Annotated in this window: 43 protein-coding genes and 1 pseudogene (1 of these 44 cut by a window edge); 28 read left to right on the top strand and 16 right to left on the bottom strand. The window is 60.5% G+C overall.

Annotated elements, in window-relative coordinates:
• From tssC to AACY02_RS15560, 10 genes are all read left to right on the top strand, one after another.
• On the top strand, window positions 1-107 hold the end of the coding sequence (tssC, locus tag AACY02_RS15515) for a type VI secretion system contractile sheath large subunit (protein WP_339432712.1). The gene continues 1,375 nt to the left of window position 1, outside the view; 107 of the gene's 1,482 nt are visible here — the last part of the coding sequence; its start codon lies off the left edge, out of view; its stop codon occupies window positions 105-107.
• A 73-nt stretch (window positions 108-180) separates the two neighbouring features.
• Entirely contained in the window at window positions 181-678 is a 498-nt protein-coding gene (locus AACY02_RS15520) for an Hcp family type VI secretion system effector (RefSeq protein ID WP_221732671.1), read from the top strand.
• A 15-nt stretch (window positions 679-693) separates the two neighbouring features.
• The gene (gene tssE, locus AACY02_RS15525; RefSeq protein ID WP_339432713.1) at window positions 694-1,137 is read left to right on the top strand and encodes a type VI secretion system baseplate subunit TssE; all 444 of its coding nucleotides are present in this window, start codon (window positions 694-696) and stop codon (window positions 1,135-1,137) included.
• A complete protein-coding gene (gene tssF, locus AACY02_RS15530; RefSeq protein WP_339432714.1) occupies window positions 1,121-2,914 on the top strand; it encodes a type VI secretion system baseplate subunit TssF in 1,794 nt (597 codons plus the stop codon). Before tssE ends, tssF begins: the two co-directional genes overlap by 17 nt.
• Window positions 2,878-3,903: a type VI secretion system baseplate subunit TssG gene (gene tssG, locus AACY02_RS15535; protein WP_339432715.1), complete on the top strand. Its 1,026-nt coding sequence runs from the start codon at window positions 2,878-2,880 to the stop codon at window positions 3,901-3,903. The genes tssF and tssG overlap by 37 nt, the downstream gene beginning before the upstream one ends.
• 1 nt (window position 3,904) lies before the next feature.
• A complete protein-coding gene (tssH, locus tag AACY02_RS15540; protein ID WP_339432716.1) occupies window positions 3,905-6,448 on the top strand; it encodes a type VI secretion system ATPase TssH in 2,544 nt (847 codons plus the stop codon).
• A 78-nt stretch (window positions 6,449-6,526) separates the two neighbouring features.
• The gene (locus AACY02_RS15545) at window positions 6,527-8,023 is read left to right on the top strand and encodes a hypothetical protein (RefSeq protein WP_339432717.1); all 1,497 of its coding nucleotides are present in this window, start codon (window positions 6,527-6,529) and stop codon (window positions 8,021-8,023) included.
• A gap of 102 nt (window positions 8,024-8,125) precedes the next feature.
• On the top strand, window positions 8,126-8,767 hold the full coding sequence (locus tag AACY02_RS15550; protein WP_339432718.1) for a hypothetical protein: 642 nt from the start codon (window positions 8,126-8,128) through the stop codon (window positions 8,765-8,767).
• Window positions 8,768-8,878: 111 nt separating this feature from the next.
• Window positions 8,879-10,888: a type VI secretion system Vgr family protein gene (gene tssI / locus AACY02_RS15555; protein ID WP_339432719.1), complete on the top strand. Its 2,010-nt coding sequence runs from the start codon at window positions 8,879-8,881 to the stop codon at window positions 10,886-10,888.
• Between the two features lie 12 nt (window positions 10,889-10,900).
• The gene (locus tag AACY02_RS15560; RefSeq protein WP_339432720.1) at window positions 10,901-11,443 is read left to right on the top strand and encodes a toxin-antitoxin system YwqK family antitoxin; all 543 of its coding nucleotides are present in this window, start codon (window positions 10,901-10,903) and stop codon (window positions 11,441-11,443) included.
• Between the two features lie 115 nt (window positions 11,444-11,558).
• Here the strand turns inward: AACY02_RS15560 and AACY02_RS15565 are convergent, their stop codons facing one another.
• Window positions 11,559-11,954, bottom strand: coding sequence for a DUF4280 domain-containing protein (locus tag AACY02_RS15565; protein WP_221732681.1), 396 nt, complete (start codon window positions 11,952-11,954; stop codon window positions 11,559-11,561).
• Between the two features lie 190 nt (window positions 11,955-12,144).
• Here AACY02_RS15565 and AACY02_RS15570 point away from each other — a divergent pair, with 190 nt between their 5' ends.
• Both AACY02_RS15570 and AACY02_RS15575 read left to right on the top strand, forming a co-directional pair.
• Window positions 12,145-13,212, top strand: a complete 1,068-nt coding sequence (locus AACY02_RS15570; RefSeq protein ID WP_339432721.1) for a phosphotransferase family protein — start codon at window positions 12,145-12,147, stop codon at window positions 13,210-13,212.
• A gap of 22 nt (window positions 13,213-13,234) precedes the next feature.
• The gene (locus AACY02_RS15575) at window positions 13,235-14,002 is read left to right on the top strand and encodes an SDR family oxidoreductase (RefSeq protein ID WP_221732683.1); all 768 of its coding nucleotides are present in this window, start codon (window positions 13,235-13,237) and stop codon (window positions 14,000-14,002) included.
• 169 nt (window positions 14,003-14,171) lie between these two features.
• On the opposite strand, the gene AACY02_RS15580 is transcribed toward AACY02_RS15575, so the two are convergent.
• The 4 genes and pseudogenes from AACY02_RS15580 to AACY02_RS15595 all read right to left on the bottom strand — a co-directional run.
• The gene (locus AACY02_RS15580) at window positions 14,172-14,393 is read right to left on the bottom strand and encodes a hypothetical protein (RefSeq protein ID WP_339432722.1); all 222 of its coding nucleotides are present in this window, start codon (window positions 14,391-14,393) and stop codon (window positions 14,172-14,174) included.
• Window positions 14,394-14,717: 324 nt separating this feature from the next.
• Window positions 14,718-14,975, bottom strand: coding sequence for a DUF1652 domain-containing protein (locus tag AACY02_RS15585; protein ID WP_339432723.1), 258 nt, complete (start codon window positions 14,973-14,975; stop codon window positions 14,718-14,720).
• Between the two features lie 138 nt (window positions 14,976-15,113).
• Window positions 15,114-16,610: a helix-turn-helix transcriptional regulator gene (locus tag AACY02_RS15590; protein ID WP_339432724.1), complete on the bottom strand. Its 1,497-nt coding sequence runs from the start codon at window positions 16,608-16,610 to the stop codon at window positions 15,114-15,116.
• 258 nt (window positions 16,611-16,868) lie between these two features.
• Window positions 16,869-17,027 (bottom strand): annotated as a pseudogene (locus AACY02_RS15595) (LysR family transcriptional regulator); the annotation flags it as partial.
• On the opposite strand from AACY02_RS15595, the gene AACY02_RS15600 reads away from it, so the two are divergent.
• Window positions 16,983-17,222 (top strand): hypothetical protein, encoded by a 240-nt coding sequence (locus AACY02_RS15600; protein ID WP_339432752.1) that lies wholly within the window; start codon window positions 16,983-16,985, stop codon window positions 17,220-17,222. The pseudogene AACY02_RS15595 and the gene AACY02_RS15600 sit on opposite strands and share 45 nt — an antisense overlap.
• Before the next feature lie 93 nt (window positions 17,223-17,315).
• Here the strand turns inward: AACY02_RS15600 and AACY02_RS15605 are convergent, their stop codons facing one another.
• The 3 genes from AACY02_RS15605 to AACY02_RS15615 form a co-directional block, all read right to left on the bottom strand.
• Complete coding sequence (locus tag AACY02_RS15605; protein WP_339432725.1) at window positions 17,316-18,599, bottom strand: NAD(P)/FAD-dependent oxidoreductase; 1,284 nt, start codon at window positions 18,597-18,599, stop codon at window positions 17,316-17,318.
• 49 nt (window positions 18,600-18,648) lie between these two features.
• A complete protein-coding gene (locus AACY02_RS15610) occupies window positions 18,649-20,139 on the bottom strand; it encodes an aldehyde dehydrogenase (protein ID WP_339432726.1) in 1,491 nt (496 codons plus the stop codon).
• Window positions 20,140-20,328: 189 nt separating this feature from the next.
• Window positions 20,329-21,705, bottom strand: a complete 1,377-nt coding sequence (locus AACY02_RS15615; protein WP_339432727.1) for a glutamine synthetase family protein — start codon at window positions 21,703-21,705, stop codon at window positions 20,329-20,331.
• A 282-nt stretch (window positions 21,706-21,987) separates the two neighbouring features.
• Between AACY02_RS15615 and AACY02_RS15620 the strand changes: the two genes are divergently transcribed.
• The 5 genes from AACY02_RS15620 (at window position 21,988) to AACY02_RS15640 (ending at window position 27,233) form a co-directional block, all read left to right on the top strand.
• The gene (locus AACY02_RS15620) at window positions 21,988-22,749 is read left to right on the top strand and encodes a gamma-glutamyl-gamma-aminobutyrate hydrolase family protein (protein ID WP_339432728.1); all 762 of its coding nucleotides are present in this window, start codon (window positions 21,988-21,990) and stop codon (window positions 22,747-22,749) included.
• A gap of 371 nt (window positions 22,750-23,120) precedes the next feature.
• On the top strand, window positions 23,121-24,263 hold the full coding sequence (gene potA / locus AACY02_RS15625; protein ID WP_339432729.1) for a polyamine ABC transporter ATP-binding protein: 1,143 nt from the start codon (window positions 23,121-23,123) through the stop codon (window positions 24,261-24,263).
• Between the two features lie 29 nt (window positions 24,264-24,292).
• Window positions 24,293-25,174 (top strand): ABC transporter permease subunit, encoded by an 882-nt coding sequence (locus AACY02_RS15630; RefSeq protein WP_339432751.1) that lies wholly within the window; start codon window positions 24,293-24,295, stop codon window positions 25,172-25,174.
• Window positions 25,171-26,049, top strand: a complete 879-nt coding sequence (locus tag AACY02_RS15635; protein ID WP_339432730.1) for an ABC transporter permease subunit — start codon at window positions 25,171-25,173, stop codon at window positions 26,047-26,049. The genes AACY02_RS15630 and AACY02_RS15635 overlap by 4 nt, the downstream gene beginning before the upstream one ends.
• Before the next feature lie 86 nt (window positions 26,050-26,135).
• Window positions 26,136-27,233: a polyamine ABC transporter substrate-binding protein gene (locus AACY02_RS15640; protein ID WP_339432731.1), complete on the top strand. Its 1,098-nt coding sequence runs from the start codon at window positions 26,136-26,138 to the stop codon at window positions 27,231-27,233.
• A gap of 239 nt (window positions 27,234-27,472) precedes the next feature.
• Here AACY02_RS15640 and thpR read toward each other — a convergent pair whose 3' ends face one another.
• Complete coding sequence (gene thpR / locus AACY02_RS15645) at window positions 27,473-28,012, bottom strand: RNA 2',3'-cyclic phosphodiesterase (protein ID WP_339432732.1); 540 nt, start codon at window positions 28,010-28,012, stop codon at window positions 27,473-27,475.
• A gap of 105 nt (window positions 28,013-28,117) precedes the next feature.
• On the opposite strand from thpR, the gene AACY02_RS15650 reads away from it, so the two are divergent.
• Window positions 28,118-28,312, top strand: a complete 195-nt coding sequence (locus AACY02_RS15650) for a hypothetical protein (RefSeq protein ID WP_339432733.1) — start codon at window positions 28,118-28,120, stop codon at window positions 28,310-28,312.
• Between the two features lie 118 nt (window positions 28,313-28,430).
• On the opposite strand, the gene AACY02_RS15655 is transcribed toward AACY02_RS15650, so the two are convergent.
• A complete protein-coding gene (locus AACY02_RS15655; RefSeq protein WP_339432734.1) occupies window positions 28,431-28,784 on the bottom strand; it encodes a DUF1428 domain-containing protein in 354 nt (117 codons plus the stop codon).
• A 2-nt stretch (window positions 28,785-28,786) separates the two neighbouring features.
• Window positions 28,787-29,866: a hypothetical protein gene (locus AACY02_RS15660; protein WP_339432735.1), complete on the bottom strand. Its 1,080-nt coding sequence runs from the start codon at window positions 29,864-29,866 to the stop codon at window positions 28,787-28,789.
• A 211-nt stretch (window positions 29,867-30,077) separates the two neighbouring features.
• Here AACY02_RS15660 and AACY02_RS15665 point away from each other — a divergent pair, with 211 nt between their 5' ends.
• The 4 genes from AACY02_RS15665 (at window position 30,078) to paoC (ending at window position 34,399) form a co-directional block, all read left to right on the top strand.
• Window positions 30,078-30,353, top strand: coding sequence for a hypothetical protein (locus AACY02_RS15665; RefSeq protein WP_339432736.1), 276 nt, complete (start codon window positions 30,078-30,080; stop codon window positions 30,351-30,353).
• Between the two features lie 274 nt (window positions 30,354-30,627).
• Entirely contained in the window at window positions 30,628-31,251 is a 624-nt protein-coding gene (paoA, locus tag AACY02_RS15670; protein WP_339432737.1) for an aldehyde dehydrogenase iron-sulfur subunit PaoA, read from the top strand.
• Complete coding sequence (locus tag AACY02_RS15675; RefSeq protein ID WP_339432738.1) at window positions 31,248-32,204, top strand: FAD binding domain-containing protein; 957 nt, start codon at window positions 31,248-31,250, stop codon at window positions 32,202-32,204. The genes paoA and AACY02_RS15675 overlap by 4 nt, the downstream gene beginning before the upstream one ends.
• Entirely contained in the window at window positions 32,201-34,399 is a 2,199-nt protein-coding gene (paoC, locus tag AACY02_RS15680; RefSeq protein ID WP_339432739.1) for an aldehyde oxidoreductase molybdenum-binding subunit PaoC, read from the top strand. Before AACY02_RS15675 ends, paoC begins: the two co-directional genes overlap by 4 nt.
• Window positions 34,400-34,457: 58 nt before the next feature.
• Here paoC and AACY02_RS15685 read toward each other — a convergent pair whose 3' ends face one another.
• Window positions 34,458-34,934 (bottom strand): (R)-mandelonitrile lyase, encoded by a 477-nt coding sequence (locus AACY02_RS15685; RefSeq protein ID WP_339432740.1) that lies wholly within the window; start codon window positions 34,932-34,934, stop codon window positions 34,458-34,460.
• Window positions 34,935-35,030: 96 nt separating this feature from the next.
• On the opposite strand from AACY02_RS15685, the gene AACY02_RS15690 reads away from it, so the two are divergent.
• Entirely contained in the window at window positions 35,031-35,924 is an 894-nt protein-coding gene (locus AACY02_RS15690) for a LysR family transcriptional regulator (protein WP_339432741.1), read from the top strand.
• Between the two features lie 6 nt (window positions 35,925-35,930).
• Here the strand turns inward: AACY02_RS15690 and AACY02_RS15695 are convergent, their stop codons facing one another.
• Entirely contained in the window at window positions 35,931-36,875 is a 945-nt protein-coding gene (locus tag AACY02_RS15695; protein ID WP_339432742.1) for an aldo/keto reductase, read from the bottom strand.
• Between the two features lie 112 nt (window positions 36,876-36,987).
• Between AACY02_RS15695 and AACY02_RS15700 the strand changes: the two genes are divergently transcribed.
• A complete protein-coding gene (locus AACY02_RS15700) occupies window positions 36,988-37,758 on the top strand; it encodes an alpha/beta hydrolase (RefSeq protein ID WP_339432743.1) in 771 nt (256 codons plus the stop codon).
• Window positions 37,759-37,835: 77 nt separating this feature from the next.
• On the opposite strand, the gene AACY02_RS15705 is transcribed toward AACY02_RS15700, so the two are convergent.
• The 3 genes from AACY02_RS15705 to AACY02_RS15715 form a co-directional block, all read right to left on the bottom strand.
• A complete protein-coding gene (locus AACY02_RS15705) occupies window positions 37,836-38,777 on the bottom strand; it encodes a DHH family protein (RefSeq protein ID WP_339432744.1) in 942 nt (313 codons plus the stop codon).
• 83 nt (window positions 38,778-38,860) lie between these two features.
• A complete protein-coding gene (locus AACY02_RS15710) occupies window positions 38,861-40,144 on the bottom strand; it encodes a Zn-dependent hydrolase (protein WP_339432745.1) in 1,284 nt (427 codons plus the stop codon).
• 77 nt (window positions 40,145-40,221) lie between these two features.
• A complete protein-coding gene (locus tag AACY02_RS15715) occupies window positions 40,222-41,706 on the bottom strand; it encodes an NCS1 family nucleobase:cation symporter-1 (RefSeq protein WP_339432746.1) in 1,485 nt (494 codons plus the stop codon).
• A 623-nt stretch (window positions 41,707-42,329) separates the two neighbouring features.
• Between AACY02_RS15715 and hydA the strand changes: the two genes are divergently transcribed.
• The 3 genes from hydA to preA all read left to right on the top strand — a co-directional run bounded on the left by hydA (window position 42,330) and on the right by preA (window position 46,568).
• Complete coding sequence (hydA, locus tag AACY02_RS15720) at window positions 42,330-43,769, top strand: dihydropyrimidinase (protein ID WP_339432747.1); 1,440 nt, start codon at window positions 42,330-42,332, stop codon at window positions 43,767-43,769.
• Between the two features lie 156 nt (window positions 43,770-43,925).
• Window positions 43,926-45,293, top strand: coding sequence for an NAD(P)-dependent oxidoreductase (locus AACY02_RS15725; RefSeq protein ID WP_339432748.1), 1,368 nt, complete (start codon window positions 43,926-43,928; stop codon window positions 45,291-45,293).
• Window positions 45,294-46,568, top strand: coding sequence for an NAD-dependent dihydropyrimidine dehydrogenase subunit PreA (gene preA, locus AACY02_RS15730; protein ID WP_339432749.1), 1,275 nt, complete (start codon window positions 45,294-45,296; stop codon window positions 46,566-46,568).
• Window positions 46,569-46,797: the final 229 nt, after the last annotated feature.

Consider the following 46,797-nt stretch of genomic DNA (forward strand, 5'->3'; position numbering starts at 1 on the left):
CGGGCGCCTATCGGGCCACGGTGTTTCTGCGGCCGCACTTTCAACTCGAAGAGCTGACCGCCTCGATCCGCCTGGTCGCCACCCTGCCGCCACCGGTAGCTGCCTGACCTGCAGCCCCCGCCGCCCGTGCGGCGGGGGCTGTCCTTTATCTAGCGCGACACCTTTCAGGAGTTTCAAGCGATGGATGCAATCATTCTCGACCTCGGCGGCGACATCAAAGGCGACAGCCTGCTCGAGGGTTACGCGGACAAGATCGAAGTCATGTCCTACAGCCACAACGTCGCGATGCAAGTCACCAATGACGTCAGCAACTCGGAGCGCACTTCCGGTAAACCTCACGTCGGCGAGTTCACCGTGACCAAATTCGTCGACACCTCGACGCCGTCCCTCAACGAATACTGCTGTGCCGGCAAGCCGATTCCAGAAGCCAAGATCACCATCGGCCGCAACGCCGCCGAAGGCAGCGGGCAACTCTTGCCGTTCATCATCTACACCCTGACCAACGTGGTGCTGTCGAACGTCAGCGTCAGCGGCGGTACCGGAGGCAAACCGGTGGAAACCGTTTCCCTGAACTTCACCAAGATCAAATGGGAACTCACCGCGCAGAAGGACGACGGCACCAAGGAAGGCACCGCCGCGTCGACGTGGGACATGGCCGCCAACAAGCTCGTCAGCTAACCCGGCGCCCCGGCCATGGCAGGCACCGGCATGCTTCCCCCGCTGTTCGAACGCCTCGCATCCAGCGAGGCTGAGGGCGCGCGGGAATTTGATCGCCAGGATTTGCTCGACTCGGTGCACGCCGAGCTCGGGCGCCTGTTCAACACCCGCCGTGGCCCGCGCACACTGACCACACCGCCGAGCGTGATCGACTACGGCATCGCCGACTGGAGCGCTCTGCAACAGCAGCGCAGCGACGACCGACGTCGACTGGCGCGAGACATTCGCGAAGCCATCACACATTTTGAACCGCGCCTGCGTCTGGGCGAGGTTCAGGTCAATCCGTTGCCCGAACACCCTCAGCAAATGAGCATTCGCCTGCTCGGCGAGTTGCGCAGCGGCCACCAGCACTGGCCGGTGGCGTTTGCCATCGAGCCTGGCGGCCAAGGGCTGGAGGTGCGCCATGAGCGACTCGATTGACCCGCAACTGCTCGACTACTATCAACGCGAACTGACCTGGCTCAGGCATGCCGGCAGCCAGTTTGCCGAGCGCTATCCGAAAGTCGCACGGCGCCTGGAACTGTCCCCCGGCGAATGCCCGGACCCGCATGTCGAGCGTTTATTGGAAGGTTTTGCGCTGCTGGCGGCGCGTCTGCAACGACGACTGGACGATGACTACGCCGAGTTCAGCGACGCGCTGCTCGAACAACTTTACCCGTTGGCCATGCGCCCGTTGCCGTCCTGCGCCATCGTGCAATTTGAACCGGACCCGAGCAAAGGCAACCTCGACGAAGGCTATCCCCTGCCCCGCGACACGCCGTTGTTCGTCACCACCAGCAAAGGTGAAAGCATCCACTTTCGCACCAGTGCCGCAGTGCGTTTGTGGCCGGTTGAAGTCGCAGAGGCCTTGTTGCTTGGCAGTGATGAAGCCCAGGCGCTTACGGGTGTGGCACAGTCTCGCTCAGCATTGCGCCTGAGTCTGCGCTGCCTGGGTGACAGCCAATGGGCGCAGCTGGGCATTGAGCAGTTGCGTATTCATCTGGCAGCTTCGCCGGTGATCAACGCCGGTTTATATGACTTGCTCGGCGCCCATGCCATGCAGGTGCTGGCAGGGTCGCCGGGCAGCGTTCCGGTAACCGTTAAAGGCTTGCCGAAGATCGTCGGTTTCAGCGACGACGAAGTGCTGCTGCCCGACGAAGACGGCGTGCATCCGGGCATGCGTCTGCTGGCCGAGTACTTTGCCTTCCCGGACAAATTCCACTTCTTCGATCTGCCACTCAGTGGCGTTTCCAGCGACAGTCAGACGCTCTATCTGTACATCGTTTTCGACCGTGCACCCACCAGCCGTCTGCATTTGCAGGCCAGCGACATCGCCCTCGGTTGCGCCCCCGCCATCAACCTGTTCCCGCGCACCTCCGAGCCGCTGCGCCCCGATGGCACCCGCAGCGAATACCGTTTGATCGCCGACAGCCACCGCGAGAACAGCGTCGAGATCCACAGCATTCGCGGCATGCGTGCCAGCTCCAGTGCCGGCGTGCAGCGCCTGCCGGCGTATTACGGCAGTCAGCACAGCGGCGGTGATCAACAGCGTTACTGGCATGCCCGGCGAGTCAGCGGCATGACCCCGAACCGGCTCGGCAGTGACCTGCTGGTGAGCGTGGTCGACACCCGCTTCGAACCGCAAACGGATCTGCCCGACTACAGCCTCACCGCCGAACTGCTCTGCACCAATCGTCATTTGGCTCAGAGCCTGGCCGCCGGCACACCGCTGGGCTTCGAACGCCCCGGCCCGGTCGCGTGGGCACGCCTGCGCAATCCGCCAAGCCCGCAGAGCATGCCGCGACTGGACGGTGATTCGCGCTGGCGGCTGGTGTCGCAACTGACCCTCAATCACTTGTCGCTGGTCGAAGGCCCGCAGGCACTCGACGCATTGAAAGAGATTCTGCATCTGCACAACCTGCGTGACGAAGCCAGCGCTTTGCGCCAGATCGAAGGGTTGTTGAGCCTGAGTTGCGAGCGAGTGATCGGCCATGTCGGCGTCGATGCCTGGCGCGGTTGGCGCAACGGTCTGGAGGTGCAACTGCAGCTTGATCCGCAGCATTTCGTCGGTAGCAGCGCAGTGCTGTTTTCGGCAGTGCTCGCGCAGTTTTTCTCGGTGTACGCCACGGCCAATCGCTTTGTGCGCACGGTGTTGATGCAAGCCGACAAGGAGGTCAAGGCATGGCAACCCCAAGCCGGCATGCCCCTATCGCTCTGACCCTGAGCCAACGACTGCGCCGCGATCCCCAAGCGTTCGAGTGGTTGCAGGCGCTGCTCTTGCTGGAGCGCGAACAACCACAGGCCGAAACCCTCGGCAGCGGCACTTCGCCCCAAGCGGAGGCCTTGAAACTGCGAGGGCCGTTGACGCCGTTGTTTCCCACCAGCCAGATCGAAAATCTGTGCGAAGAGCCCGGCGCACCGCTGACCCTCGACACGCCGATCTTCGGCCTCGGCGGCCCCGACGGCCCGCTGCCCTACGCCTATCAGGAATGGCTGCAACAACGCGCCCGGGCCAAGGATCATGCGCCCGCCGAATTCCTCGATCTGTTTCAGCATCGCCTGCTCAGCCTGCTGTACAAGGTGATGCGCAAACACCGGATCGCGCTTGGCTTTGTCACGCCGGGCGCTTCGCCGGTACAGGCGCAACTGCGCGCACTGACCGGTTTACTGCCCAAATCCTTGCAGGAGCGCCAAGCGGTTCCGGACTGTGCGGTGTTGGCCTGTACGGCGTTGTTTGCCGATGGCCGCCGCTCGCTGGCCGGATTCGCCGCCATTGTCCGTGAGCAGTTTGAAGTGCCGGTCGAACTGAACGCTTATGAGGGTGCCTGGCGCGAGATTCCGCCCGCCAGCCGCAGCGTGATCAAACCCGGTGGACGCAATCTGCAACTGGGGCGCACGGCCGTGGCCGGTACTCGGGTCTGGGATGAACACGCCGGCATTCGCCTGACGCTGGGGCCGTTGCTGTCGGCGCAAGCCGGACGTTTCCTGCCGGACGGTGAGGCGCACCCGGCGCTGGCGAGCCTCGCCGCGTTGTACTTCGGGCCAGATCTGGATGTCACGCTGGTATTGCTGGTGCGCGGGGCCGGGCCGATGAAGCTGGGGCGTCAGGCCCCGGCGTTGTTGAGCTGGAACGGTGGTTTGCAACGTCAGGCCAGCCTTGCAGTGCAACGCATCGAAACCCGCCTGCGTCAGCTGGAGATCACCTGAAATGGAACTGGCCAGCCTGATCGGACGCCTCAACCCGGACAACCGCCGCGCCCTCGAACGCGCCGCGCAACGGTGCCTGCAACGCGGGCATCACTTTGTCGAGATTGAGCATTTGCTGCTGGAATTGCTGGATATCGAGGGCGGCGACTTTGCCTTTCTGCTGCCGCGCTTCGGTCTGGAGCGTGATGCGCTGAGCGCTGAAATCAACAAGGCGCTGGAACTGTTCAAGGCTGGCAGCACGCGCACGCCAGCGCTGTCGTCACACACCCTGGGCTTACTCGAAGATGCGGTGGTGCAGGCCAGTGTGCTGGGACTCGACAGCATTCGTTCGGGGCTGCTGCTATTGGCGTTGATTGACCGCGACGAGCGCCGCAGCCTGCTGCTCAACAGTGCCTCATCGTTACTGCGCATTCCCAAAGAAGCGCTGCGGGCGAACTTGCTGGAGTGGACCGAAAACTCCCGTGAGCATGTCGGCCCGCGTTCCGCGGCTTCCTCTGGACATCCTGCGCCACGACAGGATTCGGTGCTGGATCAATACACCCAGGACCTGACCGCCGACGCCCATGCCGGACGCATCGACCCGATCGTGGGCCGCGATGGTGAGATTCGCCAATGCATCGACATCCTTCTGCGGCGCCGGCAGAACAACCCGATTCTGGTCGGCGCACCGGGCGTGGGCAAAACCGCCGTGGTCGAAGGCCTGGCCCTGCGCATCGCCGCCGGCGACGTGCCGCCCTCGTTGCAGGAAGTCAGTTTGCGCGTGCTTGATCTCGGTCTGTTGCAGGCCGGCGCCGGGGTCAAGGGCGAATTCGAACAACGCTTGAAAGGCGTGATCGACGCGGTACGCAGCGCCGACAAACCGATCATTGTGTTCATCGACGAAGCCCACACCCTGATCGGCGCCGGCGGTGCCGAGGGCGGCAGTGATGCGGCCAACCTGCTCAAACCGGCATTGGCCCGAGGCGAATTACGCACCCTCGCCGCGACGACGTGGATGGAGTACAAAAAATATTTCGAGAAAGACCCGGCCCTCGCCCGCCGCTTTCAGTTGGTTCAAGTCGAGGAACCGGACGAAATCACCGCCGTGGAAATGCTCCGTGGTGTCGCCGCCAAACTCGAACAGCACCACGGCGTGCAGGTGCTCGATGCGGCGATCCACGAAGCGGTGAAACTGTCGCACCGCTACATCTCCGGCCGTCAGTTGCCGGACAAAGCCATCAGCGTCCTCGACACTGCCTGCGCGCGCGTCGCCCTCGGCCAGCACGACGTGCCGCCGCCGCTGGAAAGCCTGCGCCACCGGCAAAACAGCCTCAAGGATGAAGTCGAACGCTTGCGCCGCGAACAGGCCACGGGGCTGGATCACCGTGAGCGCATTACCCTGCTGGAAAGCGAATCTGGCGGCAACGTTCAAGCCATCCGCGAACTGGAAACCCGTTGGGGTGAAGAGCGTGTAGCCGTGCGCGAGTTGCTCGACACTCGTCGTGAGTTGCTCGACTTGAGCGAGCGCGCCGACAGCGACAAACCCGACGAAGCGACTGACAGCCGCATCGATCATCTGGCCGCTGAACTGCTGCGTCTGGAAGCCGGACTCGATGCGATCCGCCAGGACGATCCACTGGTGCCCGAGCAGGTCGATACCAAAACCGTCGCCGCCGTGATCGCCGGATGGACCGGCATTCCTGTCGGCAAAATGCTCGCCGACGAAGCCCATGCCGTGCGCACACTCGGCACCCGCATGGGCCAACGCGTCATGGGCCAAAGCACCGCGCTCAACACTATCGCCCAACGCTTGCAGGCCTATCGCGCCGGCCTCACCGACCCGCAAAAACCGGTCGGGGTGTTCCTGCTGGTCGGCCCTACCGGCGTCGGCAAAACCGAAACCGCTTACGCGCTGGCCGATGCGTTGTACGGCGGCGAACGCAACCTGATCAGCATCAACCTCTCCGAGTACCAGGAAGCCCACACCGTCAGCCAACTCAAAGGCGCGCCGCCCGGTTATGTCGGTTATGGCAGCGGTGGTGTATTGACGGAAGCGGTGCGGCGCAAGCCGTATTCCGTGGTGTTGCTCGATGAGATCGAGAAGGCCCATCCCGATGTGCTGGAGGCGTTCTACAACGTTTTCGACAAAGGCTTGATGGAGGACGGCACCGGATTGGTGGTGGACTTCAAAAATACCGTGATGCTCGCCACCAGCAATGTCGGTGCCGAGTTACTGCTCGACACACCCGTGGCGCAACTCGGTTCTGACGCCTTCAACGAAGCCCTGCATAAAGTCCTCCTGCAAGCCTTCCGTCCGGCATTTCTGGCGCGCATGACCGTGGTTGCGTATCGACCGCTGGATGAGGCGACGCTGGAAGGGATTGTGCTGGCGAAACTTGAGAAGTTGCGTGGCCGCTACAAGGCAGCGACCGGCAAACAATTCGAGTTTGATGCGGGAATTGTCAAAGCCGTGCTCGCCAAGTGCAGTGCGGCGGGTGCGCGGGATGTCGAGAATGTGTTGATGACGCAAGTGACGGGGAAGTTGGCGGAGTGGGTGCTGGAGTAATCCCCATCGCCCTTCGCCGATGTACGAAAAACCGTGATGAAAGGAAGGTACTCTTCCAAAACTGACAAGGATAATGTCATGAAAAAAAGCCTGAAATTACCGATGAGTCTGCTGGGAGCCTGTGTCGCAATACCGTTGTCCGCACCAGCGGACACCCAACATTTGGAAAACGAGTTGGTGGGCAAGGTGTCCTTCCTGACCTCTACGGTCGAAAAACTCAATGGCGCGAACTTGCAGATTGACCCCTTTCTGACCTCGCCCATTTCCCCGCCGCCGAACTACAAGGGGCCGCTGTTCACACTCAGCCATGATTATCCGACCCAATTACCGACCGGCACTTCCTTCCCTTGGAGCAAGACCACCGGCAACGGCAAGATCACCCAGGCCAACGCCGGTGCCTACGTTCAGGCGCTGAAAGATTACGTCTCCCCGGACATGCGCAAGATCGTCTACGACTACGCCAACTGGAACTACAAGGACAGCGGCTGGTACGACTCGATCTGGCTGGGTATCGAACGCGAACCCATTCGTGGTGTGTATGTCGGGTCAGGGTTTCCCGCCGGCACACTGACGGATCAGACCCTGCCCGTGACCACTTATGTGCTGACACTGTACGACACCCGTGCGGCGAAAACCCTCGGCGACATCTGGGGCAAAACCCCTGAACGCGCAATGAATCCGGTTCTGGAAACGAGCACCACGCAGTTTGCCGAAGGCAGCGTCATCATCAAATTTGCCATGGTCAGTGCCTGTGGCAGCGATTGGGCCCCCATGGAAGGCGCCGCCCAATGGGAAATCTACGCACCGGTGAACACCAGCAATGGCAGCGCGCTGAATAAAACACAATGCGTCGGCAAAGACTTCAAGGGCACCACCACTCAACCGGCGATGACCAAGGTGTCGTTGATGCAGTTCGACATCATCGTCAAGGACAGTGTCGCCTCACCGCAAACCGGATGGGTGTTTTCGACCCTGGTCTACGACAAGAACGCGCCGGGCAAAGACGCCTGGGACAAGATGATTCCGCTGGGCGCCACCTGGGGCGGCAACCCGGACGTCATCAACACGGCGCCAACAGCGCTGACGCCGCCCGTCACGGTCAATCCGAAGCTCAGCGAAAACTGGATCAATCCCCAGTCGCCGGCTTATTCGGTCTCAACGCTGGGATGGGACGGCCGATTGTCAGGCCCGAACGACGGTGCCGTCGTGACGCCAGCCTGGACCGGCTCGCACTATTACCCGGCCGGTCTGGCCAGTGCCGGATGCCTGGGATGCCACAGCAGCGCCCAATATCCGATGACCTCGTTCTTGCTGCCCACCTCCAGCCAGCCACCACAAACCATCGATCCGCCACTTTCGGGCAGTGACCCTGACGCGGCACTGGTCATGGCCGACCCCGGATCGAAACTCTGGATGAGCTGGTTCCAGAGCCGCGACGGCAAGACCCCGATGGGGCCGGACACCTCAGCAGGTGCAAAACCGGTGGCGCTGGATTACGACATGGTCACTGCGTTCAAGGCGATTCCGATGTGGCAGCAGGCCAAGGCGGCTGAGGCCAAAAATGTTCAGAAGTAGCTAAATCAAAGGGGACGGATTTAATTCTGCCGTTTGCCGAACAAATAAATCCGTACCCTTTTTTTGGTCAACATCAATAACTCACCTATTCACGGAGTAACCATGCCATTTAGTATCATGACCCCAGCAGAACTCGGTGGTGGCGTTCGTCCCTGGTTAAGTTTGGCTACCATCCCAGGTATGCGTGTGTTCACCTCAAATGAAATCTATCAACGACTTATTTACGATCAGGCTTACTTCAGTGGACTGCAAATAGACCTGATCAACCAAGTCCGTTACTTGTATGAACTGGGTACCACTCAGGCAGGCAATACCGAGGGCGGGACTCTGGCGTTTCATGGCGGGCACGTTATCGTCAGAGACGGAGCAGCCTTGTATCAAACCTGGCAACAGGAATATCAACAATTAACAGTCCCCTCGGGACAGCGAAATTCAGGCGTGAATCTTCCATCTTCTCATTATCCAGGGAACGCCAATCCGCAGTATGAACTTCGCCTCCCTTTGACCCCCCAACAAAACTGGGGAACCGTTCTTTTCGGAACTAACAATGGAGACTCCTGGTTTCAGATAGAGGCTCACTCGGGCACAGTAGGCGATGGAGTATCAGGTACAGTCAGATACATGAGTGACACTTTGATGCATCTCGTTGATTTCCTAAGTCACAAGGCCACGAGTCAACAGGTCGGTCCTTGCGGGTACTCTGCGCACATGGAGACACTTAATCCGGTTGTCGTACAGTTATAGATTAATAACCGAATGAATTGAAAAGCCCGGTCAAGTCGAAATCTATCTGTATAAATTCACTTGTCTCAGCCTCTGAATAGTGGAACCTGCCCCCTCTAAAGAGACAACACCATGCCCCGATCCACCGACAGCAACACCAGCCTTTCGCTCACTGCCACGTCGCTGTCGGCGCTTTACCCTGAGGCGTTGTCCGGTGACGAAGGCCTTAACCTGCTCGGCTCACAAATCCTCAACGGCCTCAACGACGGCACCGCCCTCACCCTGATCAGCGCCGTCGCCACCCACGTCACCACCACCCTGCACAACGACGAACAACTGCGTCCGTTCGATGCGCTGGTCGCTGAAATCCGCCAGCTCCCCGCTGACGCCACCGCCGAGCGCTATCAGCTTGTACTCAGGCCATGGCTCTGGTGGCTGACCCTGGCCAGCAACAACCGCGTGTTCCAGAACCTCGCCACCTCGGACATCGTCACGACGATTTTCAACGCCCACGGTTTCAGCGATTTCAAACTGTCGCTGACCGGCAGCTACACCCCGCGCGAATACTGCGTGCAATACGGCGAAACCGATTTCGCCTTCGTCTCGCGGCTGCTGGAAGAAGAAGGCATTTTCTGGTTCTTCACCCACGACGACGGCAAGCACACGCTTGTACTGGGCGACAGCAACGACGCTTTCGTGCAGACCCCTAATGGGCCGAAGGTCAGCTATCTGGGGCAAGGACTGGGTCAGCGCGAGCTGCACGGGATTCGCGCAGGCCAGGTGTGTTTGCAAGCGGTGGCTGGGGTGTACAAGGCGACGGATTACGAGTTCACCACGCCGACCACTTCGCTGTACGGCCAGGCCGAAGCGGTCGCCGGGCCGCGTGCGATCTACGAACATCCGGGCGGCTACAACGCCAAGGCGCGCGGCGATGCGTTGACCAAGCAGCGCGTCGACGGTTTGCGCAGTGAAGAGAAACGTTTTGTCGGCGAAAGTGATTGCCGTTGGCTGATTCCGGGGCACTGGTTCACCCTCGACGGGCACGACGATGCGAGCCTGAACATCGACTGGGTGGTGACGCGGGTCACCCATGACGTCAGCCATGAAAGCTATCGCAACCGTTTCGAAGCGATCCCCAAAGCCACGCCGTTTCGCCCGCAACGGGTCACACCAAAACCGCGCATGCACCCGCAAACTGCAATTGTGGTGGGCAAGTCCGGCGAAGAAATCTGGACTGACGAATACGGCCGGATCAAGTTGCAGTTCCCTTGGGATCGCGATGGCAAGAACGATGAAACCAGTTCCTGCTGGGTGCGCGTGGTGTTGCCCTGGAGCGGCAAGGGCTTTGGCATGCAGTTCATCCCGCGCATCGGTCAGGAAGTCATCGTGACCTTTATCGACGGCGATCCGGATCGGCCGCTGGTGACCGGGTGCGTCTACAACGGCGACAACGCCCTGCCCTACGCCTTGCCGGCCAATCAGACGCAATCGGGGATCAAGACCCAATCGTCAAAGGGTGGCGGCGGTTTCAACGAACTGCGCTTCGAGGACAAGAAAGACGCCGAAGAGGTGTTTTTGCAGGCGCAGAAAGATCTGAAGATCAACGTGCTCAACGACACCACGGCCACCGTCGGCCACGACGAAACCCTCACCGTACAGAACGCCCGCACCCGCACGGTCAAGGACGGCGACGAGACCGTGACCCTGGAAAAAGGCAAACGCAGTGTGACGATCCAGACCGGCAGCGACACGCTCGATGTCAAGGACAGTCGCACGGTAAAAGTCGGCGCTGACCAAGATCACAGCACGGGCGGTAATTACACCGACAAAGTCACGGGCGATTACAGCCTGACCGTGGACGGCAACCTGACGATCAAAGTCAGCGGCACCCTGACCCTGCAAAGTGGCGGCAGCTTCACCATCAAGAGCGGCGCCGATCTGGCGACGTCGGCCAGCACCTCGATCACCCACAAGGCCGGCACTGCCTTGACCAATCAGGCCGGTACATCGCTGGACAACAAGGCCGGAACCACCCTGACCAACGATGCTGGCATCAGCCTGACCAACAAGGGCGCGGCCTCGCAGACCGTGGACGGCGGCGGCATGCTGACCATCAAGGGCGGGCTGGTGCAGGTCAACTGACAGGGAGCAACCATGGCGATCACACCGCTGGACTTGCAGCAGAATGACAAGCAGCTCAAGGGACGTTTGCAGGACGGCCAGCTCGATGGCCCGTTGCAAATCAAGGACGACGGGCGCAAACAAGCCGATCTGAACTACAGCCAGGGCGAGTTGCAGGGTACGTCGCTGCTCTATCACCCCAATGGCAAGGTCTCGGCGCAGATGCCGTTTGTACACGACAAGCTGCAAGGGGTTGCCAGTTTTTACGCGCCGGAGGGCTTTTTACAACGCAAGGCAACGTATCGGCGCGGGTTGTTGCATGGGGAAGCGCTCAATTACTTTCCTGACGGCCAGGTGGCGGAGGCTGAGTTTTATCGCGATGGCGTGCGTGAGGGGCGCTATCAGCGCTTTCATCCCAATGGCAAACCGGCGGTGCAAGCGCGTTATGTGAATGGGCAGTTGATGGAGCCTGAACAGGGGTTTGCCGAGGATGGACGGCCGTTGGGCGCGGATGGCAAGCCGATTTCGCGGGTGCGCTGGTGGTATCAACGCTGGATGGATCCGCAGCAGGCCTGACGTTTCAGGGTGTATTGACTGGCCCTTTCGCGAGCAAGCCCGCTTACCCATTGGAATGCGATCAAATGTGGGAGCGGGCTTGCGCGCGAAGAGGCCGGCACATCCAACGCAACAATCAGGGAATCAGCATCTGCATCTGCCCCGGCATGACGATCTTGATCACCCCCGCCCAAGTGCACATCAACGTACTGTTGGCATCGATCGCTGGCATCCCGCCGAGCAGCAAGGTCGGCGCGCCGCCGGGAATCCATGGCGACGCGGTTGCCGGAATGCACGGCATCGGTGTCAGCACGCCCAGCGCAGCAGCGGTGGCGGCCGCCACCGTCGGATTGGCCATGCTCATGCACACCCCGAACGGCAGGATGTTGACCAGCGGAATGTAATCCATGATGTTCGCCGCCGGCATCCCGCCGGTCAGCGTGCGATTGACCGGCAACACGTTGAGCGCCGACGGTGCGGCGCCGAAGCTGCATTGCAAAGTCGCAGTGGCACAGACTTGTGGACAGCCCATTTCCCGACTCCTTGTTGGACACGGCATACCCGCTAAACCTTAGTCTGCTACGGCCCGCCCTGCACATTCCCAAAGGTGATTGTCCGGCAACACGCTAACCTATAAGACCGACCCGCGCTTGTGACCGACCGAGCGCCCCATTAGATTAGCCAATGATGTCTGGCCTCCAAAATAAGCAGAAGGGATAAGCATGGCGCTTACTGACCAGTCCACCCGTATCCGCTCTGGCGAAGAACTCGATGCCAGCCTGATCGATCCATACCTCAAGGCACACATTCCGGGCCTGCGCGGCTTGCCTGCGATCAGCCAGTTTCCCGGCGGCGCGTCAAACCTGACTTACCTGCTCGAATACCCCGAGCAGGAGTTCGTGTTGCGCCGGCCGCCGTTCGGTCACAAGGCCAAATCCGCCCACGACATGGGCCGCGAATTCCGCATCCTCAATCAATTGCGCGACGGTTTTCCGTATTGCCCGAAAGCCTACGTGCACTGCACCGACGAATCGGTGATCGGCGCCGAGTTCTATGTGATGGAACGGGTCAACGGGATCATCCTGCGCTCGGAACTGCCGCCGGAGCTGGGTCTGGATTCAGCGAAAACCGAGGCGCTGTGCAAGAGTTTCATCGACCGTTTCGTCGAACTGCACCGCGTCGATTACAAGGCCTGTGGTCTCGGTGATCTGGGTAAACCTGAAGGTTACGTTGCCCGCCAGATCAAAGGCTGGAGCGAGCGCTACGAAAAAGCCCTGACCCCGGACGCACCGCACTGGGAAGCGGTCAAAGCCTGGCTCAACGACAAGATGCCGGCCGACCACCCGACGTCGAGCATCGTCCACAACGACTACCGCTTCGACAACGTGATCCTCGACCCGAACAACCCGATGCAGATCATCGGCGTGCTCGACTGGGAACTGACCACCCTCGGCGATCCGCTGATGGACCTGGGCAACACCCTCGCCTACTGGATCGAGGCGGGCGACCCGGCGCCGGTGCAACTGATGCGCCGCCAGCCGAGCCACGCCCCGGGCATGCTGACCCGCCGCGAGTTCGTCGATTACTACGCCGAGCGCTCGGGCATCCAGATCGACAATTTCGACTTCTACTACACCTACGGCCTGTTCCGTCTGGCCGGGATCGTGCAGCAGATCTACTACCGCTTCTACCATGGCCAGACCCAGGACAAACGCTTCGCGCAGTTCATTCACATGAACAAACTGCTGGAGCAGATGAGCTTGCAGGTCATTTCGAAATCGAGCCTCTGACGGCCCACACCCAGGAACCCTTATGTCCAAGACTCAGTTGTTCGACCTCGACGGCAAGATCGCTTTCGTCTCCGGCGCCAGCCGTGGCATCGGTGAAGCCATCGCCAAACTGCTCGCCCAACAAGGCGCCCACGTCATCGTTTCCAGTCGCAAACTCGACGGCTGCCAGCACGTCGCCGACGCCATCATCGCTGACGGCGGCAAAGCCACCGCGGTGGCCTGCCACATCGGTGAAATGGAACAGATCAGCCAAGTGTTCGCCGGGATCAAGGAACAGTTCGGCCGCCTGGATATTCTGGTGAACAATGCCGCCACCAACCCGCAGTTCTGCAACGTGCTGGACACCGATCTGGGCGCGTTCCAGAAGACCGTCGACGTGAACATCCGTGGCTACTTTTTCATGTCCGTGGAAGCGGGCAAGCTGATGCGCGAAAACGGTGGTGGCAGCATCATCAACGTCGCCTCGATCAACGGCATCTCGCCGGGGATCTTTCAGGGCATCTACTCGGTGACCAAAGCGGCGGTGATCAACATGACCAAGGTCTTCGCCAAGGAATGCGCGCAATTCGGCATCCGCTGCAACGCCCTGCTGCCGGGCCTTACCGACACCAAGTTCGCCTCGGCGCTGGTGAAGAACGACGCGATTCTGAAACAGGCACTGACGCAGATCCCGCTCAAGCGTGTGGCCGATCCGAGTGAAATGGCCGGTGCGGTGCTGTACCTGGCCAGTGATGCGTCGAGCTACACCACAGGCGTCTCACTGAACGTGGACGGCGGGTTCCTGTCCTGATCCTGGCGGTCAATCAATAACCCTGTGGAGGTGAGCGTGCTCGCGTCCACAGGGCATGTGTACCAGGCCAAGAGCCTTGGCACTTGCCAACCGAAACTCAACACCGTCCCGCCCACCTCGCCAGCCTCCAGCACAATCAGCTCAGACCGAGACTATTGCCCTGCGCACGCTATTGGGTGATGCAACGGGTAGTGGTGATGTGACGAGTCACTTGCCCGTCGGCATACACATCGCCGGCTACCTCGGTATTCTCGAGGACCTGGCAGGTGCGTTCCGGCGGCGCAGGTGGCATTACCGGTGGCGGTGGCGGCGCACTGGCACAACCGGCCAACAGCGCCACAGAAAAAACCAACGACAACGGCGAACACACGCGTTTCCCAAGATTGTTCATAGGACGACCCGCGAAAAGAGAGACAAACTCCCGCGACCAAACCGACCACGGAAGACCTGACCACTCATTCTTTATAGCCGAGCCCCTCGCAAGCGCCAGTAAAACGGTCAGATCAGGGAAGACTGGCTGTCGATTTTGCGTTGTGCTCCCGGCGCAGGTTGCCTGCACAAGCCGCTGGCCAGTCTGGCCGCTTTCGCGAGCAAGCCCATTCCCACAGGGATCGCGGGCATCCGACAGAAATGGGTCGGCGACCACGGCTGCTATTGGTGCGCCCCGAAACGAAGGAACTCAGAGCCCCAGCAAGCAACCTGCCCACACCATAATCTACGCCAGATCAGGATCCCGCGAAGTCCCCAAAGAGTTGCTCTGCAACTCATACCGCAATTCATCAATCAACACATCGACAGACCCGGACGTGCGCAAAGCATCGAGTTTCAAACCACCGATCACCAAATCCACCTGCCCGGAAACCGGGTCAAACAGCTTCACCGTCAGCGAATGATCACCATCCACCGAACACTCACAAGCCAGCGGCGAAAAACTGTGCTCAAGCCGCGCGCGCAACTGCGCAAGATTCATCATTGGAGCTATTCCTTGAACTGTCTCACTGGGACACGATCCCAAGCCAAAAAAAGGCTCGTATCGCACCCCGCCAGACTAAGAACAGCCTCCTCACAGCAACACACGAATTTGCACCTGTCGCACTAGTGCATTTGCACCCTATCGCTGGCCTTTGCTGCGCCAATCGCCCGAAAACAAGCCACGCTCGCGCGCCCAGACAATTGCTTCACTGCGGCTGTGCACATCCAGTTTGGAATACACCGTCGCCACATGATTACGCACCGTGTTCGGTGCCAGTTTCAGCCGCGCCGCGATCTCCTTGTCCGCCAGCCCCTCGCAGATCAACCCCAGCACATCGCGCTCACGAGCGGTCAGCTCGGTGAACGACACACTCGGCAATTGCGGCGAGTTGACCTTCTTCACATTGGCCAGTTTTTCGATCAGCGTGCGACTGAACCACGAAGCGTCCTTCATCACCTCTTCAATCGCCGCCACCAGTTCAAGCTCGGTACGCTTGCGCTCGGAGATGTCCATCAGCACCAGCAGGTAGCACGGTATGCCCTGAATATTGACCGTGTCGGCGGACAGCGTGCATTCAAGCAAATCTGCATCCTGCTTGCGCACGCTTACGTCGACCCAATCAACCCGGCCGTTTTTCTCCAGTGCCACCAGCAACCGTTCGCGCTCTTCGGCGTCGTTGATAACGTTCAGTTGCGTCACGGTTTTGCCCACGACGTCTTCGCCGGCATAGGCCAGGGTATCGAGGAACGCTTGATTGACGTCGATGACCCGTTGCTCGTCGGCGCTGCAGATCAGAATCGGCACCGGGGTCAGGCGAAAAGCCTTGGCAAACCGCTCTTCACTCTGGCGCAGCGCCACTTCAGCCTGGCGCCGCGACTCCATGTCGACAAAGGAAAACAACATGCACGGCTCGTCATTAAGCACCAGCGGTTGTCCGGCAACGATCACTTGCTTGGTGGTGCCATCGGGCAATCGCAGTTCAGCCTGCATCTGCGGAATAGTCGCCACATCGCGCAGGCGCTGGATGGCCAGGTCTTTATCATCGGCCTGCTCAAGGATGTCGATTTCATAGGCCGAGGTGCCAATCACTTGGTCGCGGGTGTAGCCAGTCATCTCCAGGAACCCCGGATTGACCTTGATATACCGCAAATCGCTGAGACGGCAGATCACCGCCGGTGCCGGATTGGCATTGAAGGTCTTTTCGAAGCGCTGCTCAGCATTGGCCCAATCAGTAACGTCACTCATGATCAGCACCAGCGACTCGGGCTGGCCATCACGGTCGGTCAGCACCATGCTGCGCACGCTGTGAACCCAGATGCGCTCGGGGTCATCCACAGCGAACACCTCGATCAACACGTCGCTGAAGGCTTCGCAACGCGCGGCACGGCTAATGGGATAGTGCTCGGGCGGCACCGGGTGATTGTTGCGATAACGCAGGCTGAAGCGCTTGGCGTACTCATCGGCGTTCGTGCCCAGCTCGCCGATCCGGTTGACGCCGTGCATGGCCAACGCCGCTTCATTAGCCCAGAGAATGCTCTGATCAAGCTCAAGCAGAATCACCCCGTCGGACAACCCGGCGATGATCTGTTGCAACTGACGACGATTGGTTTCGCGGGTCAGGACTTCCTGGCTCATTGGATCTCCACAAGTGATACGACCATGTGAAGATTACGACCGCAGCGGCGCGTGATCGTGCGAAGCACCTGCAAGGGTCCGTCATAAGACTTGATGCTGATTTATCCGGCCTCCTCGCGGGCTGGCCCGCTCTCACAGGGATCAGTGTTCCACCCACTCACGCAACGTATCGAGAAACAGCTTGAGCATCGGCGAAGCATCGTCCGCCCGATAGGTGGCGTACAGCGGCACTTCCGGCAGCGGTGGCGTCAGCGCCTTGAACACCAACCCCGCCGCTGTCAGCTCGACGCGGTGATGACTGCGTTCGAACAGCGGCGTGCCGAGTTCTTCTTCCAGCAGGCGAATCTGCTGGCTCAGAGGCGGCTGACAGATATGCAACCGCTCAGCGGCACGACCGAAATGCAGTTCATCGGCCAGCCGCTGTTCGTGCGTGAAGGTGGCGGCAGCAACCTGACGGATGCCGGGCAGTTGTTTGCCAGTGTGTTGTCGGACGGTCTGGCGCAGATTGCGGCGCATTACAACCTCTATGCGGTGTGGCCGCATGGGCAGGCTGAACGGGTGGCGCCAGTGGTTGAAGTGATCAAGCAGTTGGCCTTGCACACCCCGTCATGACGCTATCGCTGGCAGATCAGCTTCCACAGTTTGAGCGCTGGACTCAGGAAAAAAACCGGCGGGAGTCTTGGGGGCCGCCGCCGGGGAGGTAACCTAAATGCCGAAGCGGTCGCGTAGCGAGTAGTAGACGGCACCGAGGGCGGTCAATGGGGCGGAGAAGGTACGGCCGCCGAGCATGGGCATGTGTGGCAGGGAGGCGAAGGCGTTGAAGCGTTCGGCGTCGCCGCGGATCATCTCCGAGATCAGTTTGCCGGCCAGGTGCGAGCAGGTGACGCCGTGGCCGCTGTAGCCTTGCATGTAGTAGGCGTTTTTCTCGATGCGGCCGAATTGCGGCATGCGTGACATGGTCAGCAAGAAGTTGCCGGTCCAGCGGTAGTCGATTTTCACATCCTTGAGTTGTGGGAAGGTCTTGAGGATCTTCGGGCGGATCAGTTGTTCGATGTCGTCCGGTTCCCGCGCGCCGTAGACCACGCCGCCGCCGTACAACAGACGGTTATCGGCCGTCAGGCGGTAGTAATCCAGCAGATAGTTGCAGTCTTCGACGCAGTAGTTGTTGGTGATCAGGCTGCGCGCCTGCTTCTCGGTCAACGGTTCGGTGACGACGATCTGCGAGCCGCACGGCATGCTTTTCGCGGTCACGCGGTTGTCGAGGCCTTGCGGCAGGTAGGCGTTGCCGGCGATCAACAGGTACTTGGCGCGTACCAGGCCTTTGGCGGTGCGCACGACGTTGGGCTCGCCGTAGGTGATCTCCACGGCGGCCGATTGCTCGTAGATCTTGCCGCCCAGGCGCGTGATTGCAGCGGCCTCACCGAGGGCCAGGTTCAGCGGGTGAACATGGCCGCCCTGCATGTCCAGCAGGCCACCGACGTAGGCGTCGGAGCCGACTTCGCGACGAATGTCCGCCGCGTCGAGCATCTTCAGATTGCGATTGCCGTAGCGTTCCCAGTTGCGCTTCTGCTCGGCCAAACCGTTGAGCTGCTTCTTGTTCATCGCCGCGAAAATGCCGCCTGGGCGGTAGTCGCACTGGATGTCGTAGTCCTTGATGCGCGAACGGATGATGTCGGCGCCTTCGAAGATCATGCTGCCGAGGATTTCTGCGGTCTTGTCGCCGTAGCGCTCTTCGATCACGTCGACGTCGCGGCTGTAGGAGTTGACCAGTTGACCGCCGTTGCGACCGCTGGCGCCGTAGCCGACTTTCGCCGCTTCCAGCACCGTCACCTTGTAGCCGGCTTCGGTCAGGAACAGCGCCGAGGACAAACCGGTGTAACCGGCGCCGATGATGCAGACGTCGCAGTCCACCGCTTCTTCCAGCATCGGGAAGTCGATGACTTCGTTACGGGTGGCGGCGTAGTAGCTGTTTACGTGTTGTTGTTTCATACGTTTCTCCGATGGCCGCAGAACACCTGCGACCGTCGCTGTAAAAGAATTAGAGCTTGATCCAGGTCGCTTTCAGCTCGGTGTACTTGTCGAACGCATGCAGCGACTTGTCGCGACCGTTGCCCGACTGTTTAAAGCCACCGAACGGCGCGGTCATGTCGCCGCCGTCGTACTGGTTGACCCACACACTGCCGGCGCGCAGGCCGCGAGCGAAGGTGTGCGCCTTGCTCAGGTTGCTGGTCCAGACCCCGGCGGCGAGGCCGAAGATACTGTCGTTGGCGATGTGCAGTGCTTCTTCCACAGTGTCGAAGGTGATCAGCGACAGCACCGGGCCAAAAATCTCTTCCTGGGCGATGGTCATGGCGTTGGTTACGCCGTCGAAAAGCGCCGGTTGCACGTAGAGGCCACCGGTTTCTTCGAGGGTGCGTTGGCCGCCAGCGATCAGTTCGGCGCCCTGCTCGCGACCGATGCTGATGTAGCGCAGCACGTTGTCGAGTTGACGCTGATCAACCACGGCGCCGACGGTGGTGGCCGGGTCGAGGGAGTGACCGGGTTTCCACGCTTGCAGCGCTTCCACCAGCAGGGGGATGAATTGCTCGCGGATCGAACGCTCGACCAGCAGACGCGAACCGGCGGTGCACACTTCGCCCTGGTTGAAGGCGATGGCGCCGGCGGCGGCCTGGGCTGCTGCGCGCAAGTCCGGGGCGTCAGCAAACACCACGTTCGGGCTCTTGCCCCCGGCCTCGAGCCAAACGCGTTTCATGTTGCTTTGGCCGGCATAAATCATCAGTTGCTTGGCAATCGCCGTGGAGCCAGTAAAGGCCAGCACGTCGACGTCCATGTGCAACGCCAGCGCTTTGCCGACGGTGTGACCAAAGCCCGGCAGGACGTTGAACACGCCTTTTGGAATGCCGGCATCCAGCGCCAGTTGCGCGATGCGGATGGCGGTCAGTGGCGACTTTTCCGAAGGCTTGAGAATGAACGAATTACCGGCGGCCAGCGCTGGAGCGAACTTCCAGCTGGCCATGATCAGCGGGAAGTTCCAAGGCACGATGGCGGCAACCACGCCCGAAGGTTCGCGGGTCACCAGACCGAGTTGGTCGTGCGGCGTGGCGGCGACTTCGTCGTAGATTTTGTCGATGGCTTCGGCGCTCCAGCGGATCGCGTTGGCGGTCGCCGGGATGTCGATGCTCATGGAGTCGCTGATCGGTTTGCCCATGTCCAGGGTTTCAAGCAGCGCCAGTTCTTCCTGGTGTTGCAGGATCAGATCGGCGAAGCGGATCAGGATGCGCTTGCGCTCGGCCGGGGCTTTTTTCGCCCACACGCCGGATTCGAAAGACTGGCGAGCGACTTCAACAGCGAGGTTGGCGTCGGCTTCGTCGGTACTGGCCACGCAGGCGAGGAAACGGCCGTCGACGGGGCTCAGGCATTCAAAGGTGTCGCCGCTGATCGCCGGGCGGTATTCGCCGTTGATGAACGCGCGGGATTCGAGGGTCAGGGACTGGAAGCGTTGTTCCCAGTCGTTGCGGGTTGTAGTCATTGTTGTGGCTCGACAAGGGGGGATTGGGGTGATGGCAGGCGATCGCCCACTCATCAAAACCTGGTAACCGTATCCCCTGTGGGAGCGGGCTTGCTCGCGAAAGCACCATGCCAGACAAAATGATTTTGAATGACACACCGCATTCGCGTGCAAGCCCGCTCCCACATTGGGTCGGTGTTGGTCTGCAAATCAGACCGTATGCAGGTACCAGTTGTACTCAAGGTCAGAGATCGAGTTTTCGAATTCGGCCAGCTCGCTTTCCTTGCACGCGACGAACACGTCGATGTACAGCGGGTCGATGTAGCGGGCCATGACTTCGCTGTCGTCCAGCTCGCGCAGTGCGTCGCGCAGGTTGTTCGGCAGGCTCTGCTCGTTCTGCTCGTAGCTGTTGCCTTCCACCGGCGCACCCGGTTCGATCTGGTTGGTCAGGCCGTGGTGGATACCGGCCAGCACCGACGCCATCAGCAGGTACGGGTTGGCGTCGGCACCGGCCACGCGGTGTTCGATGCGCACGGCGTCGGCCGAACCGGTCGGCACACGGACCGCCACGGTGCGGTTGTCGATGCCCCAGCTCGGCGAGTTCGGCACGTAGAACTGTGCGCCGAAGCGGCGGTACGAGTTGACGTTCGGGCAGAGGAACGCCATTTGCGCAGGCAGGGTCTCCAGCACACCGCCGATTGCGTGTCGCAGCGCGGCGTTCTGCTCGGGATCCTCGCTGGCGAAAATGTTGTTGCCTTCTTTGTCCAGAATCGAAATGTGTACGTGCAGACCGTTGCCCGCCTGGCCCGGATACGGCTTGGCCATGAAGGTGGTGTCCATCTCGTGGTCGTAGGCGATGTTTTTCACCAGACGCTTGAGCAGGACGGCGTAGTCGCACGCCTTGATCGGGTCGCAAACGTGATGCAGGTTGACTTCGAACTGCGCCGGGGCGCTCTCCTTGACGATGGCGTCAGCGGGGATGCCCTGCTCTTTCGCGCCTTCGAGGATGTCTTGCAGGCAGTCGACGTACTCGTCGAGGTCGTCGATCAGGTAGACCTGAGTCGACACCGGACGCTTGCCGGACACCGGCGAACGTGGCGACTGCGGACGGCCGTTCACGTTGTCCTGGTCGATCAGATAGAACTCCAGTTCGAACGCCGCGCAAAGGGTCAGGCCCATTTCATCGAACTTGCGCACCACGTTGGCCAACACTTCACGCGGGTCAGCGAAAAACGGCTGGCCTTCGATCTCGTGCATGGTCATCAACAATTGTGCGGTGGGGCGCTTTTGCCACGGCTCGATGCTCAGGGTGCCAGGGATCGGGTAGCAGATGCGGTCAGCGTCGCCGATGTCCAGCCCCAGGCCAGTGCTTTCGACCGTGGAGCCATTGATGTCGAGGGCGAAAAGCGAGGCCGGCAGGTTGATGCCTTTCTCGTAAACCTTATGAAGACTGGTGCGTTCGATGCGCTTGCCGCGCACCACACCGTTCATATCCGCAATCAGAAGGTCGACGTACAAAACCTCAGGATGTTTCTTAAGGAATGCGTTTGCTTCGTTGAGTTGAACGGCACGCAGAGGGACCGACATGATGCACCTATTTAGCTGTTAATTATTATGTTCACTGCTGTTTCGCCGAGCCAGTCAATCCGAAAGACAAAGTGAAGTCAATAGCGAACACCTGACCGCCCAGCCTTTATTTTTAGGGCTTTTTTTAACACTTTCATGCCAACACAAGCGCCAGACACCCAGAAACCGTGAAAGATGGATGAACGGCGTTTAGAATTTTTTACATGGCAGTTGTTAATTAAAATCAACGAGGCTAAGCTCCGGAAAAGCTCGTTCAAGTGTCAAACTTCGAGGTGAATAAAAATGGCATTCAAGCCATTAATCGGCGTTACTGCGTGCGTCAAACAGATTGGCCTGCACCCCTATCACATCAGCGGCGACAAGTACGTTCGCGCTGTCAGCGTTGCGGCGCTGGGGCTGCCGGTGGTCATTCCTTCCCTTGGCAACCTGACTGAAATCGATGACCTGCTCGGTCAACTCGACGGTCTGTTGCTGACCGGCTCGCCCTCCAATGTGGAACCTTTCCACTATCAAGGCCCGGCCAGCGTCCCCGGCACGGATCACGATCCGGCGCGAGACGCCACCACCCTCCCTTTATTGCGTGCCGCCATTGCGGCGGGCGTTCCGGTGCTGGGCATTTGCCGTGGTTTCCAGGAAATGAACGTCGCGTTCGGCGGCAGCCTGCATCAGAAGGTGCATGAGTTGCCGGGCATGCTCGATCACCGCGAAGCCGACAGCCCGGATGTGGCCGTGCAATACGCACCGGCCCATGCCGTCACCGTGCTTGGTGGCGGCGTGTTCGAAGCGCTGGGGTTGCCGGACGAGTTCCAGGTCAACTCGATTCACAGTCAGGGCATCGACCGCCTCGCTCCCGGCCTGCGCGCCGAAGCGGTGGCGCCGGATGGCCTGATCGAGGCGATCTCGGTGGAGCACAGCCCGACCTTTGCCCTCGGTGTGCAATGGCACCCGGAATGGCAGGTACTCGATAACCCGAACTACCTGAGGATTTTCCAGGCGTTCGGCCAGGCTTGCCGGCAACGGGCGACGCGACGCAACCAACGCTGACCCAACCCGGGATTTCATCACTGTTTACTGCCCCCACGGGTCGGCGGCTGCGCGTTTGTGCATCCGTCATCCGTGAAAACGACAAACCGTAATAACAACAAGTACGACCCAGGCAGCCAGGACGGCGGCGCCGACCAAGCCGGATCGGTAAGAGCAGTGCCCGTCAGGACAACGCAAAACCCTGTGGGAGCGGGCTTGCTCGCCAAAGCGGTGTGTCAGGCAACAACGATGTCGATTGACACGACGTATTCGCGAGCAAGCCCGCTCCCACAGGGGGATGTGATCCGACAGGCAATGCGCTGACCGCTCTGCAATCCACTTTTAAGCCAGGCCACATTGGCCCGGCGAACGAAACCTGTTGGGAGTTTCACATGGCAAACGCCTCCAGCACTTACAGGAAGGCTCTTGAAGGTCATCAGCAACCGAAAAAGGTTCTGGTGAAAGTCGATCGCGTGACCAAGAAGTTCGACGAAACCACCGCCGTGGACGATGTGTCACTGGAGATCCATCAGGGCGAAATTTTCGCCCTGCTCGGTGGCTCCGGTTCGGGCAAATCGACCCTGCTGCGCATGCTGGCCGGTTTCGAGCGCCCGACTGAAGGGCGAATCTTGCTCGACGGCGTGGACATCACCGACATGCCGCCCTACGAGCGGCCGATCAACATGATGTTCCAGTCCTACGCGCTGTTTCCGCACATGACCGTGGCGCAGAACATTGCCTTCGGCCTCAAGCAGGACCGTTTGCCCACCAGCGAAATCGACGCCCGCGTCGAAGAGATGCTGCGCCTGGTGCACATGACCCAATACGCCAAGCGCAAACCCCATCAGTTGTCCGGCGGCCAGCGTCAGCGCGTCGCCCTCGCCCGCTCGCTGGCCAAACGTCCGAAGCTGTTGCTGCTCGACGAACCGATGGGCGCACTGGATAAGAAGCTGCGTTCGCAGATGCAGCTGGAACTGGTGCAAATCATCGAACGCGTCGGCGTAACGTGCGTGATGGTGACGCACGACCAGGAAGAAGCCATGACCATGGCCGAACGCATCGCGATCATGCACCTGGGCTGGATCGCGCAGATTGGTAGCCCGATCGACATCTATGAAGCCCCGGTCAGCCGCATGGTGTGCGAATTCATCGGCAACGTGAACGCTTTCGACGGCACCGTGGTGGAAGACCTGGAAGGTCACGCGATCATTCACAGCCCGGACTTGCAGCAGAAGATCTACGTCGGCCACGGCGTCAGCACCTCCGTACAGGACAAGTCGATCACCTACGCGATCCGTCCGGAAAAAATGCTCGTCAGCACCACCCAACCGGAGTTCCGCTACAACTGGTCTGAAGGCAAAGTGCATGACATCGCCTACCTCGGCGGCCACTCGGTGTTCTACGTCGAATTGCCCGGCGGCAAGATCGTTCAGTCGTTCATGGCCAACGCCGAACGTCGTGGCGCGCGGCCGACCTGGGACGACAAGGTCTACGTCTGGTGGGAAGACGACAGCGGCGTGGTACTGCGCTCATGAAAACTTTCAATCAGCAATTCCTGCGCCTGGTGCCCAGCGGGCGAAAACTGGTGATCGGCATTCCGTTCATCTGGCTGTTCCTGTTCTTCATGCTGCCGTTCTTTCTGGTGATGAAGATCAGCTTCTCGGAAGCAGCCCTGGCCATTCCGCCCTACTCGGAGATCTACACCTACGCCGAGCAGAAATTCCAACTGTTGCTGAACATCGGCAACTACACCCTGTTGGGTGAAGACGACCTTTATCTGTCGGCCTACCTCGGCTCGCTGAAGGTCGCGGCACTGAGCACGCTGATGTGCCTGGGGATCGGCTTCCCGATGGCTTACGCGATCACCAAGGCGAGCAAGGAAGCGCAAAACGTCTTGCTGCTGCTGATCATGATGCCGACCTGGACGGCGATCCTGATCCGCGTGTATGCGTGGATGGGCATTCTCAGCAACAACGGTTTGCTCAACGCGTTTCTGATGTGGACGGGGCTCACCGATCACCCGATCGAGATCCTCAACACCAACACGGCCGTGTATATCGGTGTGGTTTACGCCTATCTGCCGTTCATGGTGTTGCCGTTGTACGCCAACCTCGTCAAACACGACGGCAGCCTGCTGGAAGCCGCGTCAGACCTGGGCTCGAGCAACTTCAATAACTTCTGGAAAATCACCGTGCCGCTGGCCAAGAACGGCATCATCGCCGGTTGCATGCTGGTATTCATTCCGGTGGTCGGTGAGTTCGTGATTCCAGAACTGCTCGGTGGCCCGGAGACGCTGATGATCGGCCGCGTGTTGTGGCAAGAGTTCTTCAACAACCGCGACTGGCCGGTGGCGTCCGCCCTGGCAGTGGTGATGCTGTTGATCCTGATTGTGCCGATTCTGCTGTTCAACCGCAGCCAGGCCAAAGAGATGGAGGCACGGGGATGAAACGCTTCGGTTTTGCAAAGTTCATGCTGATCTTCGGCCTGATGTTCATCTATCTGCCGATGCTGATTCTGGTGATCTATTCGTTCAACGCCTCGAAACTGGTGACGGTGTGGGGCGGTTGGTCGGTGAAGTGGTACGTCGGCCTGCTCGACAACACACAACTGATGGGCTCGGTGCTGCGCTCGCTGGAAATCGCCTGCTACACCGCGATTGCCGCTGTTGCCCTCGGCACCCTGGCCGCGTTTGTGCTGACGCGGGTCACACGCTTCAAGGGGCGCACACTGTTTGGTGGTTTGGTCACCGCGCCGTTGGTGATGCCCGAAGTGATTACCGGTCTGTCGTTGTTGCTGCTGTTCGTGGCGATGGCGCAGTTGATCGGTTGGCCGCAGGAACGTGGCATCGTCACCATCTGGATCGCCCACACCACGTTTTGTGCAGCCTATGTGGCGGTGGTCGTTTCCGCCCGACTGCGTGAACTGGATCTGTCGATTGAAGAAGCGGCAATGGATCTGGGGGCAAAACCCTTCAAGGTGTTTTTCCTGATCACCATTCCGATGATTGCGCCGTCGCTGGCGGCGGGCGGGATGATGTCGTTTGCCTTGTCGCTGGATGACCTGGTGTTGGCAAGCTTCGTGTCGGGTCCGGGTTCTACCACCCTGCCGATGGAAGTGTTCTCGGCGGTGCGTCTGGGCGTGAAGCCTGAGATCAATGCCGTGGCCAGCCTGATTCTGCTGGCGGTGTCGATCGTGACCTTCCTGGTCTGGTATTTCGGCCGCAAGGCAGAAGCCAACCGCAAACGTGCGATTCAGGAAGCGATGGATCAGACCGCCAATGAGTCGTGGCAACAACCGCAACGCACCGCTGCCAGCGCTTGATAACGGATGTTGTGGCGACGGGGCTTGCCCCCTCGCCACAGATTTACCGCGTTGAGTTTTTGAACAAGAACAATGGAGTTGTACCGATGAAAATGTTTGGCAGGACTCTGCTGACACTGTCCTTAATGGGCGCAATGGCCATGGGCGCCCAGGCCAACGACAAGGTGCTGCGTGTTTACAACTGGTCCGATTACATCGCGCCGGACACCGTCAAGAAGTTTGAAGACGAGACCGGCATCCGCGTGACCTACGACGTCTTCGACAGCAACGAAACCCTTGAGGCGCGTTTGCTGGCGGGCAAATCCGGTTACGACATCGTCGTGCCGTCCAACAGTTTCCTGGCCAAGCAGATCAAGGCCGGCGTGTATCAAACGCTGGACAAATCGAAGCTGCCGAACTGGAAGAATCTCAACCCGGTGCTGCTGAAAAACGCCTCCGCCAGTGATCCGGACAACGCTCACGCATTCCCGTACATGTGGGGCTCGATCGGTATCGGGTTCAATCCGGCCAAGGTCAAGGAAGTGCTCGGCGCCAACGCCCCGACCGATTCCTGGGACTTGCTGTTCAAGCCCCAAAACGCCGAGAAGCTCAAGGCGTGTGGCATCAGCTTCCTCGACTCGCCGACCGAAATACTCCCGGCCGCCCTGCACTACCTGGGCTATCCGGTGAACGACAAGGACAAGTCGCACATCCTCGAAGCCGAAGCGCTGTTCATGAAGATCCGCCCGTACGTGGCGTACTTCCACTCTTCGAAGTACATCTCCGATTTGGCCAACGGCAACATCTGCGTGGCCGTCGGTTATTCCGGTGACGTGCTGCAGGCCAAGGCCCGGGCGGCGGAATCGGGCAACAACGTGAAGATCGACTACAGCATCCCCAAGGAAGGCGCCGGCAGCTTCTACGACATGGTCGCGATCCCGCGTGATGCGGCGAACGTCGACAACGCGTACCTGTTCATGAATTTCCTGATGCGTGCTGACATCATCGCCGAAGTCACCAACAACATCGGCTACAGCAACGCCAACTCGGCGGCGACGCCACTGGTGGATGAAGCGATCCGCAACGATCCGGGCTCGTACCCGTCGCAAGCGGTGATGGCGACGTTGTATGCGGTGCCGGATCAGCCGATTGCCACCCAACGGATCATGACCCGCGGCTGGACGCGGGTGAAACTCGGCCAGTAACCGCCCCCCCCTGTGGGAGCGGGCTTGCTCGCGAAAGCGTAGTCTCAGGCACCTGTGAATTGGCTGACCTGACGCCTTCGTGAGCAAGCCCATTCCCACAGGGGATAGGTGGCGGTTTGAAGATTTATGATTTCCCGTTCACGCAGCGCCTTACCACCGCTGCCCCCACATGAACGGCCTCACCTGGCTCCCTCGGCTCAGGTGAATTTCAGGCGCCCTCGGGCGCCTTTTTTTGTCGCTCAGGTCAGCGGCCAATCCTGCAAAACGCGGTAGCGCCCCTTGTGCGATTCAAACAGGGCAAAGCGCTCGGCACGCAGGCAGAACTCCGGCGGTGTGGCGGCTTCCGGCTCGGGCGCACGGTAATCACGGGCCAGCGTCAGATGCGGGCGAAACGCGTGTGACGGCGCCTCAAAACCAAACGGCAACATGGCCTGCTCAAGCGCATAGACCAGACGCAATAACGCCTGCGGTGCCTGCTCGGGCGCCAACGACAGCACCCCGGCGCGATGCCAGACCTGCAAGCGATCCAGCGAAATCCGCACAGCCTCTCCCGGCGTGCGTACCTTACTGGCGGCTTCGCAGACTTCGCCGATCTGCGCCAATGGCACGGCACCGAGAAACAATAACGTCAGGTGAAAATTGTCGGCGGGCACGGGTTTGCCGGCCCTCAAGCCCAACTCCCCACGCCACTGGGCAATCGCCTTGCGCTGCGCCAGTGGACAGTCCAGGGCAAAGAACAGCCGCTTGGACGGCAGATCCCCGTGTTTTTCATCCGTCATGGCCTGGCTCCTTATAGGGTTGTGATTGCCGATTCTACCTGCCCCTTTCTGACGACTCGCCACACAAGTCTATAGTTCAAGGATTGCCATCAACCGGAGGCCGCCATGCGCGAGATCCTCAGCAAAGAGCCGTGGTGGGCCAGGCCACCGAGTCCCGGGCAGGACGAAGCCGAGCTCGAATGGGGCTGGCTGGTGCATTACAGCGAAGGTGAGCCGCGCTTCGAGTTTGTCCGAGAGCGGCCAACGGATGAGCAGATTCGTCATCGCAAAGGCTGTCGGATTACTCCATCGGCAGAGTGAAATACACACCTGTGGGAGCGGGCTTGCTCGCGAAAGTGGTGTGTCAGGAAACATTATTTTTGAATGACATACCGCGTTCGCGAGCAAGCCCGCTCCCACAAAGGGACTTGCGTGAGTTTCAAGGTTCGATGAGGTATTTGAACCCGGCGAAGATCATTCGCTGCCCGTCGAACGGCATCGGGTTGACGTCCGGTTGCATGCGCGGGTCGTCCATCATTTTCGCCATGCCCGCATCGCGGGTGGCCTTGTCCGGCCAGATCAGCCAGCCGGAGGCCACGGTTTCATCTTCCTTGAGTTTCACCGCCATCGGGAACGACGTGATCTTGCCGTCCGGCACGTCTTCACCCCAGCATTCGACGACGCTCAGGGCGCCGTACTCCTTGAACAGTTTCGCTGCGATGACACAGTGTTTTTTGTATTGCTCGCGATTGGCGGTCGGCACGGGTGCGACAAAGATATCGATGTAGGCCATGGTCATTCTCCTTGCAGGTTGGGTTCGATCTGCTGATTGGTCGATGGTGGCGGCTGCCATTCGACACGGTTCGCCCCAAACCCGACCAACGGCTCTTCACCTGCGCCCAGATTGCGCTCGATCTGCCCGGCCATGTGCAGCGTGCCGGCCATGACACCGGTGGTCGGGTTTTGCACCAGCTTCAACCAGGCCTTGTCGAAGGTGTTACCCAGACTGCTGCGGATCAGCGCCTCACTGTCGGGGCGGTCGTTGGCCTGGATGATTGCGCGAACACCCGCCACGCCCACCGAAATCATCGCCCCGGCCAGCTTGCCGGCTGCAGCGGCCACTGCGCTGGCGGCGCCGCGCGGGGCCATTTGCGCCTCCATCCGCTGGCTGGCGCGTTTGGCCACCGGGGCCATACCGGCGTCGGTCGAGGCAATGCCTTTCGAACCACCGTCGGTGTGGATTTTGTCGATCAGCGCCGCGTAGGCCGGCAGCGTGTTCAACGGTTCGCTGCTGATGACCTGATACAGCGACGCATCCCGCGCCGGCGGCGGGCCGAGGGCGATCGCCGCAATCCTCTGCAAATGTCCATTGAGCTGAGCCATCGGCACGCCATGCCGCTGAGCGATGAGCGGCATCTGCCGGGCCATCAGTTGCGCATAGAACGCCGTGGCCTGGCCAAGAATCGCGTCCGGATCGATCTCCACGGCCACCGGCGCCAACACCTTTTCCTGATATTGCTCAAGCAGATACGCCGCCAGACGCTTGGCCGACGCGTCCTCCTCACCACCCGCGCTGATCGTGTACCAACTGACCTTCATCGACAGCCATTCCTGGGTCCAGTAACTGCTGAACCACGGGATGAAATTTTCTTCAGTTTGCTGATAGACGCGAGTGCGCCAATGTTCCATCGAGCCACGGGCGAACAGCTTGACCTGCTCGGTGGACTGTTGCGAGGCGTTGACGATTTCGCGGTCGATTTGCTGCCAGGTGGCGGGTGAAACCACCACCGCCGGCACCGTTACAGGGGCCCGCGCCGGAGAGGCGCAGCCGGCCAGCAGAAACAGGGCGGCAACGAGCAGCGCGCGCGGTGTCACGGTTTTGGTCTCCCAGAGTAAGGAGCGGCAAATTTGAGTATAGGTGCGGGAGACAGGCCGTTTGTCTGGTATTGGGTCAAATACAGCTCCCACAAGGGGTCTGCGCCAACCATCAATACCGTCGATATCCAACATCGCGACGATTGCGTTCCGCCCGCCGCACATCAAAGGCACGATTGCGCCATCCGAACCACAACGAGGCGTTCACATCATGATTCACACCATCACGCTCTCTGTAAGTTTCCCGGTGTTCGGCAGCAACTACTACGAACAACACGTCGTGCAACGCAAGGCGCAGGCGTTGGTGTTCAACGACGATTTCGACGATTTGCTGATGCCCGCCGCGACCCATCATTTCAGCAATGAAGTGGTCGGCATCAACGATCAGTTCCGCTTTCTGAGCGACATTCTCGCCACCCATTTGCTAGATCTCGAGGCCTCGACGCCTGCGCGATCCCGCGTCCAGGCGAGCGCTCATTTTTTATAACGGCTGAAGGCAACCCCTGTGGGAGCGGGCGTGCTCGCGAAAGCGGTGGATCATTCAACCTCTCGTTGATTGAAACGCCCCTTCGCCAGCATGCCCGTTCCCACAATAAATCTGAAGATTCATGAGCCATGCGCATAACTCTATAGCGCAAATCCGCAAAAACCTTTTCCTCTCTCCAGCGGTCATTCCTCAAACGAGACTGGCAAACATGCCGGCGCGCCCCTCTGGGCCTTTTGTGACCCTGCTGCCCTGATGAGAGTAAAGGAATCGAACCATGCCGATTTCCCGACGTAAATTTCTGATCCTCGGCGCCGTGACCGCGACGGCGTTTGCGATGCCCCCCTTTATCAGCCTCAAGGCCTATGCGGCCAACCTGGAGCAATCGGCCATGAGCAAAATCACCTTAAACGTCAATGGCAAACCTCAGACCCTTGAGGTCGACAATCGCACCACCCTGCTCGATGCCTTGCGCGAAAACCTGCAGATGACCGGCAGCAAAAAAGGCTGCGACCACGGCCAGTGCGGCGCCTGCACGGTGATCGCCGATGGCCGGCGAATCAACGCCTGCCTGACCCTGGCGGTCATGCAAGAAGGCAGCGAGATCACCACCATCGAAGGCCTCGGCATGCCGGACAACCTGCATCCGATGCAAGCCGCGTTCATCAAGCACGACGGCTATCAGTGCGGTTATTGCACACCGGGGCAGATCTGTTCGGCGGTGGCGGTGCTCAAGGAGATCCGCGACGGCATTCCCAGCCACGTCAGCGCCAGCCTGACCGAACCACCGCAAATGATCGCCGCTGAATTTCAGGAACGCATGAGCGGCAACATCTGCCGCTGTGGCGCCTACTCGAACATCATCGAAGCCATCACTGAAGTCGCAGAGGTGCCGGCATGAGAGCGTTCAATTACAGCCGCGCCGACTCCCCCGCCACAGCCGCAGCGCAAGCCGCGCAAGTCGAAGGCGCAAAGTTCATCGCTGGCGGCACCAACCTGCTGGATTTGATGAAACTCGACATCGAAACTCCGCTGCACCTGATTGATATCAATCACCTGGGGCTGGATCAGATCGAAGCCACGCCCGAGGGCGGTTTGCGTATCGGCGCCATGGTCCGCAATACCGATCTGGCCGCCGACGCGCGCGTGCGAAAGGACTACGCCCTGCTCTCCCGTGCCTTGCTTGCCGGAGCCTCCGGGCAGTTGCGCAACATGGCGACCACGGCGGGCAACCTGCTGCAACGCACCCGCTGCCCCTACTTCTACGACACGAATCAAGCCTGTAACAAACGCAACCCCGGCAGCGGATGCGCGGCGATTGGCGGGATCAGTCGGCAACTGGGCATTATCGGCGTCAGCGATGCCTGCATCGCCCCCCACCCAAGCGACATGGCGATTGCGATGCGCGCCCTCGACGCACAGATTGAAACGGTCAAACCCGATGGCAGCACCCGTCGCATCGCCATGGCGGACTTTCATCAGTTGCCGGGGCACACGCCGCACATCGAAACCAGCCTGACCGCTGGCGAGTTCATCACCGCAGTGACTTTGCCGGCGCCGGTGGGCGGCACCCACATTTATCACAAGGTGCGTGATCGTTCGTCCTACGCGTTTGCCCTGGTGTCCGTCGGTTTGATTCTGCAAAAGGACGGTAGCGGCCGCGTTGCCGTTGGCGGTATCGCGCCAAAACCGTGGCGGGTGGAAGCGGCTGAAGCCCTGCTGCCCCAGGGCGCAAAAGCCGTCAGCGCGCGCCTGCTAGACGGCGCCACGCCGACCCACGACAACCAGTTCAAACTGACCCTGGTCGAACGCACACTCGGCTCGGTGTTAGCGCAAGCGAGGGAGCAAGCATGAAATTCGACACGCCCGCCACCACCAACCCGATCGACCAACTGAAGGTCATCGGCAAACCCACCGACCGTATCGAAGGCAAACTGAAAACCTGCGGCCAGGCGCCTTACGCCTACGAGCAACATGAAGCGGTGGCCAATCAGGCTTATGGATTTATGGTCGGTGCGGCCATCGCCAAGGGCCGAATCAGCCACATTGATCTGGAGGAGGCGAACGCAGCGCCAGGGGTTTTGGTGATCGTCACCGCGGCCAACGCCGGCAAACTCGGCAAAGGCAAATTCAACTCGGCGCACTTGCTGGCCGGGCCTCAGGTTCAGCACTATCACCAGGCCGTGGCGCTGGTGGTGGCCGAAACCTTTGAACAGGCACGGGCCGCCGCGCAATTGGTCAAAGTCGATTACGTCGCGACCAAAGGCGAGTTCGATCTGGCCAGCCTGCGCGACCAGGGTGTCGAAGCGAAGGACGAATTGCCGGACGTCACCCACGGCGATTTCGCCAAGGCTTTCGCTGCCGCGCCGGTGCAGTTCGATCAGACCTACACCACCCCCGATCAGTCCCACGCGATGATGGAACCCCACGCGACACTGGCCGCCTGGAAAGGCGATCAACTGACCCTGTGGACCTCCAACCAGATGATCGCCTGGAGCGTCGGCGACGTTGCCCAAACCCTTGGTCTGCCGAAGGAGAACGTCCGTTTGATCTCGCCATACATTGGCGGTGGCTTCGGCGGCAAACTGTTCATCCGCGCCGACGCGATCCTCGCGGCCCTCGGTGCGCGCATGGCCAACCGCCCGGTGAAATTCTCCATCGCCCGCCCGCAGATCGCCAACAACACCACCCACCGCCCCGCCACCCTCCAGCGCATTCGCATGGGCGCGACAGCGGATGGCAAGCTCACGGCCATCGCCCACGAAGGCTGGTCTGGCAATCTGGAGGACGGCAAGGTGGAAGTCGCGGCGCAACCGAGCCAATTGCTCTACGCCGCCGAAAACCGTCTGGTCACCATGCGCCTGGCGCCGCTGGACCTGCCCGAAGGCAACGCCATGCGCGCCCCCGGCGAAACCCCGGGCCTGATGGCGCTGGAAATCGCCATGGACGAAATGGCTGAGCAGCTCAAACTCGACCCGGTTCAGTTCCGCATCCTTAACGACACGCAAGTCGACCCGGTGAACACCGAGCGGCCCTTCTCGCAACGTCATTTGATTGAGTGCCTGCAAACCGGTGCCGAAAAATTCGGCTGGGACAAGCGCAATGCGCAACCCGGCACGCGCCGCGAGGGCCGCTGGCTGATCGGCATGGGCGTCGCTGCGGCCATCCGCAACAACCTACTGTTGAAATCCGGCGCGCGGGTGCGACTGGAGCGCGACGGCAAGGTCACGGTGGAAACCGACATGACCGACATCGGCACCGGCAGTTACACGATCATTGCCCAGACCGCCGCTGAAATGATGGGCGTTGGACTCCAGGACGTGACCGTACGGCTGGGCGACTCGAGTTACCCGGTGTCTGCCGGATCAGGCGGCCAGTTCGGTGCCAACTGCTCGACGGCCGGGGTGTATGCCGCGTGCATGAAACTGCGCGAAGCAGTGGCAGGCAAGTTGGGCATGGCTGCCGACAAGGCTGAGTTTAGCGACGGTCTGGTGCGCGTCGGCGACCAGCAGGTTGCGCTGCGCAACGCCGCACACGATGGTGCGCTGCAGGCTGAAGACAGCATCGAGTTTGCTGACCTCGCCGAGCAATATCAGCAGTCGACGTTTGGAGCGCACTTCGTTGAGGTCGCGGTGGATGCCGCTACGGGAGAGGTTCGTGTTCGGCGCATGCTGGCGGTGTGTTCGGCCGGACGGATTCTCAACCCGAAAGCAGCGCGCAGTCAGGTCATCGGCGCGATGACCATGGGCGTGGGCGCAGCGTTGATGGAAGCGTTGGCGGTGGACACGCGACTGGGTTTTTTCGTCAACCATGATCTGGCCGGATATGAAGTGCCGGTGCATGCCGACATCCCGCATCAGGAGGTCATTTTCCTTGAAGAAACCGATCCGGTTTCATCGCCGATGAAGGCCAAAGGTGTCGGTGAATTGGGGATTTGCGGTGTGAGCGCGGCGGTGGCGAATGCGATCTACAACGCCACCGGTGCCCGGGTGCGTGAGTATCCGATTACGCTGGACAAGATTCTTTCGTCATTACCGGAAATGATCTGAAAAACCCCTCGGCCCAGGCCTCTCACTCAGGGAGAGGCCTGGGACGAGGGCCATGGGTTCACTCGCTGCGCGGATACTGCGCCTCACCAACCTGCTCCATCCACTTCACCACTTCTCCATCCTGCATTTCAGCGATGGCGATATGCGTCATCGCCGTGGTCGGTGCGGCGCCATGCCAGTGCTTGGCGCCGGGCGCGATCCACACGGTATCGCCAGGGCGAATCTGCCGCACCGGCTGCCCCCACTCCTGCACAAACCCCGCTCCGGCCGTGACGATCAACGTCTGCCCCAGCGGATGGGTGTGCCACGCCGTGCGCGCACCCGGCTCAAACGTCACGGTAGCGCCACTGACCCGCGCCCGATCAGTGCCCTTGAACGGCGCATCGATCCGCACGGTTCCGGTGAACCAATCCGCCGGCCCCTGGGCCGACGGTTGTGAGCCGTTGGGCGTAACGGTGACTCGCGGGATTTCGCTGGCTTGGGCGTCGGCGGCCAGCAAGGAAAGGGTCAACGCAGAAGCGGCAATCGGGTTCATGGCGGTCTCTCCAGCAAGTGATGCCTGAACTTTACCGGCGCCGACTCTTCAGATAATCGACTAGAGTTCGAAATAACTTATGCAGGAAACTCATTAATGCTTCGCGAAAACGCCAGTGACCTGCTCGCCTTCCTCGCCGTGGCGCGCGCGCGCAGCTTCACCAAAGCCGCCGCCAAACTTGGCATCTCGCAGTCCGCGCTCAGCCACACCATCCGCGCCCTCGAAGCGCGCCTTGGTCTGCGCCTGCTCATGCGCACCACTCGCAGCGTCTCCCCCACCGAGGCCGGCGAGCACCTGCTGCAAACCATCGGCCCGCGCTTCGAAGAGATCGAACTGGAACTCGCCGCCCTGAGCAACCTGCGTGAAACCCCGGCGGGCAAGATTCGCATCAGCGCCACCGATCATTCGCTGGACTGGCTGCTGCGCCCGGTACTCAAGGCGTTCCTGCCGAAATACCCCGACATCGCCGTCGAAGTCTGCTGCGATTACGGCTTCGTTGACATCGCCGGGCAAGGGTTCGATGCCGGCGTGCGCTTGGGCGAAGACGTTGCCCAAGGCATGATCGCCACGCGCATCGGCCCGGACATGCGCATGGTGGTCGTCGGCTCACCGGCCTACTTCGCCAGCCGTCCACCGCCACAAACGCCACGTGACCTGACCGACCACGCCTGCAACAACCTGCGCCTGCCCACCAATGGCGGGCTGTACACCTGGGAGTTTGAAAAGGACGGCGAAAGCCTCAAGGTGCGGGTGTCCGGGCAGATCACGCTGAATGGTGTCTACCCGTTACTCGACGCGGCACTGGACGGTTTTGGCCTGAGTTACATCCCGGAGAACCTCGTCACGGCGCATCTGGCAGAGGGTCGGCTGGTGCAAGTTCTGCAAGACTGGTGCCCGCGCTTCGCCGGTTATCACCTCTACTACCCGAGTCGGCGCCAGGCGGCACCGGCGTTTGCGTTGTTGCTGGAGGCGCTGCGGTTTCGCGGTTGAACGGGCCTAACCGACCCATGCAATCAACTGATGGCGTTGCGCATCAGTCAGCATCGGACCGAATCCGGCCTTGACGTTATCGGCCATGTAACGCGGATTCCCGGTACCCGGGATGACGCAAGTCACCGCCGGATGCGCCAGCAAAAACTTCAGCGCCAGTTGCGGCCAACTGTTGACCTGCACATCCGAGACCCACGCCGGGAGCGGTTTACCCTTGAGCCGGGCGAGCAAACCACCGCCGCCGAATGGCCGATTACAGATCACCGCCACCCCGCGTTCGCGGCACAGTGGCAGGATGCGTTGTTCCACGCCTCGGTCGTCGAGGGCGTAGTTGATCTGCAGGAAATCCAGCTGTTCGGCCTTCAGTAGCGCTTCAACTTCGTCATAGGCTGAAGGCGTGTAATGCGTGATGCCGATGTAGCGGATGCGCCCCTGCTCCTTCCATTCACGCAAGGTGGGCAGGTGGGTTTGCCAGTCGAGCAGGTTGTGGATCTGCATCAGGTCGATTTGCTCGGTGCGCAGCAGGCTGAACGACCGCTCCATCTGCGCGATGCCTTCCTTGCGCCCGCGCGTCCACACCTTTGTGGCCAGAAACGCCGGCGAGCGCGGTTCGTGGATCGACAGCAATTCGCCGGTGGTCTGTTCGGCGCGGCCATACATGGGTGAGCTATCGACCACCGTACCGCCCTTGGCGAACAATTCATCGAGCACCGCCGGTAGTTGCTTGTAGGCCAGATCGCCCGGCACAACATCAAAACCGCGATAGGTGCCCAGTCCCACCATAGGCAGGGGCTCCGAGCTTGAAGGGATGACACGGGTCTGCATGGCTTGGCCTCCGGTAGCGGCGCACGATGTGACAGCGGCCAGCGCCCGTTCAAAGGTGAAGACCGCCGAAACCCCGGCAGCCAGCGTGAGCAATCGGCGACGGGAGTAACCCTCAGTGTGGCTCATGCTGCCTCCCCCGCTGCGTGAGTCTGTTGCATGTTGTGTTGGAGGGCTGCCGGGGCGAACCGCTGGACTACACTGCGACAGCAAACCCTCACACCCCGTTAAAAGTAGCCGAATGTCCCGAACCCTGATGTCACTCGTCGCATTGATCGTCGCCGTTTACGTGGTGCTGTGCGCCGCGCTGTTCTTTTTCCAGCGCTCGCTGATCTATTTTCCGCAGCCCGCTGCCGTCGAGAGCGCCGATTCGCGTTTGAAACTGTCGATGCCGGACGCCGACATCTGGGTCGCTACGCGCGAGCGCGTCGGGCCTCGGGCGCTGATCTATTTCGGCGGCAATGCCGAGGATGTATCGCGCAATCTGCCGGCGTTTGCCGAAGCGTTTCCCGATTACGCGCTGTTTTTCCTGCACTATCGGGGCTTTGGTGGTAGCGGCGGTTCGCCATCCGAAGAAGCGATTGCCGAAGATGCGCTGGCGTTGTTCGATCAGGTATCTGCCCGCCATCCGCAGATTGCCGTGGTCGGGCGCAGTCTGGGGTCGGGCGTCGCCGTGCGCCTGGCCAGTGAGCGTCCGGCGGCGCAGTTGATCCTGGTGACGCCGTACAACAGCCTCGAAGAAATTGCGGCGCGGCAATACCCGTGGGTGCCGGTGAAGTGGTTGCTCAAGGATCGTTTCGAGTCGGGCAAGTACGCTGCGCATATTCGTGTGCCGACGTTGCTGCTGGCGGCGAGTGATGACGAGGTGATTCCCCGGGCCAGCACCGAGCGCTTGCTGGGGTATTTCCCCAAGGGCGTGGCCGTGCTCAAAGTGGTGCCGGATTCCGGGCATAACTCGATTTCCGAGCGCAGGCAGTATCTGGAGTGGATGGGGGATGTGTTAAATCGGTGAGGATGGTGGGCCTGGGAATTTGTGTTACCGGGACTGGCCACTTCGCGAGCAAGCCTAGCGCGCAGCGATGCAGGGGGTTACTGGACGATGCTGTTTGGCGCGCCTTGACTGGCAGCAAAAAGCCCCAGTTTCAACAATTCCTTGCGCAGCATTGAAGGCGCTACAACAGCCACTCCAGCCTCCCAATCGAGAGCCAACAACCTATTCAATTTTTGTTGGCTAACGGTGGATGGCGCCAGAAAACAGCTTTTCCTGTCGCGGATACCGATGACATTCAGCACCCCGTCCTCGCCCTGCTCTGCCATCCAGCAGTTGATCGTCGGGCGGTGTTTTTGCAGCAAGGCATCGGCATCCCACACCGTCATTTGCGCGAAGTCATGTGGCAAATGGCTGTCGGGCTTCATCCGTTTCAAATCGGCTGCCAACGCAGCGGCGAGGTTAGCTTCGATGCCGGCCTGGCATTCAAGGAAATACTGTTCGGCCCAGTCAGCACAAAGCTTGGCTCTTGACGCAAGTTCGGCATACGCCCCGATATCTGCCGCCGTAGTCGTCTGCCCGGTGAAATTGAGCGTGTTATCCAGAATCGCCGTGGCCAATAACGCGGCGCTTTGCTCGCTGATCTGCGACACCAAACCTGCCGCCTGCCAACGCTGAAAAACCTGCGTCGCCGCCGCGCCAATCGGTCGGATATCGGCGGCAGTCCCAAGCTTCTGCGCCCAGTAATGTTCATAACCCGGATGATGGTCGATCACTTCCACCACCTGATCGAGCACCACTATTGGGTCGACATGGTGATAGTCGGACACGTCGACCAGGACGAATTCGTCGTTCGGCTTCGCGGCGTAAACGTGCAGACTGGGGCCCCAACCGAGCACGGTTTTCGACACGCTGGCGTTGGGTTGTGTGCTGCTGACGGCACGAGCGGGAATGCCTTGCAGGTTCAACAGTTCTGCGTAGGCGATACAGCAGGCATAGGCATCGATATCCAGATAGGCCGCGCCCGAGGTGATGATTTTCATGGGCGGCAACATCGCATGGATTGATGACATTTGGGTGACAGCAAAAAGATCGCAGCCTGCGGCAGGCTGCGATCTTTTGATCTTCAAGCCGCCCGCTGCCCTTGCGCCACCATCGCCGAAGCCGCGAGCATCGCCCGCAACAACACCGCACAGCCCGCCGCCAGATCATCCGGTGCAGCGTTTTCGATTTCGTTGTGGCTGATGCCGCCTTCGCACGGCACGAAGATCATCCCGGCAGGCCCCAACTCGGCAAGGAAGATCGCGTCGTGGCCGGCGCCGCTGACGATGTCCATGTGCGACAGCCCCAAACCTTTCGCCGCGCCGCGTACGGCTTCGACACAGCCTTTTTCGAAGTACAGCGGCGGGAAATCGGCAGTCGGGGTCAGTTCGTAAGTCAGGCCATGTTCTTCGCACGTGGCGTCGATGACGTGCTTCACCTCGGCAATCATCGAGTCCAGCCGCGCCGGTTCCAGATGACGGAAGTCGAGGGTCATACGCACTTCGCCGGGAATGACGTTGCGCGAGCCGGGATAGGCTTGCAGGCAACCGACGGTGCCACAGGCATGGGGTTGATGACCGAGGGCGGCGCGGTTGACCGCACCGACGATCACCGAGGCGCCGACCAGCGCGTCTTTACGCAAGTGCATCGGCGTTGGACCGGCATGCGCCTCTACGCCGCGCAGCTTGAGGTCGAACCACTTCTGCCCCAGCGCGCCGAGCACCACGCCGATGGTTTTCTGTTCGTCTTCGAGGATAGGACCTTGTTCGATGTGCGCCTCGAAATAGGCGCCAACCTTATGCCCGCTGACTTTTCGCGGACCGGCATAGCCAATGGCATTGAGTGCTTCGCCAACGGTCACGCCGTCGGCATCGACTTTGGCGAGGGTTTCTTCGAGGGTGAATTTCTCGGCGAACACCCCGGAGCCCATCATGCACGGGGCAAATCGTGAGCCTTCTTCGTTGGTCCAGACCACCACTTCCAGCGGCGCTTCGGTTTCCACGCCGAGGTCGTTGAGCGTGCGCAGCACTTCGACGCCGGCAAGCACGCCGAAGCAGCCGTCGAACTTGCCGCCGGTGGGCTGGGTGTCGATGTGGCTGCCGGTCATCACCGGTGGCAAATCGGGATTGCGCCCGGGGCGCCGGGCGAAGATGTTGCCGACGGCATCGACGGTGACGCTGCATCCGGCATCCTTGCACCATTGCACAAACAGGTCGCGGGCCTGGCGGTCGAGATCGGTCAGGGCCAGGCGACAAACCCCGCCCTTGACCGTGGCACCGAGCTTGGCCAGTTCCATGAGCGAGGCCCACAGGCGATCACGGTTGATGTGCTGATGGCTCGATTGCAGAACGTCTACGGCTGCGTCCATGGGGATCTCCTCAGGCTGCTTTTCTTATGGATATTGCTGTGGTGTCGGGTAGACCGCTATCGCGAACAGGCCATCCGCTACACCGCTGTTTTAACGGCAGAGGGCTGCGCACGCATCACGCACAACCCGTAATAAATAATCCCGCCCAGCGCCGAGCCGGTGAACCAGCCATAGCTGTAGAACCAGCTGAACGCATCGCTGCCCAGCGACATCACGGTCAACACCACCGGTACGCCAAACGCAACAAAACCGGCCCAGTTCCACGCCGGATAGACGTCGTCGCGGTACAGCCCGGCCAGATCCAGTCGTTGTTTCCTGATCGGGAAATAATCCACCACCATGATCCCGGCAATCGGCCCTAGCAGGCTCGAATAACCCAGCAGCCAGTTGGAATACACAGACTCCAGGCTGACATCGGAAACAATCCAGCCGAGTTTTTTCAGCAGTTCATGGGCCATCAGCGCGAGGCCGACAACGCCCGTCAGCAACACGGCTTTGGTGCGGTTGATCACCTTGGGGGCAATGTTCTGAAAATCGTTGGTTGGCGAAACAATGTTGGCGGCGGTGTTGGTCGAGAGCGTGGCGACGATGATCAGCGCCATCGCCACTGCCACCCACACCGGGCTCTGGATATGGCCAATCAACGTGACCGGATCGGAGACCGTGACGCCAACCAGTTTGACCGACGCGGCGGTCATCACCACACCGAGGGCGGCGAACAGAAACATGGTCAACGGCAGACCGATGATCTGCCCGAGGATCTGATCCTTCTGGCTCTTGGCGTAACGGCTGAAGTCAGGAATGTTCAACGACAGCGTGGCCCAGAACCCGACCATGGCGGTCAGTCCGGCAGCGAAGTAGCTGACCACGCTTGCCCCTTCTGGACGCTTGGCCGGGATCGCCATCAGCTCGGTCATCGATACATTGGGCATCGCCCACACCAGCAAGCCGATGCCGACCGCGACCAGCAACGGCGCAGACAAGGTTTCCAGCCACTTGATCGACTCGGCACCGCGGATCACCACCCACAGGTTCAACGCCCAGAAAATCATGAAGCCGATCACCTCCCCGGTTCCACCGAGCGATTTCCAACCGTCGAACACCGAACCGAGAAACAGGTGAATGGCCAACCCGCCAAACATTGTCTGAATACCGAACCAGCCACAGGCCACCAAGGCGCGAATCAGACACGGCACGTTGGACCCAAGGATGCCGAAGGATGAGCGCAGCAACACCGGAAACGGTATGCCGTACTTGGTACCGGGGAAGGCATTAAGGGTCAGGGGGATGAGCACAATGAGGTTGGCAAACAGAATCGCCACCAACGCTTCGCCCACCGACAGGCCGAAATACGCGGTGAGCACGCCGCCCAGGGTGTAGGTTGGCACGCAGATCGACATGCCGACCCACAACGCGGTGATATGCCATTTGTTCCAGGTTCGTTCGTGCACCTTGGTCGGTGCCATGTCGTGGTTGTAACGGGGACTGTCGAGGACGTCGCTGCCGGCTTCGAGTTCAAACAAGCCGTCGCGCTCGGTCACTTGCGATCTGTTCTGTTGCATGGCCGCTCCACTGTTCTTCTGATTATTTTTTGCTCATCAGGCGGCTGGCGTATGAACGCACAAGCCGGACGATGGCCGGAGGAACTGACAACTTTCATGCACCGGCCATGGTGTCAGCGGCGGCATCAATAAACGTGCCGGGTACTCCGCCTGCCCCTCGCGCCGTGCTTCAAACGTGGTGCAACTTTCTGATATTCATCAGTTTTAATTATTCACCCGAGGTATCCGGTAAAACTTGTCTGAGCGCTCAGGCTAAACACTTGGCAAGTTGTCCGAATGGTCTGGACTCAATCTGGTGCACTGCATTTTTTTATTCATGAGCGATCAACCGCAGCTCAACTTCAAGCGGCTGATTTCACATAAGAAATCTTGACCATATTTCCATCCTGTCAAGTGCGTCAAAATGGTGAGAGGCCTCACCATTTTGGTGATTTTTGCTTTTTATCCTTGTTTATCAATGTCTTAGTCCAACAATAAGCTTATAAAAAATTATCTTGAACTATTGCAAAACTGCGACTAGTTTCTATTCCTGACAGCGATGACAGGAATACACCGATCAACGCTGTACCTCAATAAAACATCTAGAACCGACACAAGTCGGTCATGCCTGCGAGGAACTCGGAATGTCTCTGTTGATCCGTGGCGCCACCGTTGTTACCCACGATGAAAGTTACCGCGCCGACGTCTATTGCGCTGATGGCGTGATCAAAGCCATGGGTGAAAACCTTGATGTTCCCGCCGGTGCCGAAGTGCTCGACGGCAGCGGCCAATACCTGATGCCCGGCGGCATCGATCCGCACACCCATATGCAACTGCCCTTCATGGGCACCGTGGCCAGTGAAGACTTCTTCAGTGGCACGGCGGCGGGTCTGGCTGGTGGCACCACGTCAATCATTGACTTCGTGATTCCCAACCCGCAGCAGTCGCTGATGGAGGCGTTTGATCAATGGCGCGGCTGGGCGGAAAAATCCGCCTCGGACTACGGCTTTCACGTTGCAATCACTTGGTGGAGCGAGCAGGTGCGTGAGGAAATGGCCGAACTGGTCAGCCATCACGGGGTCAACAGCTTCAAGCATTTCATGGCTTACAAAAACGCGATCATGGCCGCCGACGATACCTTGGTGGCGAGTTTCGAACGTTGCCTGGAACTGGGGGCGGTGCCGACCGTCCACGCGGAAAACGGCGAACTGGTTTATCACCTGCAACGCAAGTTGATGGCGCAGGGCATTACCGGGCCGGAAGCGCATCCTCTGTCGCGTCCTTCGCAGGTCGAAGGTGAAGCGGCAAGTCGCGCCATTCGTATCGCCGAAACCCTTGGCACGCCGCTGTATCTGGTCCACGTTTCGACCAAAGAAGCCCTCGACGAAATCACCTACGCCCGCAGCAAGGGTCAACCGGTGTACGGCGAAGTGCTCGCCGGGCATTTACTTCTGGATGACAGCGTCTACCAACACCCGGACTGGCAAACCGCCGCCGGTTACGTGATGAGTCCGCCGTTCCGTCCGCGGGGTCACCAAGAGGCGCTGTGGCACGGCTTGCAAAACGGCAACCTGCACACCACCGCCACCGATCACTGCTGCTTCTGTGCCGAGCAAAAAGCCGCCGGGCGCGACGACTTCAGCAAGATTCCCAATGGCACCGCCGGCATCGAAGACCGCATGGCCGTGCTTTGGGATGAAGGCGTGAACAGCGGGCGCTTGTCGATGCAGGACTTCGTCGCCCTCACCTCCACCAACACCGCAAAAATCTTCAATCTCTACCCGCGCAAAGGCGCGATTCGCGTCGGTGCCGATGCCGACCTGGTGCTGTGGGATCCGCAGGGCACCCGCACCATCTCCGCCAAAACCCACCATCAGCAGGTGGACTTCAACATCTTCGAAGGCAAGACCGTGCGCGGTGTGCCGAGCCATACCGTCAGCCAGGGCAAAGTGGTCTGGGCCGATGGCGACCTGCGCGCCGAGCGTGGTGCCGGACGGTATATCGAACGACCGGCGTATCCGGCGGTGTTTGATTTGCTGAGTAAACGGGCACAGATGCACAAGCCCACTGCGGTGAAACGCTGAGAACCAGGCCTTCGGCCTTCGCAAGCAAGCCTGCTCCCACAGGGAAACGCATTCCAAATGTGGGAGCGGCCTGCTCGCGAAGGGGCCCGCCCGGACACTACAAAAACCACTGCCCATCAGAGGCAGAGCACCTCAATAACCGTGAGGCAAAAAACCGTGATCGAGACCCTGAACCATCTACCGCATCCGCACGAAAGCGCAGCCGCCCTCGCCGGCCACTTCACCGATCTGGCGCCGCCGCTCAATGCCCGGCAGGCGCATCTGGAAGCGTCGCGCTGCCTGTATTGCTACGACGCGCCCTGCGTCAATGCGTGCCCGAGCGAGATCGACATCCCGTCGTTCATCCGCAATATCCATCAGGACAACGTGCCCGGCGCGGCGCAGAAAATCCTCTCGGCGAACATCCTCGGCGGCAGTTGTGCGCGGGTTTGTCCGACCGAGATCCTTTGCCAGCAAGCCTGCGTGCGCAACAACGCCCAGGAATGCGCGCCGGTGCTGATCGGCCTGTTGCAGCGCTACGCCGTGGACAACGCACACTTCAGCGAACACCCGTTCCAGCGCGCTGCCACCACCGGCAAACGGATTGCCGTGGTCGGTGCCGGCCCGGCCGGGTTGTCCTGCGCGCACCGCAGCGCGATGCACGGCCATGATGTGGTGATTTTCGAAGCGCGGGAGAAGGCCGGCGGCCTCAATGAGTACGGGATCGCCAAGTACAAACTGGTCGACGATTACGCGCAAAAGGAGCTGGATTTCCTCCTGCAGATCGGCGGCATCGAAATCCGTCACGGGCAGAAACTCGGCGACAATCTGACTCTGAGCGAACTGCACCAACAGTTCGATGCGGTGTTCCTTGGCCTGGGCCTCAATGCCAGCAAACAACTCGGTCTGGCCCACGAAGAGGCGCCAGGGCTGCTCGCCGCCACCGATTACATCCGCGAACTGCGCCAGGCCGATGACCTCACGCAACTGCCATTGGCGCAGCGCTGCATCGTCCTCGGCGCTGGCAACACCGCCATCGACATGGCCGTGCAAATGGCCCGCCTCGGTGCCCGAGACGTCAATCTGGTGTATCGCCGTGGCGCGGCGGACATGGGCGCGACCGGTCACGAACAGGACATCGCCAAAGCCAATCAGGTACGCCTGCTGACCTGGGCACAGCCGGAAGAAGTCTTGCTCGACGATCAGGGCCGCGTGTGCGGTATGCGTTTTGCCCGCACCGATCTGGTCGACGGTCGCCTGCAAACCACGGGCGAAACCTTCGAACTGGCCGCCGATGCGATCTTCAAAGCCATCGGCCAGGCCTTCGACAGCAGCGCCCTCACCGACCCGCTGGCTCGCGAACTCAAGCGTCAGGGCGAACGAATCCAGGTCGACGCCAATCTGCGCACCAGCATTCCCGGCGTGTATGCCGGTGGCGACTGCACCAGCCTCGACCAGGATCTGACCGTGCAAGCCGTGCAGCACGGCAAACGGGCCGCCGAGGCCATCAACGCTCAACTGATGCTCAATGTGGAGGCTGCGTAAATGGCCGATCTCTCGATTGTCTTCGCCGGCATCAAAGCCCCCAACCCCTTCTGGCTGGCCTCCGCGCCGCCGACCGACAAGGCCTACAACGTGGTGCGTGCCTTCGAGGCGGGCTGGGGCGGCGTGGTCTGGAAGACCCTGGGAGAAGACCCTGCGGCGGTCAACGTGTCGTCACGGTACTCAGCCCATTACGGCAACAACCGCGAAGTGCTGGGCATCAACAACATCGAACTGATCACCGACCGCTCGCTGGAAATCAACCTGCGCGAAATCACTCAGGTGAAAAAGGACTGGCCGGATCGCGCACTGATCGTGTCGTTGATGGTGCCGTGCGTGGAGGAGTCGTGGAAACACATCCTGCCGCTGGTGGAAGCCACAGGCGCCGATGGCATCGAACTGAATTTCGGCTGCCCTCACGGCATGCCCGAGCGTGGCATGGGTGCGGCAGTCGGTCAGGTGCCGGAATATGTCGAGCAGGTCACCCGCTGGTGCAAGACGTATAGCTCGCTGCCGGTGATCGTCAAACTGACCCCGAACATCACCGACATCCGCGTCGCCGCCCGCGCCGCCCATCGCGGTGGTGCCGATGCGGTGTCGCTGATCAACACCATCAATTCGATCACCAGCGTCGATCTGGAACACATGGTCGCCCTGCCCACCGTCGGCAGCAAAAGCACCCACGGTGGTTACTGCGGCTCGGCGGTCAAGCCGATTGCGCTGAACATGGTCGCGGAAATCGCCCGCGATCCGCAGACCCAAGGCCTGCCGATCTGCGGGATTGGCGGCATCGGAAGTTGGCGCGATGCGGCGGAATTCATGGCGCTGGGCAGCGGCGCGGTACAGGTGTGTACGGCGGCCATGTTGCATGGCTTCCGGATTGTCGAGGAGATGAAAGACGGCTTGTCGCGGTGGATGGACAGTCAGGGTTACGCCAACATCGCCGAGTTTTCCGGGCGTGCGGTGGGCAATACCACCGACTGGAAGTACCTGGATATCAACTATCAGGTCATCGCGAAAATTGATCAGGAGGCGTGCATTGGTTGTGGGCGTTGCCACATTGCTTGCGAGGACACCTCACATCAGGCGATCAGCAGCCTGAAGCAGGCCGACGGGACGCATAAATACGAAGTGATCGATGACGAGTGTGTGGGCTGCAATCTGTGTCAGATCACCTGTCCGGTGGCTGATTGCATCGAGATGGTACCGATGGAGACGGGCAAGCCGTTTCTGGACTGGAATCATGATCCGAGAAACCCGTATCACGTTTCGGCTTGAGGCTTGAGGCTTGAGGCTTGAGGCGTCTGACCTGACGCCTTCGCGAGCAAGCCCGCTTGTATGGTAGGACTTGAAGGGAGGAGGAGGGACAAGGCTCGATTCTGTGGTGGTCAACTAATTCCGGACACCTCGATAGGTAGTTTCGATGCCATCGCCCGCTCGTAAACGGTCGGCGGCAGATACCCCAGTTTTGAGTGCAGCCGTTCGTTGTTGTAAAACCCAACGATGT

The organism is Pseudomonas sp. EA_65y_Pfl2_P78 (genome assembly GCF_963970495.1).
Taxonomy (GTDB): domain Bacteria; phylum Pseudomonadota; class Gammaproteobacteria; order Pseudomonadales; family Pseudomonadaceae; genus Aquipseudomonas; species Aquipseudomonas baetica_A.

Excerpts from the sequence above, each read along its gene's own strand:
- AACY02_RS15520 (WP_221732671.1), top strand. The coding sequence starts at position 181 with ATGGATGCAATCATTCTCGACCTCGGCGGCGACATCAAAGGCGACAGC.
- AACY02_RS15580 (WP_339432722.1), bottom strand. The coding sequence starts at position 14,393 with ATGAACAATCTTGGGAAACGCGTGTGTTCGCCGTTGTCGTTGGTTTTT.
- tssI (WP_339432719.1), top strand. The coding sequence starts at position 8,879 with ATGCCCCGATCCACCGACAGCAACACCAGCCTTTCGCTCACTGCCACG.
- AACY02_RS15560 (WP_339432720.1), top strand. The coding sequence starts at position 10,901 with ATGGCGATCACACCGCTGGACTTGCAGCAGAATGACAAGCAGCTCAAG.
- AACY02_RS15550 (WP_339432718.1), top strand. The coding sequence starts at position 8,126 with ATGCCATTTAGTATCATGACCCCAGCAGAACTCGGTGGTGGCGTTCGT.
- paoA (WP_339432737.1), top strand. The coding sequence starts at position 30,628 with ATGCCGATTTCCCGACGTAAATTTCTGATCCTCGGCGCCGTGACCGCG.
- AACY02_RS15665 (WP_339432736.1), top strand. The coding sequence starts at position 30,078 with ATGATTCACACCATCACGCTCTCTGTAAGTTTCCCGGTGTTCGGCAGC.
- AACY02_RS15700 (WP_339432743.1), top strand. The coding sequence starts at position 36,988 with ATGTCCCGAACCCTGATGTCACTCGTCGCATTGATCGTCGCCGTTTAC.
- AACY02_RS15650 (WP_339432733.1), top strand. The coding sequence starts at position 28,118 with ATGCGCGAGATCCTCAGCAAAGAGCCGTGGTGGGCCAGGCCACCGAGT.
- AACY02_RS15690 (WP_339432741.1), top strand. The coding sequence starts at position 35,031 with ATGCTTCGCGAAAACGCCAGTGACCTGCTCGCCTTCCTCGCCGTGGCG.
- tssG (WP_339432715.1), top strand. The coding sequence starts at position 2,878 with ATGGCAACCCCAAGCCGGCATGCCCCTATCGCTCTGACCCTGAGCCAA.
- AACY02_RS15570 (WP_339432721.1), top strand. The coding sequence starts at position 12,145 with ATGGCGCTTACTGACCAGTCCACCCGTATCCGCTCTGGCGAAGAACTC.
- tssE (WP_339432713.1), top strand. The coding sequence starts at position 694 with ATGGCAGGCACCGGCATGCTTCCCCCGCTGTTCGAACGCCTCGCATCC.
- tssF (WP_339432714.1), top strand. The coding sequence starts at position 1,121 with ATGAGCGACTCGATTGACCCGCAACTGCTCGACTACTATCAACGCGAA.
- AACY02_RS15710 (WP_339432745.1), bottom strand. The coding sequence starts at position 40,144 with ATGGACGCAGCCGTAGACGTTCTGCAATCGAGCCATCAGCACATCAAC.
- AACY02_RS15620 (WP_339432728.1), top strand. The coding sequence starts at position 21,988 with ATGGCATTCAAGCCATTAATCGGCGTTACTGCGTGCGTCAAACAGATT.
- preA (WP_339432749.1), top strand. The coding sequence starts at position 45,294 with ATGGCCGATCTCTCGATTGTCTTCGCCGGCATCAAAGCCCCCAACCCC.
- hydA (WP_339432747.1), top strand. The coding sequence starts at position 42,330 with ATGTCTCTGTTGATCCGTGGCGCCACCGTTGTTACCCACGATGAAAGT.
- AACY02_RS15655 (WP_339432734.1), bottom strand. The coding sequence starts at position 28,784 with ATGGCCTACATCGATATCTTTGTCGCACCCGTGCCGACCGCCAATCGC.
- AACY02_RS15640 (WP_339432731.1), top strand. The coding sequence starts at position 26,136 with ATGAAAATGTTTGGCAGGACTCTGCTGACACTGTCCTTAATGGGCGCA.
- AACY02_RS15575 (WP_221732683.1), top strand. The coding sequence starts at position 13,235 with ATGTCCAAGACTCAGTTGTTCGACCTCGACGGCAAGATCGCTTTCGTC.
- potA (WP_339432729.1), top strand. The coding sequence starts at position 23,121 with ATGGCAAACGCCTCCAGCACTTACAGGAAGGCTCTTGAAGGTCATCAG.
- AACY02_RS15585 (WP_339432723.1), bottom strand. The coding sequence starts at position 14,975 with ATGATGAATCTTGCGCAGTTGCGCGCGCGGCTTGAGCACAGTTTTTCG.
- thpR (WP_339432732.1), bottom strand. The coding sequence starts at position 28,012 with ATGACGGATGAAAAACACGGGGATCTGCCGTCCAAGCGGCTGTTCTTT.
- AACY02_RS15565 (WP_221732681.1), bottom strand. The coding sequence starts at position 11,954 with ATGGGCTGTCCACAAGTCTGTGCCACTGCGACTTTGCAATGCAGCTTC.
- AACY02_RS15675 (WP_339432738.1), top strand. The coding sequence starts at position 31,248 with ATGAGAGCGTTCAATTACAGCCGCGCCGACTCCCCCGCCACAGCCGCA.
- AACY02_RS15705 (WP_339432744.1), bottom strand. The coding sequence starts at position 38,777 with ATGAAAATCATCACCTCGGGCGCGGCCTATCTGGATATCGATGCCTAT.
- paoC (WP_339432739.1), top strand. The coding sequence starts at position 32,201 with ATGAAATTCGACACGCCCGCCACCACCAACCCGATCGACCAACTGAAG.
- AACY02_RS15610 (WP_339432726.1), bottom strand. The coding sequence starts at position 20,139 with ATGACTACAACCCGCAACGACTGGGAACAACGCTTCCAGTCCCTGACC.
- AACY02_RS15685 (WP_339432740.1), bottom strand. The coding sequence starts at position 34,934 with ATGAACCCGATTGCCGCTTCTGCGTTGACCCTTTCCTTGCTGGCCGCC.
- AACY02_RS15715 (WP_339432746.1), bottom strand. The coding sequence starts at position 41,706 with ATGCAACAGAACAGATCGCAAGTGACCGAGCGCGACGGCTTGTTTGAA.
- AACY02_RS15600 (WP_339432752.1), top strand. The coding sequence starts at position 16,983 with ATGCAACCGCTCAGCGGCACGACCGAAATGCAGTTCATCGGCCAGCCG.
- AACY02_RS15545 (WP_339432717.1), top strand. The coding sequence starts at position 6,527 with ATGAAAAAAAGCCTGAAATTACCGATGAGTCTGCTGGGAGCCTGTGTC.
- AACY02_RS15615 (WP_339432727.1), bottom strand. The coding sequence starts at position 21,705 with ATGTCGGTCCCTCTGCGTGCCGTTCAACTCAACGAAGCAAACGCATTC.
- tssH (WP_339432716.1), top strand. The coding sequence starts at position 3,905 with ATGGAACTGGCCAGCCTGATCGGACGCCTCAACCCGGACAACCGCCGC.
- AACY02_RS15695 (WP_339432742.1), bottom strand. The coding sequence starts at position 36,875 with ATGAGCCACACTGAGGGTTACTCCCGTCGCCGATTGCTCACGCTGGCT.
- AACY02_RS15605 (WP_339432725.1), bottom strand. The coding sequence starts at position 18,599 with ATGAAACAACAACACGTAAACAGCTACTACGCCGCCACCCGTAACGAA.
- AACY02_RS15590 (WP_339432724.1), bottom strand. The coding sequence starts at position 16,610 with ATGAGCCAGGAAGTCCTGACCCGCGAAACCAATCGTCGTCAGTTGCAA.
- AACY02_RS15635 (WP_339432730.1), top strand. The coding sequence starts at position 25,171 with ATGAAACGCTTCGGTTTTGCAAAGTTCATGCTGATCTTCGGCCTGATG.